Origin of the sequence: Sphingobium xenophagum, assembly GCF_031457465.1 — a bacterium.
GTDB lineage: Bacteria > Pseudomonadota > Alphaproteobacteria > Sphingomonadales > Sphingomonadaceae > Sphingobium > Sphingobium xenophagum_A.
Genome location: NZ_JAVDWV010000014.1, coordinates 57,672 through 114,789, shown reverse-complemented (window position 1 = coordinate 114,789; position 57,118 = coordinate 57,672). Strand labels below are relative to the sequence as shown.

The following is a 57,118-nucleotide window of genomic DNA, read 5'->3' as shown; positions in this document are numbered from 1 at the left end:
CCGCTTTATCCTTTGCGCGCACCGGTCGGCACGGCGGCACTGCCGGGTGCGGACAATGACCGGGTGCTGGCGTCATGCTGATCCGCGATGCGGACATAGACGGCCAGCGCTGCGATGTCCGCCTGGCCGATGGCGTGATAGCGGCGATGGCCCCTGCCCTGCCCCCGCTGCCCGACGAGCCGACGCTGGATGCGCGTGGCGGCGCGTTGCTGCCGGGGCTGCATGATCATCATATTCATCTGAACGCCACGGCGGCCAGCCTGATGTCCGTGCGCTGCGGGCCGCCGGACGTGCGGGATGCGGCGGAGCTGATCGCGGCCTTGCATGATGCGCCGGGCGGCGATTGGCTGCGCGGTGTGGGCTATCATGCCAGCGTAGCGGGCGAGATCGACCGGCACTGGCTCGACCGCAACGGCCCCGCCCGCCCTGTCCGTATCCAGCATCGCAGTGGGCGGATGTGGATCTTCAACAGCCTCGCGCTGCACGAACTGGGCGACGGCGCGCCTGCCGATGGACGGCTGATCGATGGCGATGCCTGGCTGCGCGGCCGCCTGCCCGTGACCCCGCTCGACCTGCGGCCAGTCGGCAATCGCCTCGCCGCGCTGGGCGTCACGGGGCTGACCGAGGTTACGCCGCGTAACGACCGGGCGGATTATCTGCGCTATGCGCAGGCGGGCCTGTCGCAACATCTGCTGGTAATGGGTGGTCCGACGCTGGACGATGCGCCGCCGGTCGGCCTAGCCAGTCGGGGCGCGGTAAAACTCCATTATCACGACCATGAGCTGCCGCCGCTCGATCAACTGGTTGCGGAGGTCGCCCGCGCGCACGCAGCAAACCGCCCCGTCGCGTCGCATTGCGTGACCCAGGCCGAACTGGTCGTCACCCTCGCGGCGATCGCGGAAGCAGGCGCGATGGTCGGCGACCGGATCGAACATGCCGCGATCGTGACGCCAGACAATGCCGATTGGATGGCGCAGCTGGGGCTGATCGCGGTGTCGCAACCGCATTTCATCGCCGAGCGGGGCGATGCCTATCGCCGCGACGTGGCCGCCGAGGATCGTCCCTGGCTCTATCGCCTGCGCGGGCTGCGCGCGGCGGGCGTGGGGCTGGCGGCGGGCAGCGACGCGCCCTTTGGCGGATTAAACCCTTGGACGTCGATGGCTGCCGCCGTGCAGCGCCCCGACGATCTTGGCCCCGACGAGGTGCTGACGCCCGAAGAGGCGCTGGCCCTCTATACCGGCCATCCCCACGCCCCTGCATTGCCGCGCACGATCGCCGTCGGCGAACGCGCCGACCTGTGCCTGATTGATCGCAACTGGGCCGCCGCCCGCGCCGATCTCGCCGCCGTCACTGTGCGCGCGACATGGATGGCGGGCCGCCTTGTCTATGGCACGATCGCGTCCACCAACCCCCATTCGAGCGCCAGCGATGCCGGGATGCGCCGCATCGACAGCGCCATATAGGCCGTCTTCTGCCGCCCGATCCGACGCGGCAGGCTGACCGTACCCCCCGCCCCCGGCAGCAAGCCATATTTGAGTTCGGGCAATTGAAACCAGCTATCCGCCCGCGCCTCGACCCGCCCGGCAAAGGCGGCCATCTCCACCCCTGCCCCCACTACCGCCCCATGGACATGGGCCGTCACGCGCGGCGCAAGCTGTGCGAGCAGGGTAGCGGGCAGGCGCAACGTGCGAACCCAATGGGCTTCGGCCACGTCATGGCTGAGACCAAATTCCGCCACATCGCCGCCGACCGAAAAGCATCGCCCCGCGCCCGACAGTTGGATGGTCGTGATCGCCGGATCGAGCAGAGCAACACGCAAAACTTCATACAGGGCATCGCGCATCGCCACATTGACCGCGTTGAATCTGGCCGGACGGTTGAGGCGCAGCATTAGCCGACTGCCCTCCATCTCCACGATCACCGGTGGCCCCGCCTCGTCGGCGTGCGACGGTGCAGCAGGAGCGCCCGCCCGCCACGCCAGAAATTCGCCGCCGCGCTGTATCGTCGCGAATGCCAGGCTCTCGGCCGTCAGCGCGGCGGCCATCGGCAATTGTTCGCTCAGGCGCAATTGCTGCACCAACAGCATCGCCGCAAAGGGCCGCACCGCGACATTGGCGATGATCGCCGCCAATCCCGTCTCGTCCGCCAGCACGACATCGCAGGCGCTGGCCAATGGCCCAGCCCCGACGCCGACAACCGGGCAGGGAAGGCCACACAGCCAGTCCGCCAGCCCCGCATCGCTCCCCGCCAGCGCGAAGGCGAGGCAGGGCCGCTCACTGCGCGGGCCGAAATCCTCCGGCGCCGGGTGACTTGCCGCCAGCAAGGCCAGCGCATCTGCGCTCAGGATCATCGCTGCCTTGGTCCCCCCTTTGTCCATGGGCAGGACTATAGGGGGATCAGCCCGCGACGCCAGCCTGCCCGCTATCGCCGCGATTCGACAAAGGATGTCTGCATCGGCTCCAGCGGCGTGACCGGCGCGCCCAGTTCGCGCGCCAGCATCCGTTCCATCCAGCCGCGATGCCGCACCATGAAGGCGGCAAAGCCATCGGGCTTGGCGGGATCGAACACCGGCACCGCCCAATCTACCGGCGGTGGGACATAGTTGGGCTGCATCACCCCCTTCTCGTCCTGCGGCGGGTCGATATGGCGGCCAAGATAGCGGTTGCCCTGAAAGCGGATCTGGGTGGCGGGGCCAAAGCCGGGCTGGATCAGATAATCCGGCCCGTTGCGGCCGACTTCATGGCCGTAGCGCACCGTGCCTGCCACCGCGAAGACATTGTTGCGGAAGCGGACGTCGCTGGCCCAGCCATCCCATTGGGTGGCGATCACCATCTGAATATCCTGCTTCGGGCCGACATGAACCACATTGCCCTCGATCAGCACATCGGTGACGGTGCCTGCCAGTTGGAACGCCCGGCTGCCGTCATTGCGGCTGACATTGGACCGGGCCACCGTGCCGCGATTGCCCAGATTATCCTGATCGCTACGCTTGGGCGAACAGACAAGCAGGAAGCCGCCCGCATTATCATGGCTGTAATTATAGGCGATCGTCGTGCGGCGCGAATTGAAATCGGAATCGAACCCTTGCCCGTCATAACGGGTGCGGGTAAAGGCAGCCTCGTTGAACTGGATCAGGCTGTGGTCCGTGCTCCATTGCCAGATCGCGGCGGTGTAACCGGGCGCGCGGCTGCCCGCATAGCGCACGATATTATGCTCGATCAGCGCGCCGTCCGTCCCGCGCGGGACGATGCCGTCGCCGCCGACATCCTCGACCAGATTGTCGCGGATCACCACCCCGGCGCTGGGGAACCAGCGCTGCTTCGTCACCTGGTCGCTGATCCCGGCAATGCCCGACCGGTCGACGCGCCAGACGATATTGCGCTCGATGTGGATGTCCTCGAACCGGGTCGGCCGTTTGGGACCAAGCGCGCTGAACACGATGCCGCCATTATCCTTGCGGTCATTGGTGCCGCGCACGTCATGGATATACATGTCGCTGATGCGGATGCCGCGCATGACCCCGCTGTCCTGCGCCGCGACCAGCACGCCAAAGCGCGATCCGGCCGGTGGGCCGTCATTGGTAACTTCCAGCCCGCTGACGCGGACATATTCCGCATTCATGATGGCGACGCCATGTTCCGCAACCCCGCCCGCGTCAATGCGTGGACGCTGGCCGATGCCGGTCGCGCCAACCGTGATCGGCGCGTCCCTGCGGCCCGACCGGGTGATGACCAAAGGCTCTTTCCATACCGATCCGGCGGCGAGGAAGATATGATCGCCCGGCCGCAGGGTCGTGGCATTGACTCGCCCAAGCGACCGCCACGGCGCAGTGGCTGACCCGTCATTGCTGTCCTGGCCCAGATTGGCGTCGATATAATAGTTGGCCGCATGCGCGCTGACCGCGCCGGTCGCAAGCAGCGACGCGACCAATAGCGCACAGGATCGTCGACCCAGGCCCCGCAATGTTCCGTCCAATAATAGCCGCATGTATCCCCTGTCTCATGGCATCGGTTTCAATCCTGGCAGGCCAAGACTGGACCGATGCTTAACGAAACAGGGACGCGCCTTTAACCCGTCATGCCCCCGCTGCGCCCGCCCGCATCCTTGCCCGCCAGATAGCCAAACACCATGGCCGGGCCAAGCGTTCCGCCAGCGCCGCCATAGGTCATCCCCATGGGCGACGCCATCGCGTTGCCGGCGCAATATAGCCCCTCGATAACCGCGCCATCCACGTCGAGGACGCGCGAACGGGTATCGGTCAACGGACCGCCCTTGGTCCCCAGCGCGCCCGACTTCACTTCGATCGCATAATAGGGGCCATCGCCCAGCGGCCCCAGCGTCGCGCGCTTGTCTCCGCGCCAGCGCGGGTCGCCCCACCACAGGTCGTTATTCGCCTCGCCCCGTTGGAAATCGGGATCATTGGCCTGTTCGGCATGATGATTGAACCGGGCCACCGTCTTTTCGAGGCCGTCGGGGTCGATGCCCACCCGCTCCGCCAGCGCGCGCAGCGTCGGTGCGCCCGGCACCCATTGCGGCGGTGTCGACCCTGCCTCGAAATTGTCGGTCAGCCCGCCGACAAGGAATGGATAAGTGCCATAGAAGGCCGCGTTGAAGATGAACCAGCAGGGCAGATTGGCATAGGTGAAGGCACTGACATCCTGCTCATGGAAAGCCGCGCCGAACGCATTGTAATTGGAGGCTTCATTGGTGAATCGCTTGCCCTTGCGATTGACCATCAGCCCGCCGGGCATGGTCCGTTCATAGGTGAAAAGCTGGCGCCCCATGCTGTTGAGATCGGTCGGCACCTCGATCACCGGCATCCACCAGGCTTCGCGCATATTGCCCAGCATCGCGCCGACCCGCATCGCCATTTTCAGGCCATCGCCGCTATTGGTCGGCACCGACACCGGATGCGTCATCGGCCCGCGGGTGAAGGCGCGTACCAGATCCTTGTTCCATTCAAAGCCGCCGGTCGCGATCACGACATTGGGCGCATGGGCCGTGCTGCCATCCTCGAACCGCACCCCCGCCACGGCCGCGCCGTCCATGATCAGTTCGATCGCGCGCTTGCGGGTCTGGGGTTCAATGCCCCGGTCGAGGCAGGCTTTCATCAACCGCCCGACCAGCGCCGCCCCCATGCCGCGCGCATCGACCGCGCGCCGCTGTGCCTTGACCTCCGCACTGGCGGGCTGAGGCACGGGCTGGCCTAGCGTCGTTTCACCGACGGTCATGGTATAGTCGGGATAATAAGGCGATGCCTCCATCCGGTCGGACCAGTCGCCCAGCTCCTGATAGGGGAAGGGCGGACATCCCAGCGTCCGTCCGCCAGTGCGCTTGGCACCGGGAAATTCGGAATGATAATCGGGGAAATCGGGAATGCTGTAGAATTGGACGGGTGTGCGGGCCTCCAGAAAGCGGATCATGTCCGCACCCGTATCCACGAAGGTTTCGGCCATCGCCGGGTCGATCATGCCATGTGACAAGGCGCTCAGATAGGCCAGCGCCTCTTCCCGGCTATCGGTCCGACCCTTGGCCATATGGGGGTGATTGGGTATCCAGATTTGCCCACCGGACCAAGCCGATGTGCCGCCGATCTTGTCCGATTTCTCGAACACAGCGACCCGCGCGCCATATTCATGGGCCGTCACAGCCGCCGTCAGCGCCGCCGCGCCCGACCCCAGCACGATCACGTCGATGTCGTTCTTCGCCCTTCCCTCCCCTGTCTTTTGTCCCGCCATTCTCGTCTTCCAACGGCGCGGGGCAACTAGCGATAGTGGCAAGGGGGGGGCGGGCCTTGGCCCAAATGCGCGACGGCGGGGATGCCCATCATAGGATGGACACCGCCCGCCGTCAGGATGGCTGGCCGCCGGATCGGGCGGCCGCCGGGCCGGAGACATTCAGCGCTGTGCGAGCTGAACCGCCGACTTGTGGTTGATGTTGAGGCCGGCCTGCGCCCATTCTTCCTTCGACTGGCAGGTGGTGACGGGGATCAGCGATCCGGTCACGGCTTCCTTGAAGCAATAGCGCTCGGTCTTCTGGTCGTAGCTGACCTTGGCCTGGCCATAGGTGCCGGTGGGCTGGGCGAAAGCGGGGGTGGCAGCAGCCGAAACGGCGACGGTGGCGGCGGCGATGGCGGCGACAAAAGCGATGGTCTTCATGATGATTATCTTCCCTGAACACTGTGTGGCGATCCGTTGTGGATCATGCCGACAGCTCTGCAGGGAGCGTGCCAATTCCAAAAAGCGCCGAAAAATAGGGGCTTTCACCGCGCCGATACGGAATTTAGCATCAGAATTTTACCGCATGTTGGCGGAATATCCGATAGATTTGGATATTTTTCATCTCCGGTTCACATTAAGCGCCCCAGAGCTTCAAACCCGACCCGTGACCGGGATCAGCGCACCCGTAATCGCGTCTGCAGCGGGCGACAGGAGGAAAGCCGCCACCCCCGCCAGTTGCGTTGGCGTTACCCAGCTTCCAAAGTCCGCGCCGGGCATGTCGGCGCGATTGGCCGGGGTGTCGAGGATGCTCGGCAGGATCGCATTGACCCGCACCCCCTCCGCTTTCACCTCTTCCGCCAGCGCTTCGGTCAGCCGGGCGACGCCGGACTTGGACGCGGCATAGGCCCCCATCCCCGCCGCTGCCTTCGTCGCCGCCGCCGCGCCGATATTTACGATCGCGCCCTGACTGGCGGTGAGCAGCGGCAAGAGGGCGCGGCTGGCGATCAGCGCCGTGCGGACATTCATGGCATAGAGCCGATCCCATGTCGCAACGCTGCCGTCCGCCACCGTTTCCCAGGCGAAGCCGCCCGCGATGTTCACCAACCCATCGAGCTGGCCCAATTCGGCCGAAATCCGCGCGGCCGCGCCGGCCATCGCCGCTTCATCGGTCAGGTCGACCCCGCCGAGAGCCAGCGCAACGCCGTCCGCAGCGACCTCGCCCAGATCGATGCCCACGACCGTCCACCCGGCAGCCCCCAATATCTCGACCGTCTTGCGCCCCAATGCGCCCGCCGCGCCGGTTACCGCCACTATGCCTGTCATCGTCCTGCCCTCTTTCTGGTCCACGCCTTAAAGGCCCGCCATGCACATATATTTCATCTCGACATAATCCTCTATGCCATGGCGCGAGCCTTCGCGGCCCATGCCGGACTGTTTGACGCCGCCAAAGGGCGCCACCTCGGTCGAGATCAACCCGGTATTGATGCCGACCATACCGACCTCCAGCGCCTCCCCTACCCGCCAGGCACGGGCCAGGTCGCGGGTATAGAAATAGCCCGCCAGCCCGACCTCGGTATCATTGGCGAGTGCGACCGCCTCTTCCTCCGTATCGAACAGGAACAGCGCCGCGAGCGGGCCGAAGGTTTCATCTTGCGCCAACAGCATGTCGGGCGTGCAGTCTGCAACGACAGTGGGTTCGTAGAAGCTGCGCCCCAATGCGTGGCGATGCCCTCCGGTGACGATCCGGCCACCCTTGGCCAGCGCGTCGGCGACATGCTCCTCCACCTTCTCGACCGCCTTATCGTCGATCAGCGGTCCTTGGGCGACGCCCTCCTGCGTGCCCGGCCCCACCTTCAGCTCTTTGACGGCGGCGACCAGCTTCTGTTCGAACGCGGACGCAACCTCTCGCTGCACCAGGATGCGGTTGACGCATACGCAGGTCTGGCCGCTGTTACGATATTTGGACGCCATCGCCCCTTCGACCGCCGCATCCAGGTCGGCATCGGCAAAGACGATGAAGGGCGCGTTACCGCCCAGTTCCATCGACAGCTTCTTCATCGTCGGCGCGCATTGCGCCATCAGCGTCTTGCCGACCTCGGTCGATCCGGTGAAGCTCAATTTGCGGACCAGCGGGCTGGCCGTGAGTTCGCCGCCGATCACCCGCGACGATCCGGTGACGACGTTGAACACGCCGGCTGGCACCCCTGCTCTCTCAGCCAGCACCGCCAGCGCCAGCGCGGTCAGCGGTGTCTGGGTCGCGGGCTTCAGCACCATCGTACAGCCCGCCGCCAGAGCCGGTGCCGCCTTGCGCGTGATCATCGCCGCCGGGAAATTCCAGGGCGTGATTGCGGCGACGACGCCGACCGGTTGCTTGACGACGACGATGCGGCTGTCGGCCCGGTGGCTGGGGATCACTTCGCCATAGAGACGCTTGGCCTCTTCGGCGAACCATTCGATGAAGCTCGCGGCATAGCCGATCTCGCCCTTGGCCTCGGCCAGCGCCTTGCCCTGCTCGCGCGTCAGGATCATCGCCAGGTCATCCTGATGCGTGATCAGCAGGTCGAACCAGCGCCGCAGGATGCGCGACCGCTCGGCCGCCGTCTTCGCCCGCCAGGCCGGGAGCGCCGCATCCGCCGCCGCGATCGCCGCCTGTGTTTCCGCCACGCCCAGATCGGGAATGGACGCGATCGTCTCGCCCGTCGCCGGATCGGTGACCGCAATGCTGGGCGAACCGGTCCATGCGCCGTCGATCAGGCATTGCTGGCGCAGCAGATCGCGGTCGGAAAGGGCAATGGTCATGAAGGCACCTCTAAATAGCGTGTCCGCCATCAACGCAGCGGGGCAGCAACAGGATGCACAGATGATCGGCACCCATCCCAGCGTCAACGCGCCCGATGACCGCCTGCCGAAGGATCGACACGGCGATCCTATTCGTGACTTTCTATATCTAGTTTATCGTTTATTTATAGCATGTATTATATTGTATATATTACATTTAGATAGTTTTGCAATTCGCGTAGGGATCGAACCTCACTGCGTAGTATCGGATCATAGCCATGGCGTCTCCCGATCATAATATGCTTCTCGCTTATGCCCAGGCGCAGGCGGCGATCGAACGGATCGAAGAACGGCGACGGCTCAGCCCTGTGCGCCACCCCTGGCGCACACGGTGCCTGATCGCCGAGCGGCAGGCCTTGGCCCGCATCGACGGACAGGTGCTGGACGATCTGGATATCGAAGTGAGCGCGAGGGGGGGGGTCTCCACCTCGCCTTTCGATCTGAGCTTGGCGCGTGATAGCATCGGCACCGCTATCAGCCTGGACGCGCTGATTCACGATGGACCTGCGCTATTACGCTGGCTCGGACAAGACTGGTATCCGCTAGCTGATGGGCAGACTGTCGAGGGTAAGCTGATTGCCATCGAGCGATGGCAACGGGACGTCCGCGCCTTGGCCCCCTCCCCGCCCCTTCTTCACGGTGCCGATCTGGCCCGCCTCTGGCGCCACCGCGCCCCACTGGGCCGGAGCGATCTGGTGGCGAGCCTGTTGATTGGCGATCGCTGGGGGCCGGGGCGATGGGATGGCTCGGCCGGAGGGCTGACGGCGATGGGCCTTGAACGCAGCCACGCCCCTTGGTTACTGTCTCAGGGTGATGAACTTTCGCTTCTTTGGTTGAAGGCCATCGCGGCGGGTGCGCAGGTCCAGCTTGACCTGGAAATGCGGTTACGGAGCTATGCGCGGCGCGCGATGAGCCATGTTGCCGGACGGCGGCGTCCAGGGAAATTGAAGGATGTGCTGCTGCTCGCCATGGCACGGCCTCGCCTGACCAGTCGGCAGGTGGCCGCCGCGCTGGGCCTGACGTCGGCAGGTGCGATCAAGCTGTTGACGATTGCAACCGATCTTGGACTGCTGATCGAACAATCCGGGCAGGCAAGCTATCGCAGCTATGCGATGCCTGTGTCTCTATCTTACAGCCCCCTGCCCTCCTCTACCCTGCATCAAAATTGGCATGAGGATGAATTTTGGTCATCCGACGGAAAAAATGAGACCTCGCCAGAAGCCCTCTGAGCGCCAACAAGGCGGTGTCAGGTGCAAAGCTGTACCGAAGAGCGCATCGCGCTCTAGACGGCTCTCACGGCCAAATTTCGTAATTTCTCTTTTTGTTCTGCTCGATAGGCACGCGAATGTCGTGAAAGAGAAATTGGAGGCATCACGCAAAGCCCGCCGGCGTGATTCTGAAAACACGTTCACGGCAGCGTGCAGCGCGGACTAACAATAGGCCTGGCGGGATAGCCCAAGGCCGATATGGCGTCAGTCGCGTGGATCGATCATCATCCTGCTGTTCGACGTGTTTTCAGAATCGCCTCGGTAAAGCGCTTGCGACCCGCAAGGTTCGAAAGCCCAGCTGCCTAAGTCACGCAATTGCGCCGTCTTCGACCTGTCTGCTGAAGGATGCCCGCCGATATAGGCGGAACGCATCTAGTTTTCTTGAAATTCCGAAAACACGTTGAAAGACGATAGGGGAGGGCGATAGCCGTCCCTCTTCCATCAAAGCCGATATTTGTTCCGGCGATGATGCTCCTTTACGAAGCCATAGAAGCGCTTGGAATAGTTGCGTGGCAGTTCGGCGGGATTTTCACCGAGAAAGGCGTCGAACCGCCGCATTAGTTCGTCATAGTCCCAACCCGGAAAATCAGCCCGAATGGCAGCATAGATATCTGTATCGAGCATCTTGCTGGCGCTGGAGCTGCGGGCAGGGGAGGGGGGTCGCGCGCCACCTGTCAGCGCGCTGACGCGGGCAGGCCGATCGGCAACTCGCATGCCTTCCGACACGCGAGAGATGAGTCCGAGCGCGAGGCCGGCATCGACCATATCATCCTTCGCGCCGATTGCATTCGCAGGCGTTCTGCGTTTGCGGGTGGGCTGTTCGGCGAGGTGACGACGCATGACCATCTTCATCTTGGGCCGCGCCCCGTCGCCGTCGATCACTTCCAGGCTGATGTCGGGAAGGTCGTTGCCCTTGGCCAGTTCCAGCAGCTTGCGCTTGAACACGGGATAGCTGCTCTCGCTACCGCTCTTCTGGTGGAGGGTTTCAAAGCCGATGGTGAACCCTTCCGCGCCATTGCCGCCCGCATGTTTGCGCGATGCGCGATAGAGCCATTTGCCGAGGCCGCTCGTAATTTCGAAATAGAGCGGGGAGATGGACAGAATATTGCGCTTGTCCATCACGCCATCGAAAAACCATTTCGACAGGGTGATCTCCATGCCCAACGACCGCTGCGTGCGCTCATCGACCAAATGGGTATAGCTGTCGATCCAGGAAAAGGTCGTCTCACGGCTCTTGGCGCTAGCACGAATATTGGTCTTGATCGTGGTGGCCTGCAGTCGATCAAGCGCACTCACCAGCCTTTCATAGGCGCGCCCGCTGGTGCCCCAGCATATGCGCTTGAGCAAATCACCGGGCTGAATGCGAATGACAGGCGACAACTCATTCTGCCCGCGCTCGCGCAACTCGTTAAGGTGGGACGCAAGATAGATCATGATGTCCGCATCCCAGATCGTCGCCATCCCATAGGTAGGGTTGGCGGAGACATGGACCGTCACCGACTTGTCGGGACTGATATATTCGATGGGCTTCACGCGCCTGCGCTTCGACAGGCTGAAGAAGGGACGCTGCATCGTTTCCTGATAATCGCGCAGCGAAATATCGCTGAAATCAGGCAGGGTGAAGAACATTTCGAACTGGACCTTGCGCTCTTTCAGCGCCGTCTTGAGTTCGCTCTCCTGTTCCACCACGATGATCCCATTTGCCTTCCCCCCAGGGGGAAAATCCATATAACAATCTGAAATATAACGATAATATGGCTATTCTTAGCTTTTCTTGTCTATGCCTAGCGCCGCTTGGCCGTGCAAATTTTCGCCCGTTCGATGATAGGGCGCAGCGCTGCCAATATCTCATCAACCGACAAGTCCGATGGCGACAGGGACAGCGTCAATATCTTCTGCTGATCTTTTTCTACCTGACCGATCGCAGCACCAACCGGGCTTTCGATCGCGGCCTTCTGGGCACGGCCCTTGGCAACCATGGCCTTGAGCAAACGCGCCATCACCTCCGGCCCGGCAATCGGCTGTTCATCCCCTGATCGGCGAAAACTTTGCTCGGAGGCGATCTGCTCGGCGGCCGCCTCTAGCTTCGCCCGCGAAGACGGATCGCGCAGCAACGGCAACAGCTTCTCCGCATATTTCGCCTGAAGATCCATGGGCGAATGAAAAGCGCTGACAAGGGCAGGGGGAATTTCGGTCAGCGCAATATAACGCGATAGCTGCGACTTCGAAATCTTGAGCCGCTCGGCCATGCGCAATTGCACGCCGCCATAGAAATTATCGACCGCCGCCTTGTAGTTCATGCCGCGCTCAAGGTCGGAAATATCCTCGCGCTCGCGGTTCTCGATGTCCGCCAGCCGGAACGCCGCCTCGTCATCCAGATCCTCGATAATCGCGATCAGTTCGATGTCGGGATAGTGATTGGCGTTGAGCCAGGCGATCGCCCAGTGCCGCCGCGTTCCCGTGACCAGTTCGTAAGGCAGTTCCGCATTGGGCGTGCGCCGGACCACCGCAGGCACGCGATTGCTACCCTCGGCCAGGATCGAATCGATCAGGCTACGCAGCCGATGCTCGTCCAGCATCGAATAGTCACGCGCATTGCCCGGCCAGACCGAACATTCAGCCGGCTTCAACCGGATCGTCGGCCGCTTGACGATCCGCGCCGCCTCGCCAAAGGCTTCCAGCCGCTTGTTGGTGAAATTGGTGCGCGGGGCAGCCGGGCTGGCCTCGGCCGTGGCCGGGGGAGGGGCCGGATCGTTCAGCGCTGATGCCAGAGCTTCGCTGATGAGAGAACGACGGCTCATGCCGCCACGCCCACGCTGGAGTCAGCGGTCAGGCTGGTCGATGGCCATTGCTGGCGGATCTGTTGTTCGACTTCGGCAAAGACCGCGTCCAGATTATCACGGCACCGCGTATAGGTCTGGTGTGATGCGGACGGTTTGGATTCATAGATCGACCGGAAGGCCTGGGTCGCGTTCTTGATTTCCTCGGACGCGAGGATGGGTTGCCCCAGCAGCAATCCGGCATAGGTCGCCTGCATGATCCGCCACATGTCATTTTCGCCAGGCTTGCTCGGCGAAAAGGCGGAACAGACGACGCGGATGAAGCCATAATCGACCGGCGTGCCATTTTCTTCGAGAATTTCGATATTGTCCGCGATCGTATCCATGAAATGGATGGTCGACAGATAATCGAGTTGCCGCGCGGGCACCGGAATGAGCAGGCCAGTCGCGGCGGCCATCACGTTGAGACCGAGGAAGCCCATGGCTGGCGGCGGATCGAGTAGGATCACGTCGAAATCCTTCGTCACGCTGGCAATGCCGATGCGCAGCGCCTGCAAACCCTCACGCACCGCCTGGCCGCCCTCGCGTAACGTCGCGGTCAAATCCCATTCCGCATCCTGCAAACCCAGGCTCGACGGCACGATCTTGATCGTGGGCCAGGGCGTATCGCGGATGGTCTGCGAAAAGTCGCTGAAAGTACTGCGCGGCGACAGGAACGCCCCCAATGTCTGTTCATCGTCGATCAGCGTTTCAGGCTGAATGTCGAACATGGTCGTAGTCGATGCCTGCGGATCGCAATCGATCACCAGCACGCGATAGCCATGCAAGGCGAGATAGTCCGCCAGATGCTTGGTGATCGTGCTCTTGCCGACCCCGCCTTTGAAATTCTGCACCGCCAGCACGACCGCATCCTCGTCAGCCTGTTTGCCGACATGAATGCCCAACGCTTCGCGAATCTGGGTCAGGTCTTCGAGCGTGTAGTAACGGCGGCCATTGGCCTGCTGCTTGGGCTGGGGCAGGCGCCCCTTAGCCTCCGCCTTGGCGAGTGCTTCGGGCGTCCGGCCGATCAGTTCAGCGGCGACAGTCGGGCCAAAGGTGATGTCGAGTGTCTTGTGGTTGTCCGGCCGGAACACGATCGTCTTGATATGATCGCGCATTTGCTGGCACGCGGTGGTTACGTTACGCAATGTGTTGACCGTAAACGACATGATGCCCCTCAGCGCCGAATCACGACTGTTGAAAATGGTTGGCGTTTAATGCCTTCATTTTCGCGTCAAAGTCAAACCGTAGCAGATGACTGCTGGGAATTGCTACTTGCTGCACTGCAACAGCCTCAAACAACAACCTTTGCCATGTCGCGTAGCGGAAGGGGCTTGCTCCTGCCTGATAGCCCTTCAACCTCTATCTACGCGCTGGGTGTGGTCTCGATAGCAAACCTAGCCCCCATTCGCCCGTCAATCGGCTTAGGGGATTTATTCGGAGATTAGCAGAGTTAGCGCCATCGTCATGCGCCTGTAACCCAACCGTCATTACGAGTCGCAGAACAACCGCTGAAACCGATCCCACGTCCGATCCAATCCGATAGCACGACCAAGCGATTCCGAAACCACGATGCATCCGTGTCGATAACACGTCGGATATCGCTCATTCAGGGACATGGGCAGGCCGGTTATTCACCAGCGGTCGCTGATAGGACGGGTCGCTGCCATCGCGCCTGGATACGCCATTGGCCGTGATGCCGGGCCAGTCGGCAAAGGGTAACGGCAGGGTAGGGACCACGCCCGACCATTCGATGATATTGGTGCGCAGCGCGATCTTCCAGTGGCCCGCCCGCTTTTCCAGCCGATCGAGGTAGCGACCGCCCGCAACCCAATTGGTTGCATCGCGGTTGCGGCCGACGAACAGATAATAGGTTTCGACATGGGCTTGGGCACCGTCAATCTCGATGGTCTGGTTCAACAGATTATGATGCGTCGCCTCCTGCCCGGCCTCGTGCAACCCTGTCGCCCAGTCATAGAGCGCCTCGGCTCCACCCACGAACGGCCCGGCGGCAATGGTCGCGTCGGAATGAAAGGCCGATAGGAACAAGGCTCGGTCGAACCGGTCCATGCCGCGCGCGAAACGGACGATGCAGTCCGCAATATCCTGCCGATCAAGCAGCGCGTCCAGTCGCGCCATACGCTCAGCGTCCATGGCCAGCCTCCGCGATTGGCCGCCAGATGGGTGAACCGCGCTCGGCCCGCAAGGACGGGATGGTCTTCCCGTCAATATCGCTAATGCCATAATCCTGCGCGAGTTCGGCGGTGATGAAGGTGCCGCCCGACCGCGCCATGATCGCCGGATCGGCCACCAGCGCAGCAATGACGCGCCCCGGAAATTCGGGCGAACAGCCGACCAGCGGGTTGGTGACGGTGCGCGCCTTCATGTCCGGATTGGCGGCCAGGTTGCGATTGGCCCGCTCGGTAAAGGTCAGCCCTTGCCAGAGCGAGAGCGACGCAACGCCATGCGGCTCCAGCTCGATCGCCATGTCCCGCGCCATCCGGTCGACCGCCGATTTGGCGGTGCCGAATATCGTGCCATAAGTATATGTAACGCCGACATAGCCCGAAATGGCGACGATCAACCCCGACCGCTGCGGCGTCATGATCTTCGCCGCGTGCCAGGCGGCGGTGAAATTGGATCGGACCCCGACATCGACCATCTGCCAGTTGGACAGCGGCTTTTCCCAGAAGGGCAGGGGGGTGGTCAGGTCTTCGGGCAAGGCGAAGGCATTATTGACGAGTATATCGAGCCGACCCTGTTCCTGCGCAACCCGGTCGAACAGCGCTGCAACCTGCGCGTCGTCGCCATGGTCGACCGCGACCGCTATCCCCCGTCCGCCGCGCGCATCGCATTGTGCCGCCGTCTCGCCGACCGTGCCGGGCAGGTCATGCGCGCTTGGTGTGACCGTGCGCCCGGTCACATAGACGGTCGCGCCTTGCTCGGCGAGCGCAAGCGCGATCCCCTTGCCGATACCCCGGCTTGCGCCCGTCACCACGGCCACCTTGCCTGTCAATTGTCCCATCGCCTATCTGTCCTCAATCGGCTTGCGCGAAAAATATGGCGCTGAAATCGCCCGCCACCCGTCCGGTGAAATGCGGCGCGCTGAACGGCATTCCCATCAACCCTTGCGACCAGTCGGCCGCAGCGCCTGCATCCTGAAACCAGTCATAGACCATGGTCCGTTTCACGATCCGCCAGACGCCATCGCGTCGCGTCATCGCGTCGAGATAGCGTCCGCCGAGCCATATATCGCGCGCGCCTTCGCCCGCATTGATCCGGTGATAGGCGCTGACATGGGTTTCGACCTTCGCCCCATCGCCGTCGATCTGGATCAGGCTTTGCCCCAATATATGCTGGGTTGCGGCGATCGCGTCGGACCCTGGCACGACCCAGGCGAGATAGGCGTCGAAATCGCCCGCGAAAATCCCATAATCGACCGTCGCATCGGACCAGAAACTGCTGCGGATCAGGTCCGCATCGCGCCGGTCCTCGCCCCGCGCCAGCCGCGCAAGGCAATCGCCTATCGCCATCCGGTCGGCCAGCGGCCGCCAGGCTTCGCCATCAGCCATGGCTCCAATCTCCCTCATTCCCGCAATTGCCATGGACCCGATATGGACGGCTTCGCACCCGCTCGACAGCAGCGCGCCCGGATATCGGCCCGGCGATAACCCCGCCTTCGATCGGCCAAGCCGGTTTTCCATCGCTGCCTGCGCGTGCATCATTAGGGCGTGCCCCTGCTCAGGAAGGGGCGGATCATGAGCAGGAGAGACAGTGTGAGCAGCCCGACGCTAGATTGTTCGGATATCGACCAATATCTGGGCAAGCCGATCCAGCCCGCCCGTATGGTCGAGCCGATCGCCAATAACGACATCCGCCGCTGGGTGCAGGCGATGCACTATCCCAACCGCCTCCATTATGATGCGGGCTATGCCGCGCAAAGCCGCTGGGGCGGGCTGGTCGCGCCGCAGAGCTTTGCCGTGACGATGGATTGCGGCCATGGGTCCGCACCCGCCTGCGTCGGCGGCATTCCCAACAGCCATCTTCTATTCGGCGGCGACGAATGGTGGTTTTATGGTCCGCGCATGCAGGGCGGCGACCGCATCTGGAACGAGCGGATTCCCTTCGACTATACCGTCAAGGACACCAAATTTGCTGGCCCCACCTGTTTCCAGCGCGGCGACAATTTCTATTATAACCAGGCTGGCGACCTGATTTGCAAGCAGCGTTCGACGACGATCCGCTACAATCAGGAAGCGGGCAAGGATAATGCGCCGACCGATGGCTTCGATGATCCGGTATGGACCGACGAGGATCTGGAATCGCTCGAAGCGCGCAAGATGGAATGGATCCAGATGCTGCATGATCTGGGTCATGACCGACGCTGGTGGGACGATGTGACGATCGGCGCAGCCCTGCCTGAACGGGTGATCGGCCCGCATTCGATCGTCTCCTTCACCACCGAATGGCGCGCCTATACCTTCACCCAATGGGGTGGCACCCATCGCCGTACCGACCTCGACATGGAAGCCTTGGGCTTCGTCAAGGAGATGGCAGGGCATGAAAATGATCCGGTGATGGAAGCGATCAATCCCGAATTTACCGACGGTGCCTATTTCGGCCCGTCGCGCGGGCATCTCTTCCCGCGCTGGGCGCGCTTCATCGGCATGCCGCGCGGCTATGGCTATGGCGCGTCGATGGGGGCTTGGATCACCGACTATTTCGCGGGCTGGGCGGGGGAATGGGGGATGGTGCGCCATTCCGCCTGCAACTATCGCGGGCCTGCGCTGACAGGCGATATTACGGTGACGACCGGCACCATCCTCGACAAGTTCGTCGATGAGGAAGGCCGCCATATGGTGCAGGTCGATTGTCGCCTGATGAATCAGGCGGGCGTCACGCTGGCGACCGCCAAGGCCGAAGTCGAATTACCCAAAAAGCCTGCCTGACGGAAGGATAAGGGGCGGAGTGTGCGATAAGGCGCTCTGCCCCTTATCCTCTTTTTACTTTTTCAATTGCGCCGCAACGATCGGCGTCAGCTTGCCGACGATCACTTCCACCCCCTTGTCATTGGGATGGATGCCATCGGGCAATTGCAGCGCCCGGTCGCCAATCACACCGTCGAGCATGAAGGGATAGAGCGTGGCATCATATTTCTGGGCCAGCGTCGGGAAGATCGGGTTGAAGGCGGCGGCATAATCCGGCCCCATATTGGGCGAGGCCAACATGCCGGTCAGCAGCACCGGAATATCGCGCTTCTTCAATTCCGCCAGGATCGCGTCGAGATTGTCGCGCGTCGTCTCAGGGCTCAGGCCTCGCAGCATGTCGTTGCCGCCAAGCCCCACCAGCATCAGGTCCGGCTTGCGCGCCAGCCCGTCGAGCGTGAAGGCCAGCCGCGCCAGACCCGCCGCGCTGGTATCGCCCGACACCCCGGCATTGACCACCTGCGCTTGCATGCCGCGTGCGGCCAGAGCCTTCTCCAGCATCGGGGCCAGCCCCTTGCCCTGGTCCAGATTATAGCCGGCATACAGGCTGTCGCCAAACGCCACCACCAGCTTGCCATCGGCCACTGGCGTAGCACCGGGCGCAGCCTGCGCGCTGTTGGCGACCGGGGGCGGCGGCGGCGCGCTGTCCGAACAGCCGCTCGCCAGTTGGACAATCAGCGCCAACGCCCCATATTGCGATAATCTGCCCGCCAAGGAGCGCTCCTTCTTCATGCATATGCCTATCGACCCCGCCACTATCGCGATCTGTGCGCGCAATGTCACCCTCTCGCTGGGGACGCGCGACGCGCCAGTCTCGATCCTCAAGGGCGTCGATCTCACCCTGATGCGGGGTGAAAGCCTCGCCATTCTTGGCGCATCGGGATCAGGCAAAAGCTCGCTGATGGCGGTATTGTGCGGATTGGAACGCGCCAGCGGCGGCGATGTTCATATCGGCGGGATTGATTTCACGGCGCTGGACGAAGACGGGCTGGCCCGCGCCCGGCGGGGTCGCATCGGCATCGTGTTGCAGAGCTTCCACCTGCTCCCGACCATGACGGCGCTGGAGAATGTCGCCGTGCCGCTCGAACTGGCGGGCGTGTCCGATGCCTTCGCGCGCGCTGCCGACGAACTGCGCGCGGTCGGGCTTGGCCACCGGATCGATCATTATCCATCGCAATTATCGGGCGGGGAGCAGCAGCGCGTCGCCATCGCCCGCGCCGTCGCGCCGCGTCCAACCATCTTGTTCGCTGACGAACCCACCGGCAATCTCGATGCGACCACCGGCGTCACCATCATGGACCTGTTGTTCGATCGCCAGCGCGCGGCGGGCGCAACGCTCGTCATCATCACCCATGATCCGGCGCTGGCAGACCGCTGCGGCCGGATCATCGAAATGCGCGACGGCCAGATCGTGTCGGATCGCGCGGCGTGAGCGCGCTTGATTGGGCGTCGAGTTGGCGCATCGCCCGGCGCGATCTGCTTGGCCGGTTTCGGGGACTGCGCCTGCTTTTCCTCTGCCTGTTCCTGGGCGTGGCGACGCTGGCCGCGATCGGCAGCCTGACCTCGGCGATCACGCAGGAATTGAGCCAACGGGGGCAGGGGCTGCTCGGCGGTGACGTCGAAATCGCCATGACCCAGCGCGAAGCGGGGGAGGGCGACAAGGCCGCCTTCCGTCGCCTTGGTCGCTTGAGCGAAACCATCCGCCTGCGCGCCATGGCGCGCGGCGAGCGGCCGGATTCGGCCGCCGTGCTGACCGAACTCAAGGGCGTGGACAACGCCTATCCGCTCTATGGCACGCTGGCCCTGCAAAGCGGCGTCTACCGCGCGCCGCTTGCCCCCGACCGCATCCTCATCGGCCCGGCGCTGGCCGACCGGCTGAGCGTCAAGCCCGGCGATAGGCTGGTCTATGGCACCGCCACTTTCACCATCGCCGACATCATCACCGACGAGCCCGACCGGCTGGGCGAAGGCTTCACCCTTGGCCCGGTCGCGATCGTCTCGCTGGAAGGCTTGCGCCGCACCGGCTTGATCCAGCCCGGCAGCCTCTATGACAGCAAATATCGCCTCCGCTTGCCTCCCGGCGCAGACGCGCAGGCGGTGCGCGAGGATCTGGAGAAACGCTACGCCTCGGCCGGATGGGAATATAAGGACCGCGACCGCGCCGCGCCCGGCGCCAGCCGCTTCATCGTCCGCATGGGCCAATTTCTCTCGCTCATCGGCCTCGCCGCGCTGGTCATCGCAGGCATTGGCGTCAGCAATGGCGTTGCTTCCTATCTCGCACTCAAACGCCCCGGCATCGCAACCTTCAAGGTGCTGGGCGCGACCTCGACCGACATTGCGCGCATCTATCTGCTCCAGATCGGCTGCGTCGCGCTGCTCGGCATCGCCTGCGGCTTGGTCGTCGGCGCGCTCCTGCCGCCTGCCATCGTTGCGCTAGCGGGCGACGTGCTGCCGGTCAGCCCCGGCTTCCGACTCCATGCCCTGCCGCTCGTCACCAGTGCCGCCTATGGCCTGCTGATCGCCTTCCTCTTCACCCTGCCGCCGCTCGCCCGCGCCCGGACTCAGCCCGCCGCGCTTCTCTTTCGTGGCGTGGTTGATGCGCGGCACGGCATCGACCGGCGTAGCCTGATCGCCATGACGGGGGCAGGCGCGCTGTTGGTGGCGCTGGCGCTCGGCACCGCGCGCGACCCGCTCTTTTCTGCCGCTGTTCTCGGCGCGACCGCAGCCGTCCTGCTCCTGTTGCTCGGCATCGGCTGGGGCGTGCGCCAACTCGCCCTGCGCGCGCCACGCCCGCGACGGCCCTTGCTCCGCCTCGCGCTCGCCAATCTCCATCGCCCCGGTGCGCAGACAGCCGCGTTGATCGTCGCGCTTGGCCTCGCGCTCACTTTGTTCGTGACGCTGGCGGGTATCCAGACCAGCCTCGACAGTGAAATCCGCAACGTCGTGCCCAAGACGGCACCGGCCCAGTTCGTCCTCGACATCCCATCAGGCGAGGGGGACCGCTTCCAGACGATCGTGCGCGCCCAAGCCCCCGACGCGCAGTTCAACATTGTCCCGGCCCTGCGTGGCACCATCGTCGCCTATGGGAATCAGCGCGTCACGGATTTGAAGGAACTGCCCGACGGTGCCTGGTTCCTGCGCGGCGAGCGCGGCATCACCTACAGCACGACGCTGCCCGAAGGCAGCGAACTGGTCGAGGGACAATGGTGGGCGCCCGATTATGCCGGGCCGCCGCTCGTCTCGTTCGATGCGGAGGCGGCCAAGACGCTCGGCATCGGCGTCGGCGACACGCTGACCGTCAGCCTGCTGGGGCGTGAAATCACCGCACGCATCGCCTCCCTGCGCAAGATCAATTGGGAGACGATGGGCTTCAACTATATCATGGTCTTTTCGCCCGGCACCGTGTCCGCCGCGCCGCACAGCCTGGCCGCGACCATCACCATGGACCCGCGCCAGGATAATCAGGTCACGCGCGCGCTGCTCGCCGCCTTCCCTGGCGTGTCGGTGATCGCCGTGGGCGAAGTGATCGAGCAGGTTGGCGCGATCATGACGCAAATGTCCGCCGCCATCGTCGCGGCCGCCTCGGTCGCGATCCTTGCCGGGATCGCGGTGCTGGTGGGAGCCATCGCCGCTTCGCGTCAGGCACGTAGCTATGACAGCGTGATATTGAAGACGCTCGGCGCAACCCGCTGGCAGATATTGGGGGGCCAGGCGCTCGAATATGGCCTGCTCGCCATGATGCTGGCGCTGGTCGCGCTGGCGCTTGGGTCGGGCGCGGCCTGGTTCGTCATCGTCCAGATTTTCGATTTCACCTGGTCGCCCGACTGGCTGATCGTCCTCGCGACGCTCGGTGGCGGCGCATTGCTGACGCTCGGCATTGGCCTCGCCGGATCAATCCCCTTGCTGTCGGTGCGCCCGGCCACCGCCCTGCGGCAGCTTTGAACGTGCCGCACCACGCAAACGGCACCAAGCGCGGTTCGGCCTTATGCGCTTGGTGCAACCTGCCGCTACCGCCGGGCTAGAAATAGAGTGGATTAAGACTGCACGCCCTCAACTCATCCTCCCCTTAAAGGGGAGGATGAAGGTGGGGCGCAGCCCTGATCGGTTTCCAACGCCAGCTTGCGCTTTTTCAGGGACAGCCACCATGACAACCACCGCAACCGCGACCCGCTCCTTCGTCGATCTGCGCGCCTGGGCGGCGGGCGCGCGCGTTGGAGCAGGGGAGGGCGACACCTTCCTGTCCGCCCGCGCGCTGCTCCCCCAGCCCGAAGGTCCGGTCACGATCGGCCTCATTGCCCTGACGCAGGGCAGCGGCAGGGTCGACGCCATGCCCGCCGATGAATTCATCATCATCGAATCCGGCACGGTGCAGATCGACCAACGCACCTTGAACGAAGGCGACAGCATGGTCCTGTGCGAGGGCGCGACCTTCGGCTGGACCGTGGCGTCGGGCGCGCGCCTGCTGTTCGTGCGCCGCACGGGCGGGTCACTCGCCGATGGCCAGATCGTCCCGATCGACACGCGCGCCCCGCTCGAACCCTCCGGCGCGCCGTTGGCCGAACTGCTGGTCGGGCCGACCCCATCCTGCCGCAACTTCACCGACTATCGCTCGGCTGATGGCGAGTTCGTCTGCGGCACCTGGGATTCCACCCCCTATCATCGTCGCCCGATGACCTACCGCCATTATGAGCTGATGTATCTGCTCGACGGCAGCGTCACCTTCGTCGACGGCGCGGGCGCACAAGGCACGTTCGGCAAGGGCGACATCTTCCTGGTCGAACAGGGCGCATCCTGCAGTTGGGACAGCCAGGTCCACGTCAAGAAAATCTACGCCATCTACCGCCCGGCATAAGACCCGCATATCGCAGCCGATCACAGGCGGCAGGTTCAGGTATGATCATCTACCCTGGGCGGGCTTGCGATTGTCTGCGGGCGTAAACGCAGCGAAGCAATCCAGTGGGGTGCCGAGGAATTGACTCGCTGCGCTCGCAAAGACGAGGCTGATCTTATGCCAGATGCCGCTCGGCCAAGGCGACGTGCAGCCTGATGCCCAGCGCCAGCACATCGTCATTGAAATCATAATGCGGATTGTGCAGCGGCGTGCCGCCATCACCCTTCGCCTGCCCCAGCCAGATATAGGCACCTTGGCACGCCTGCAGCATGAAGGCGAAATCCTCCGACGTGAAGGCGGGATCGGGCGCGATCACGGCATTCCCCACCGTCGCGGCCGCATCCAGCGCTTCCTGCGCCGCTTCCGCATCGTTGATCGTCGCGGGATAATAGCGCTGATAATCGACGGTCGCGGTGACGCCATTGGCGATGCCGATGCCCGCCGCAATCTCGCGGATCGACGCTTCGATCCGGTCCTGCACCGCCGGGTCGAAGGTCCGCACCGTACCGCTGACGCGCACCTCGGCCGGAATCACATTATGCGTATGCCCGCCATGGATCTGCGTGATGGACAACACCGCCGACGCCGTCGCCGCGATCCGGCGCGATATGATGGCGTTCAATTGCTGCACCATCGCGGCCGCCGCCTGGATCGCGTCGGGCGTATCCTGCGGGATGGCGGCATGGCCGCCGCGCCCTTCCAATATGATCTCGAACTTGTCCGCCGCGCCCATGATCGGGCCGGGCCGCGTCGCGATCGTGCCCGCGGGCAGGTCGGGCCAATTGTGCAGGCCGAACACGCGGTCGCATGGGAAGCGCTCGAACAGCCCTTCGTTCACCATCTCGCGCGCGCCGCCCTGTCCCTCTTCGGCGGGTTGGAAGAAGAAGTTGACCGTGCCGTCGAAATGGCGGGTACGGGTCAGATGCTGCGCCGCGCCCAGCAGCATCGCGACATGCCCATCATGGCCGCAGCCGTGGAAGGTGCCGGGCGTCGTGCTGGCATAGGGCAGGTTGGTCTGCTCCTGGATCGGCAGCGCATCCATGTCCGCACGCAATCCGATGCTGCGCCCCGACGTCCCGTTGCGCAACACGCCGACCACGCCGGTCCGGCCAATCCCCTCATGCACCTCCAGCCCCAGCGCGCGCAACTGCTCGGCGATGCAGCCGGCGGTGCGATGTTCGGCAAAGCCAAGCTCAGGATGGGCATGAATATCGCGGCGAAAGGCGATCAACGGTTCGATCAGGTCGGCTATGTCGGTCATGGCAAATATTTAGTCCCTATGTCCCATCCCGTTCCCCGGCGCAGGGCGGGGTCCAGTTCAACCGTCTCATCTGGACCCCGGCCTTCGCCGGGGAACCAACCCAGTCTCAATCCTACCGCTGCTCGCCGAACAGATGCTGGATCGGATAATGATGCTTGATGAAAGGCGATTTGATCACGACGTAGCTGAAATATTTTTCGATGCCATAGTCGCTTTCCAGCATCCCTTCGACGATCGACTGATAATGCGCCACGCCCCGCGTCACGAATTTCAGCAGATAATCATAGCCGCCGCTGACCAAATGACATTCGACGATCTCGTCCAGCTTGCGAATGCGCGTTTCGAACCGCGAAAAGTCTCCCGCACGATGCTCGGTCAGCGTCACTTCGGTAAAGACGGTCAGATATTCGCCCAGCTTGTGCAAATTGATATGCGCGCCATAGCCTGTGATATAGCCCGCTTTCTCCAGCCGCTTGACGCGGGTGAGGCAGGGGCTTGGCGACAGGCCAACCGCATCGGCCAATTCGACATTGGTGATCCGGCCCGACATCTGAAGCTGCGTCAGGATCTTCAGGTCGATCCTGTCCAGTCTGGGTCCGCCCAACATATGCCTTGCTCCCCTATCTTATCCCAGCGCCGCGCGAATATCCGCCTGTTCGAGCAGTCCGTCGAGTGTTTTCCGAATGCGCGCGAATATCTCGTCCATCTCCGCGTCCGACGCACACAATGCCGGGGCCAGACCGATGATATTATCGGCAAAAGCGCGGAAGATGACGCCATTGGCATAGCCATCGGCAAAGAGGCGATCGGCGACCTTAAGCGACGGGTCGAGGCGCGCTTTTGTGCCCTTGTTCGCCACCAGTTCGATCGCACCCAGCAATCCACGCCCGCGCGTGTCGCCGACCAGCGGATGATCGGCCAGTCCCGCCAGCCCCGCGTCGAAGCGCGCCGCCACCTTCTGCCCGTTCGCCAAAATGCCGCCCTCGGTATAAAGGCGCAGCACTTCCAGGCCCACCGCCGCGCTGACCGGATGACCCGAATAGGTCGCGCCATGGCCGATCACGACATCGGCAGCCGCGCCATCGGCAATGCCCTGATAAATGGTGTCAGACATCAGCACCGCACCCATCGGCACATAGCCAGCGGTCAGCCCCTTGGCGACGGTCATCAGGTCGGGCGTGACGCCTTCGGCTTCGCAGGCGAACATCGGCCCGGTCCGGCCAAAGGCGGTGATGACCTCATCGGCTACCAGCAAGATGTCCAGTTCGTCGCACGCCTGCCGCATGGCTTTGAGCCAGCCGACCGGTGGCACGATGACGCCGCCCGACCCCTGGATCGGTTCGCAGAAGAAGGCGGCGACATTATCTGCACCCAGTTCTGCAACCTTGTCCTTCAACTGCTGCACCGACCGCGCGATGATCGCTGCGTCATCGCCTTCCAGATCGCTGCGATAGGGGTAGGGCGACGCGATATGATGCTGCCAGCGCAGCGGCAGGTCGAACCCGCGATGAAAATTGGCCAGCGCCGTCAGCCCCGCGCCGGTGGTGCTGGAACCATGATAGCCGCGCTCCAGCGCGATGCACTGTTTCTTGGTCGGCTTGCCGATCGCATTATAATAATGGGTGATATAGCGGATCGCGCTATCCACCGCGTCCGACCCACCCAGCGTGAAATAGACATGGTCAAGGCCTTCGGGCGACAGATCGACCAGCCGCTGCGCCAGTCTCACCGCGGGTTCGCTGCCGAAATGGAAATAGCCCGTGGCATAGGGCAGGCGACGCATCTGTTCGGCCGCCACCTCGGCGATGCTGTCCTGGCCATAGCCAACATTGACGCACCACAGCCCGGCAAAGGCATCGAGCAATTCCTTGCCGTCCATGTCGGTCAGCCACATCCCCTTGCCGCTTTGCAGCAGCGTCGCGCCGCGCGCTTCATGGCCCCGGAAAGAGGTGACGGGATGGATCAGGTGATCGCGGTCGATGTCCAGCAGGGATCGGTTGGATTGGTGCATCGTCGGTTTGCTCGCCATGGATGGTTATGGCCCCAGCCTATCGTCCCGCCGCGGGGGCAAAGCCCGATATGGTGCCAATGGCGACCATCGCCGCCCTTAATCATCAACCACCGCAGCATATTATGCCGCTGTCCTACAGGCGGCCCGCCATGCTATGATAGGTCGGTTTTAGAACCGGGGTCGATGACGAAAGAAACCGACCCCGGATGCTGCCCGCTCCTGATCCTCCCCTGTAAGGGGAGGGGGACCGGCGAAGCCGGTGGAGGGGTGTCGCCCTATCGAGAGGGTAACACCCCTCCGTCAGGGCTACGCCCTGCCACCTCCCCTATCAGGGGAGGATTTTGCAAAGACGTAGTCGCCTTTCCGATAGGATCAGGTGCGCGTAACAAAATGCCGCAATTTGCGGGAAATATGCGAAGTTAAGCCGTCTCCGTCATCACGCCAGCGCGTCAGCAATCGCCTTGCCGCACTGCTCGGTGCTCGCCGTGCCTTTCAGATCGCCGGTACGCAGGCCCGGTTCCGCCAGCACGGTTTCGACCGCGCGCATGATCGCGGCTGCGGCGTCCACCTCGCCCAGATGCTCCAGCATCATCGCCGCCGACCAGATTTGCCCGACCGGGTTGGCGATGCCCTTCCCGGCGATGTCCGGCGCGGAGCCATGCACCGGCTCGAACAGCGACGGATGCGTGCCATCCGGGTTGATATTGCCCGACGGCGCGACGCCGATCGTGCCGGTGCAGGCCGGGCCAAGGTCCGACAATATATCGCCGAACAGGTTGGACGCGACCACGACATCGAACCGATCCGGGTTCAGCACGAATTGCGCGGTCAAAATGTCGATATGATATTTGTCGTGGGTGACGGTCGGATAGTTTTTGGCCATCTCCTCCACCCGCTCGTCCCACCAGGGCATGGTGATCGCGATGCCGTTGGATTTGGTGGCGGAGGTCACATGCTTGCGGTCGCGCGTCGCGGCGAGATCGAACGCATAGCGCAGCACCCGGTCAGTGCCATGGCGCGTCATCACCGTTTCCTGGATCACGATCTCGCGATCGGTGCCGGGGAACATCTTGCCGCCGACCGAACTATATTCGCCCTCGGTATTTTCGCGCACGACCCAGAAATCGATATCGCCCGGCTCGCGCCCAACAAGCGGGCAGGGGACGCCCGGCATCAACCGCACCGGGCGCAGATTGACATATTGGTCATATTCACGCCGGAACTGGAGCAGCGATCCCCAGAGCGAGACATGGTCCGGCACCGTATCGGGCCAGCCAACCGCGCCGAAGAAAATCGCATCGGGCTTGCCGATCCGCTCTTTCCAGTCGTCCGGCATCATCTGGCCATGTTTGGCATAATAGTCGCAACAGGCGAAATCCTGCCACGTCTGCGCGATCGAAAAGCCATACAGGGTCGCCGCCCGCTCCAGCACGCGAATGCCCTCCGGCATCACTTCCTTGCCGATGCCGTCGCCGGGAATGACGGAGATGGAATAGGTGCGATTGTTCGCCATAAAAACTCCCGTTCGGGCTGAGCCTGTCGAAGCCCTGTTCTGTCTTGAAGTGAAGTGCGGCCCTTCGACAGGCTCAGGGCGAACGGAACTTCGGGTGTGGTTACAGTTTCAACCCGGCAATATGAAACGCCTTGGTCTCCAGATATTCCTCGATCCCCAAACGCCCGCCTTCGCGGCCCAGGCCCGACATCTTGACCCCGCCAAAGGGCGCGACCTCCATCGCGATCGCTCCGCTGTTCAGCGCGACCATCCCCGCCTCCAGTCGCTCGGCCACGCGAAAGGCGCGGTGCAGATTTTCGGTGTAGAAATAGCTCGCCAGACCATAGCTGGTGGCATTGGCCAATTCGATACCTTCCTCTTCATGGGTGAAGCGGAACAAGGGCGCGACCGGGCCGAATGTCTCTTCCTCCGCCAGCCGCATATTCCGCGTCGCGCCGGTCAGCACCACCGGGCGGGCAAAACGCTCACCCGTCGCGCCTTCGGGCGCTTGCGCGAACAAGATCGCGCCATGCGCCAGCGCATCCTCGACATGCGCCTTCACCTTGTCGGCGGCGGCGGCATTGATCAACGGCCCGATCGTGCTGCCCGGCTGGTCACCCGGCGCGACGGTGAGCGCGGACACTGCCTTGGCCAGCTTCTCGGCAAACTGGTTATAGACGCTGTCCTGCACCAATATCCGGTTGGCACAGACGCAGGTCTGCCCGGCATTGCGGAACTTGCTGACCATCGTGCTGGCGACGGCCAGGTCGATGTCGGCATCGTCGAACACGATCAGCGGCGCATTGCCGCCCAGCTCGAAACTCACCCGCTTGATCGTATCGGCACATTGCCGCATCAGCAGCGCGCCGACGCGGGTCGATCCGGTAAAGGACAATTTGCGCACCACGGGACTAGCGGTCAGCGTCCCGCCGATCGCCGTCGGCATGCCGGTAACGATGTTGAACACCCCCGCCGGAAAGCCGGCTTGCTCCGCCAGCTTCGCCATGGCCAGCGCGCTATAGGGGGTTAGCTCCGATGGCTTCACCACCACCGGGCACCCCGCCGCCAGCGCAGGCGCGCATTTGCGGGTGATCATCGCGGACGGGAAATTCCACGGCGTGATCGCCGCCGAAACGCCGACCGGTTCCTTCATCACCAATATGCGGCGATTGGCTTCGGGCGCAGGGATCATACCGCCTTCGACCCGGCGCGCTTCCTCCGCAAACCATTTGATGAAGCTCGCCGCATAGCGAATTTCGCCTTCGGCTTCCGCCACCGGCTTGCCCTGTTCGGCAGTCATGATCCGGCCGAGATCGGCGACATTCTCCAGCACCAGCGCATGCCAGCGTTCCAGCATGGCGGCGCGATCGCCCGCCGTCCGCGCCTTCCACGCCGGGAAAGCCGCTTCCGCCGCGTCGATAGCCGCCTGCGTATCGGCCTCGCCGCAATCGGGCACCGTGCCAATGATCGCGCCGGTCGCGGGATTGTCGACTGGCACCGTTGCGCCGGAGGCCGCACCGACCCATGCGCCGCCAATATAGGCGCGTTCGACGAAAAGAGCGGGGTTGTTGAGCGAGAGGGTCATCCGAGCGCCTGTGTCGTGAGGGAAAAGACTTGAACGGCGGGGTCCGTCTGCGGCAACGGCCCGCGCACCATGCGCATGACCCGGCCGACGCAGGGCAGGCCCAACTCGTCCAGCCAGCCGCCCAGCCCGCTTTCTTCCGGTATATCGAGCCGACAGAAAGTGCCGCTGTTCGACCCCAGCCAGTGTGAGATCAGCGCCTTTGCCCCGCCGACATCGGGCGCAACGGTCGGTCCCACCACATAGCCGCGCCCGAACCGGCGAAACAGCGCAAAGCCGACCGGCTCGTTGCTGCGCGTCAGCACCACGCCCTGCGCGCCCGGCACCAATGCGTCGAGCAGCGCGTCCCGGTTCATGCCCGTGGCCCGGCGCGCAAGGTCGTGCAGCGACGGCATATCCTTCGCGCCCAACGGCCGCACCCGCTCATCGGGGATCAGTTCGGCCACCGGGGCAAAGGCGGACCCTTGATGCTGGAACACCGGCCCGATCGGTTCGAACCCCAGCTTGCGATACAGCGGCGCGCCTTCGTCGGTGGCGTTCAGCAATATGGTGCGGTCGCCCAGATCAGCCATCACCGCTTCCATCAGGCGGCGGCCCAGCCCCATGCCCTGCGCGGCGGGCGAGACGATCACCATGCCCAGCGTCGCCGCATCCAGGCCATAGAGCCACGCCATGGCCGTGCCGATGACTTCGCCGTCGCGCTCCGCAACATAGCCGAGGCCAAGGCTCAGCAGCATCTCCCAATCCTCGATCCGGTGCGGCCATTTCTGCTCGCTGGACAAGGCATGGCCAGCGGCCAGATCATCCACGGTCATGCGCCGCAGGTCCACCATCGCCTCTATGCCCGTCGCCATGCGTCTTGCTCCATTGGCGGGAAAGGGTCGCCCGCCTGTTCTGGTCGGAATCGTCGGATTCCCATTGTCGGGGCGACCATAAATGCCGCGTTCAAGCATTGGCTGCTGCCTTCGCCCCGATTTTGGAAGATTATCGCGCAGATTTTCCTGCGCAACTGCAACACATGCCGCGCACGATCCATATTCTGTCCGCCAGCCCGCCAACAGGAAATCTGCGCCATGGACATTTTCAACCCTGATCTCATCGCCTTGCCGCAGGGAAGCAATTTCATCGGCGGGCGACGTGTCATCGGGCGCGGTCCGGCAATTCCCGTGCGGCGCCCATCCGACGCGCGGGTCTATGCTGATCTCGACAGCGTGGACGAGGCGCAACTGGGCGAGGCGGTCGAGGATGCCCAGCGCGCCTATAAGAACAGCGGTTGGGCACAGACCGACCCGCGCGGGCGGATGCGCGTGCTGCGCCGCTGGGCCGACCTGATCGAGGCGGACATGGAGACGCTCGCTCCGCTCGAAGCGCTCGGCTCCACCCGGATGATCCACGAAATCCGCGCCTGGGACGTGACCTATACCGCTGAAACCGTACGCTTCTTCGCCGAATGGGCGGACAAGGTCGGCGGCGAGGTGGCGGCGACCACGCCCGACAAGCTTGGCCTCACCATCTACGAACCCTATGGCGTCGTCGCGGCAATCGCGCCGTGGAATCTGCCGCTGGTCATGGCCGCCTGGAAGATCGCGCCGGCCATCGCGGCGGGCAACAGCATCGTCCTCAAGCCGTCGGAAATGACGCCGTTCAGCATCGTGCGCCTCGCCGAACTGGCGATCGAAGCGGGCCTTCCCGCTGGCATCTTCAACATCGTGCAGGGCGACGGCCGCTCGGTCGGCGATCCGCTGGTGCGCCGCCCCGAAGTGGCGAAGGTCACCTTCACCGGATCGACAGCGACCGGCGCGGCGATCATGACCGCCTGCGCCCAGACCGGGCCGAAGCCGGTGACGCTCGAACTGGGCGGCAAAAGTCCGCAGATCATCTTCGCCGACGCCGCGCTCGACAAGGCGGCGGCGATCGTCGCGCGGGCGATCACGCTCAACGCCGGCCAGGTCTGTGTCGCAGGCTCCCGCCTGCTGGTGCAGGAGAGTGTCGCCGACCAGGTGATCGATCGCATCGTCACGGCTTTTGCTGCGCACAAAATGGGCCCGACCTGGGCCAGCGACAGCACGCTTGGCCCCATCATTTCGGAAGGCCAGATCGACCGGATCGACGGCATCGTCCAGCGCGCCGTGGCCGCTGGCGCACACGTCCTGACCGGCGGCAGTCGCGCGGCAGCGCCACAGGATGGCAGCTATTTCATGCCCACTTTGCTGCAAAATGCTGCGCAGCAAAGTGAGGTGGTGCAGGGTGAGATTTTCGGCCCGGTGCTGACCGTCCAGACCTTTGCCGACGATGCGGAGGCCTATGCCCTGGCCAATGACAGCGCCTATGGTCTGGCGGCAGGCGTGCATACGACCGACGTCGCCCGCGCCCTGCGCGCTACCCGTGCGCTCGAAGCCGGAACCATCTGGGTCAACCGCTATGGCCGCAGCAACGATTTCATCCTGCCGACCGGCGGCTACAAGCAATCGGGCATCGGCAAGGATCTGGGGCGGGAGGCCTATCTCGCCAATCTCAAGACCAAGGTCGCGCTGATCGAGTTCTGACGCGGAGACCGCTTTGCCCGAAAGACCATGTCGCGCCAACGGCATGGGCATGGGAAGCGCGACATATGAACACAGCCCTCCCCCACGGCGATCGCGCTGCTGCTGGTGACGCTCGCGTGACGGTGTGGTATGATGGCGCATGTCCCTTATGCCGCCGCGAAATTGACCTGATGCGCCGATTGGACCGGCGCGGCCGGTTGCATTTCATTGATGTGGCCCGTCCCGACGCGACTTGCCCGATCGACCGTTCCGCCCTACTGGCGCGCTTCCACGCCTGCGAAAATGGCCAGATGCTGGAGGGCGCTGCCGCCTTCGCCGCCATGTGGCGCGCCATTCCGCTGCTTCGCCCCTTGGGCCTCCTCGCGCGCTATCGCCCCGTTCTGGCGCTGCTCGACCGGCTTTACACCTATTTCCTGCGCTGGCGACCGGCGCTGCAAAGGCGGCAACGATGAGTGATCGCTATCGCAAGGTGCCCTCGGCCCGGCTGTCGCGCTTTGCCGCTTTCGGCCAGATGGCGGGCGGCGTCGCATCGGGCATGGTGGCGGAAGGCGCACGGCGGCTGGCGCGCGGGGAACGGCCGCAGATGCGCGACCTGTTGCTGACGCCCGGCAATGCGCAGCGCGTGACCGAACAATTGTCGCGGCTGCGTGGGGCAGCGATGAAGCTGGGGCAGATGATCTCGCTCGACGCGGGCGACATGCTGCCGCCCGAACTGACGGCCATCCTCGCCAAGTTGCGCGACAACGCCCACCACATGCCGCCTGCCCAGTTGCAAAAGGTGCTGGCCACGCAATGGGGGCAGGACTGGCGGCGGCGCTTTGCCCATTTCGAAGCCAGCCCGATCGCCGCCGCCTCGATCGGCCAGGTCCATCGCGCCCGCCTGCCCGATGGCCGTGTGGTCGCGGTCAAGGTGCAATATCCCGGCGTCGCCGACAGTATCGACGCCGATGTCGACAATGTCGCGACCCTGCTGCGCATTTCCGGCCTGCTGCCTCAGGCGCTCGACATCGCGCCGCTGCTGGGCGAGGCGAAGGTCCAGTTGCATGAAGAGGCTGACTATCGGCGCGAAGCGCGGCAGATGCAGCTCTATGCCGATCGGCTGGCCGACGATCCGCGCTTTCTGGTGCCCCGTCCGCTGGACGATTGGACCACGGACCAGGTGCTGGTGATGGACTATATCGCAGCGGATTCGATCGACACGCTCGCCGACGCATCGCAGCCGGTGCGTGACCAGTCAATGGCGGCGCTGCTTGATCTGGTGCTGCACGAACTCTTCGTGTTCGGCCATATGCAGACCGACCCCAATTTCGCCAATTATCGCTGGCGGCCCGAAAGCGGGGAAATCGTGTTGCTGGACTTCGGGGCCGCGCGCCCGGTGCCGCCCGAAACGAGCAACGCCTATCGCACGCTGTTGCGGGCTGGCCTGACGGGCGACAGGGATGGCCTTCGCGCGGCGCTCATCGCCGTGGGCTTCGTGTCGCGCGCCCTTGTCATGCGGCATGGCGCGGCGCTTGATGCCATGATCGACACCATCATCGCCCATGTGCTGCGCCCCGGCCTGTTCGATTTCGCCGATCGCAGCTTTGTCGCGCGCCTGCGCGAGCAGGCGACGCCCGTCGTGGCGGATACGGCCAGCTGGCACCTGCCGCCGGTCGAAACCATGTTCGTCCAGCGCAAGGTCAGCGGCACCGCGCTGCTCGCCGTCCGCATGCAGGCGCGCCTGCCGCTGGTCGATATGGTCGCTGGCATGGTGGCGAAGGACTAGCGGCCGATTTTGGGACATGGCGGCCCACGGTTCGGCGCAAATTCCGTGACATGAGTTGACACATTCCCACCATCGCGGCAGCGCCAGATGATGACCATCCGCCAGACTCGCAGCATCGCCCTGACGTCCGAATGGGACGGCTTCATCGCGCAGCAGATCGACAAGGGCGTTTATACCGATGCCGACGCCGTGTTGCGGGCCGGGTTGCAGGCGCTGCGCGATGGCGCACAGGCCGCCCATCCGGTGTTGCCGGGCTGGCCCTTCGGCGGCGGCGAATGCGGTGACATCGTTCGCGGCTTTGATTGGGCCGCCACCAGCTTGGGGCCGATTGCCGGTTGGTCGGTCGAATTGCGCGCGACGGTCGCCAATGTCGTCAATTCGCCGGTGGCCAAGGTGCTGATGTGGGGCGATGACCATGTCATGCTCTATAATGACGCCTATGCGCGGATTGCCGGAGCAAAGCATCCCGCCGCACTGGGCGGGACGGTAGCGGGCATCTGGCCGGAAATATGGGATTTCAACCAAAGCGTTTTGGCGGCGGGCATGGCGGGGGAGCGCCGTTCCTATCTCGAACAACCGCTGGTCCTCAACCGCGGCGGCGTGTCGCAAACCGTCATTTTCGACCTGTTCTACACGCCTGTCTTCAACGGCAACGGCACGGTCGGCGGGGTGATGTGTACCTGCGTCGACAATAGCGCCCGCGCCAAGTTCGAAGCCGACCTGTCGCTCAGCAACAGCCGCTTCCGGATGGCGATGGAGGCGGTGCATGGCGTGTTGTGGAGCAACAGCGCCGACGGGCGGATGGTCGGCGAACAACCCGGCTGGGCCGCACTGACTGGCCAGTCCTATGACGAATATCAGGATTTCGGCTGGGCCAACGCCGTGCATCCCGACGATCAGGCCGATAGCGTCCGCAGCTGGAACGAAGCGGTCGCGGCCAAGCGCATGTATGTCCATGAACATCGGCTGCGCCGCCATGACGGCATGTGGCGCGTCTGCGCCATCCGCGCCCTGCCGATCCTGAACGAAACCGGCGAGATTGTCGAATGGGTGGGTGTGCATACCGACATCACCCACCAACGCGCAGCCGAAGCGGCTTTGCGCGAACAGGCCGAAACCCTCGCGCGGCAGGTACGCCATCGCGAACGCGCCGAAGACCAGTTGCGCCAGCTCAACGAAACGCTCGAAGCGCGCGTGATAGCGGAAATCGATGAGCGCCGCCGGGCCGAGGCCAAGCTCGCTCAGGCGCAGAAGATGGAGACGATCGGCAAGCTGACCGGCGGGGTCGCTCATGACTTCAACAATCTGCTGCAAATCATCTCCGGCAATCTGCAATTGCTGGCCAAGGATGTCGCGGACAATCCGCGCGTCGAAAAGCGGGTCAACAATGCGATGGCGGGCGTTTCGCGCGGCGCGAAACTGGCCAGCCAGTTGCTCGCCTTCGGGCGGCGGCAGGCGCTCGAACCGCGCGTCGTCAATGCGACCCGCTTTGTGCGCGGGATGGACGACATGCTGCGCCGCGCGATCGGCGAGGGGGTGGAGATCGAGACCGTCGTGGGCGGCGGCCTGTGGAACACCTTTATAGATCCGGCCCAGTTCGAAAATGCCCTGTTGAACCTCGCCATCAACGCGCGCGATGCGATGGACGGGCAGGGTCGCCTGACCATCGAACTCGGCAATGCCCATCTCGACGCCGACTATGCCCGCGCGCATGATGAAGTGACGCCCGGCCAATATGTCATGCTGGCGGTGTCGGACACCGGGGCGGGCATGGACCCCGACATTCTGGACAAGGTTTTCGAACCCTTTTTCTCCACCAAGGGCGAAGGCAAGGGATCGGGGCTTGGCCTGTCGATGGTCTATGGTTTCGTCAAACAGTCCGGCGGCCATGTGAAAATCTATTCCGAAGTGGGCGAAGGCACGACCGTCCGCCTCTATCTGCCCCGCTCGATCGAAAGCGAAGATGCCGAGGTCCAGATGGACAGCGGCCCGATCAGCGGCGGTACCGAAACCGTGCTGGTGGTCGAGGATGATGAGGAGGTCCGCGCGACCGTGGTCGAGGTGCTGACCGACCTTGGCTATAATGTCCTCAAGGCGCCCGACGCGGCGGCCGGCCTCATCGTCATCGAAAGCGGCATGCCGATCGACATATTGTTCACTGACGTCGTGATGCCCGGCCCACTCAAAAGCCCGGAACTCGCGCGCAAGGCACGCGAACGGCTGCCTAATCTCGCCGTCCTCTTCACCTCGGGCTATACCGAAAATTCCATCGTCCATGGCGGCAAGCTGGACGCCGGGGTCGAGCTTCTTTCCAAGCCCTATACACGCGAAGCGCTGGCGCGGCGTTTGCGGCATGTCCTCGATAATCAGCGGCAACGCAACGCCATCGCGCAGCAGCCCGCTGACACCCCCGCGGCCCGGATCGGCGCGACGGTGCTACTGGTCGATGACGACGCTTTGATCCGGCAACATGCCGCCGAAATCCTGCAAAACGCCGGATGCCTGGTGATCGAGGCAGGCAGCACCGAAGACGCGATGATGGCGTTGCAGGCAGCGCCGGTGGACGTGCTGGTGACCGACCTGCATCTGCCCGGCGCGTCCGGCGTGGCGCTCGCCGAAGCGGCTCGTGGACAACGCGGCACCATCGCCATTCTCTTCGCCACCGGCGACGGGCAACTCGCCGCGCGCGACGCCCTGCCCGGCGACATGGTGCTGAACAAACCCTATGACGCCGCTCAACTCATCGAGTCAGTCCAGGCCGCCATGCGCGCGCATGACGTGCGTCCCGATCCCGAAGCGCTGATCCCGCGTGCGCCCCAACACATGCGGGAGGTGGAGAAGGACTGATCGCTCAGTAGCCGGCTTCCACCGCCAGGCGGATGGCGTCGGCGCTGGTCGTTACGCCCAGCGCCTTGAGCAGCGCGGCCTTGTGCATCTTGACCGTCCGTTCCGACAGGGTGAGCGCATAGGCGATCTGCTTGTTGAGCTTGCCCGTCGCCATCAGCATCAGCACTTCGCGCTGCCGCACGGAAAGACGCGAAATCTGCGCATGGGCCTGGGCGCGGCGGGCGACGATGCCGATCTGTGGGTCCATCACCTCGACCTGCGACCCCAGAAAATATTCCAGCACGCCTTCCTCGTCGAAGATTGGCGCGACCAGCACGGCATTGCGGAACGGCGTGCCGTTCTTCTTGTAATTCAATATTTCCACCAACGCGGGCCGTTGCTGGCGGATCGCCGTGCGCAATGTCTCGGTCAGCCAGGGTTCCGTGTCCGCGCCTGACAGAAAGCGGCAATTATGACCGACTATTTCATCGCGGCTGAAACCTGTAAGTTCCATAAACGCCGCATTGCATTCGATGATGGGATTGTCGGGCAGGCGCGGATTGCTGATGACTGTCGCGACCGGACTGTTGGCGATCATTTCTACTAAGGACATGCGTAATCTTAATCCCGTAAATGGCTGATGCACCATGCCCGGTTGGACATGTTGTGGCACCCCCCCCTTAGCGGCATTGTTGACCTGACGCAGCGGCACGAAGGTCGTGGCAATGACGGATCGAGGGGTGCCCGATGAACTTCATGTTGCATGATCATGACACGTTTGACGAGTCCGACACGCAAATCATCCCCGATACGGTGCTGGAAGCGGTCCGCATCCTGCTGCGCTGGTCGGGTGATGACCCGGACCGCGAAGGCCTGGTCGATACCCCCAAGCGGGTCGCCCGCGCCTGGCAGGAATATTGCAGCGGCTATCAGGAAAATCCCGCCCTCCACCTCGACCGGACATTCGAGGATGTCGGCGGCTATGACGAAATCGTGCTGCTGAAGGACATTCCCTTCCATTCGCACTGCGAACATCACCTCGCCCCCATCACCGGCAAGGCGTCGATCGCCTATCTGCCGCGCAACCGGGTCGTGGGCATATCGAAACTCGCCCGCGTTCTGCACGGCTATGCCCGCCGCCTGCAGGTGCAGGAGCGGCTGACCGCCGATGTCGCCCAGTGCATCTGGGATCATCTGCAACCCCATGGCGTCGCGGTGGTGATAGAGGCCCAGCATGGCTGCATGACCGGGCGTGGCGTGCGGACGCCGGGCGTCTCCATGGTAACGAGCCGCCTGCTCGGCTGCTTCCTGACCGATGCCGGCAGCCGCAAGGAATTGCTGGCGCTGATGGGATATTGAACCGATGCGGGTCGCGGTTATCGGAGCCGGCATGGCGGGGCTGTCCTGCGCCGATGCCTTGCGGGAAGAAGGCCATGAACCCGCCCTGTTCGACAAGGCGCGCGGGCCGGGCGGGCGTATGTCCACCCGCCGCTGCGAAAGCCCGCTCGGCACCATCGCCTTCGATCATGGCGCTTCGCACTTCACTGCGCGCGGCGCGGCGTTCCGCCAACTGGTGGGTGAATGGCAGGCGCAGGGCGTCGTCGCGCCCTGGCCCGTCGCCGGGCGCGATGCCTGGGTCGGAACGCCGGGCATGAATGCGCCGATCAAGGCCATGGCCGAACGGCATCCCGTTACCTGGAATTGCCCGATTGCGGGCGTCACCCATGATGGCCGCCATTGGTGGTGCCGGGGTCAGGACAGAAGCTTTGGCCCGTTCGACGCCGTCGTCATCGCCGTGCCAGTCGAACAGGCATTGCCGCTCATATCGCTCCATGATTTTCAGATGGCCCGGCTCGCCATGACGGTCGGCTCGCAACCCTGCTGGGCGGGCATGTTCGCCTTTGCCGAACCGCTCGACATCGGCCCCGACATGATCCGCCATATCGGGCCGATCGGCTGGGCCGTCCGCAACAGCGCAAAGCCGGGCCGGACCGGGCCGGAGGCCTGGGTGGTGCAGGGGTCGGCGGACTGGTCAGCGACACATCTGGAGGAAGATGCCGAGCGGATCGCGACCCTGCTGCTTGACGGCCTGGCCCATGCCACGGGCCTCACCCTGCCGACGCCGGTGGTCCGCATGGCGCATCGCTGGCGCTATGCGACGCCTTCGGGCTGCTTCGCCAACGCGCTATGGAACCCTGCGCTGCAAATCGGCATGTGCGGCGACTGGCTGGCGCATGGCTTTGTCGAGCAGGCCTGGCAGTCGGGCAGGGCGCTGGCCGGGCAAATGCTGGGCCTGGCGCAGGATGAGGGCGCAATGGGCGTCGCCCGGCGCGGCTAAAGCAGCCCCGCCAACAGCGTCAGCCCGCCCAGTCCCAGTGACAGATGCCAGCGCAGTTGCAGCCAGCCGCCAAAGCCTTCCCGCCCGCGCACGATCAGGCGATCGACCAGCGGCGAGGCGATCAGCGCCACCGCCAGGATCATCAACGACGGTCGCGGCCAGTCCCACCCCAGCACCCAGGGCAGATAGGTGGCCAGCGCAATCAGGCTGGGCATCACCGCTGCAACGAATATCCAGCGCGGCGGCTGTGCGATCGACAGGCCCAGCCCCCACCACACACCGCCCAGAAAGGAAAAGATGAAGGCCGCATAGCCATAGGCCACCGCCATCGCTGTCCAGTATAGCTCCGGCCCGCCTGTCAGCATGGTGCCGATGGCGGCCATCTGCGGCAACAGCCCGCTATAACCGAGCAGCCGGGCGGACCCATTCACTATGTCCTTTGCCTCACGCATCCACCGTCTTCCTCTCGATCCGTCAGAATGGAATGACCGCGCCATCCCAGCCATAGCATTGGCCCGACGCCTCCGGCCCCAGCCCGTCGATCACGGACAGCAAGTGCCTGGCCGATAGCTCCGGCGGAAACAGCTTCTCCGGCGCGACATTGCGCTGAAAAGGTTGCGACAATCCGCTATCCACCGTGCCGGGATGCAGCGTGACGGCAATGGCCTCCGGGTTGATCCGCGCCAATTCGATCGCGATGTTGCGGACGATCATGTTGAGCGCGGCCTTCGACGCGCGATAGGCGTGCCATCCGCCCAGCCGATTGTCGCTGATCGACCCGACCCGCGCTGACAATGCGGCAAAGACCAGCCGGCCCTGACGCGGCGCCCGCATCAACATATGTTTGGCGATCAGCGCCGGGCCAGTCGCATTGACCGCAAACAACCGCGCATAGGCGTCGCCGCTCTGGTCGCGCAGCGATTTTTCGGGCCGCAGATCGTCCCCGTGCAACAGGCCGGTCGCGACGATGATGATCCGGGGCGGGGCATCGTCCATCGCCCGCGCTGCCGACGCGATCGAGGCTTCATCCTCCAGATCGAACGTAAAGGGCCGTATCTTTGCGCCCTGCGCCACCGGGCCGCGCCCACCCGCATACACCAGCGAAATCGCGTCGCTCGCCGCGAGCTGCGCCGCCAACGCTGCGCCGATACCGCCGCTCGCGCCGAATATGCAGGCGGCAACCGGGGGAGGGGAGGTATTCATCATACTAATGGCCTTGCGAGACGCAGAGCGCACACGCCATATGACCGATCGGGCATCATCGGCTCTTGCGCCTTAAGTCGCCCTTGCACCGCTCCGAACAGGTCTTCACCTCGTCCCAATCGCGCGCCCATTTCTTGCGCCAGGCAAAGGGCCGCCCGCACGCCGCGCAGATTTTCTCCGGCAGCGTCGATTTGGTATAGCGCTTGTCCGTCATCAGCAGACGATAGCGCAAATCAGCCCTTGGCGAAGCGGCCAATAGTGTAGGGTGCGATCGGAATATCGGTCGCGCCCTTGGCAATGATCTCGGCCATCGTCTCGCCCACGCCCGGCCCGATCTGGAAGCCCGACCCCGAAAAGCCGAACGCATAATAGAGCCCGCTGGTCGTCGCGCTTGGCCCCATGACGGGCTGGCTGTCGGGCAGATAGCCCTCGATGCCCGACCAGACACGGATGATATTGAGCTTGCCCAGCGCCGGAGCCAGCCGCCGGATATGCTTCAACTGGCTGACCGTATTTTGCGGCTCAACATAGGCGCGATATTGGTCGGGGAAAGATGGTCCGCGCGTACTGCCACCCAGCACGATATTGCCGCGCGCGACCTGCCGGAAATAGACCGTCTCCTCTTCCACCGGCGTCATCACGCCGACGGCGGGCAGGATGGCATAGGGCACAGGTTCAGTAACGCTCATATTGGGGCCGCGCGGCACGATCGGCACCGGCTCGCCAAATTGCGACGACAGCGCATTGCCCCAGGCGCCCGCTGTCACCAGCAATGTGGGCGCCCGGAACGTCCGTCCGTCCGCTGCACTGACGACGAAATCCTCGCCGATCTTCTGCGCGTCCACGATCTGCGTATGCTCATGGATCACCGCGCCCAGCCGCTCCGCCGCCCGCGCAAAGGCGGGCGCGGCGAGGCGCGGATTGGCATGGCCATCGGTCGCGGAATAGGAACCGGCCAGCACGTCAGGCCCGAAGAAGGGAAATTTGTCGCGCAGCGCATTGCCGCTGAGCAACTCCAGGTCCAGCCCCTCGGCACGCGCCTTGTCGGCATACTCCTCCATCGACCCAACCAGTTCGGGCCGCTCGCGATAACAGACGCGGATATGCCCGGACTGGAGATATTCGACATCTGCGCCCAGCAGCTCGCGCGACCGCCGCCATATATCAATGGCGCGGTTGGCCAGCGGCAATTGGTGGATCGGCCGACCCTGCCGCCGGACATTGCCGAAATTGGTGCCGCTCGCCTGCCGCCCGATCAGGTCGGTTTCCAGCAGCGTGACCGACAGGCCATGGCCGCGCAGGAACAGGGCGGCGGACGACCCCATCAGGCCGCCGCCCACGATGATGACGTCGCTGGCGGCGCTCATGCGTCCGTGTCTCCAATGCTGATATTGAGCGGCTTGACCGGGGCCTGCCCGCGCAAGCGGCCGACCTGCTCGACCGGAACGCCCGCCTGCGCCGCGATCAGTTCAGCGGCGGCGAGGCCGCAATAGCGCCCCTGGCAGCGCCCCATGCCGACCCGGCTGAACGCCTTGGCGCGGTTTGCTTCCTTGGCCCCCGTTTCCCGCATCACGGCGCGCAGATCGCCTGCGGTCACGCCTTCGCACCGGCACAATATCGCCTCGTCGGGCAGGACGCCCGCTTGCTCGGCGGGCCAGGGGAAGGCCGTGGCCAGCCCGCGCGCGAATTTGGCATAGGTGCCGACATCGCCGCGCAGCGACGCCATCTCGCCCTTGTCCACCGGCAGGCCCAGATCGCCCAAAGCCGCAAGCGCGGTCAGCCGCCCGCTCGCCTCAGCCGATCGCGCGCCTAATATCTTCGCCCCATCGCCCGCCAGATAGACGCCCGCCACGCTCGACCGCCCGTCGCCGTCGCGCTCTGGCAGCCATTGGCGAGTGACGGGATCGAAGGCGAAGGCGCAACGCGCCAAATCCGCCAACTGGGTTTCGGGCCGCAGATGATGCCCCATCGCCACCGCATCGCAGGCGATCGTCTGTTCGGCCCCAGCACCGACGCGGAAGCGGATGCCGCTGACGCCATCCTCCGCATTGCCCAATATTTCCAACGGCTTGACGCTATTGCGGACCATCACCCCCGCACGCTTCAACGCCAAAGTCAGCGCCACGCCATTCCACAATACCGACGGCACAGCCAGCAGGTCGGGCAAGGCCTTGATCCGCGCGCTATAGGGCGCGGTGTCCAACACCGCGACGACATCGGCCCCCGCCTGCACATATTGGCTCGCGACCAGATAGAGCAGCGGGCCCGACCCCATGAACACGACCTTATGGCCGATCGACACCGCCTGGCTCTTGAGCGCCACTTGCGCTCCGCCCAGGCTATAGCTGCCGGCAAACTGCCAGCCCTTGACCGGCATCAACCGATCGGTCGCTCCGGTGCAAAGCAACAGCGCGTCGAAGGGCAAAGCCGATTCCATTGTCCGGGTCGCTGTCCGCACATGGCCATCGGCGATGTTCCACACCAGGGTCTCGGCACGATAATCGATGCGGTCCTTCAGGCCGTCGAACGTCTCATGCAGCGCCTGCGCCCGTGGCGCTTCGGTGCCGTAGAGCTTGGCATAGGGGCGGGTGAAATTGTCGGGCTGGCGGCGATAAATCTGCCCGCCGTCGCGCCGTCCCTCGTCCAGCACGACCGGCCGGATGCCCGCCTGCACACAGGCCTCCGCCGCGCGCGTGCCCGCTGGTCCCGCGCCGACGATAATTATGCGTGGGTCGGCCATGTCGCCTCCGGCTGGCTGGTGAGGATACGCTGGCCGGGGGCCGCCAGCGTCGAACAGGCGCGCAGGCGGTCGCCGCTTTCGGTCCATACCCAGCAATCCTGGCATGCGCCCATCAGGCAGAATCCGGCCCGCTTTTCCGGCCCGAATTCGGACTGACGCAAGGCCGCGCCCTGGCTCAGCAGCGCGACCATCAGCGTGTCCCCCTCCAGCGCGGCGACCGGCGCACCATCGACATGCACGGTCAGGCCGGGGCGGTCGGTTTCGCCCAGGCGAACGAAACGGCTCATGACGGGATCAAACTTTCATCTCCATGATGGCATAATATCTGGCTGCCCTTGGCCAGCATCTGGCGGGGCGGCGGGGTGGTATTGCACAGCCCGTCCACCCGCGCGGCGCAGCGCGGCAGGAACCGGCACAGATCAGGATGATCGCTCGACGCGCCGATTGGCGGCGGCGCGGCTCCGGCATGGCTTTCTTCCAGCCAGCCCGCGCGCATTTCCGGCACAGAGCCGATCAGCAGGTCGGTATAGGGATGGAACGGCGCCGTCCCGAACGCCGCGCGCGGTCCGGTCTCGACCATCGTGCCGGAATATAGCACGAGGATGTCGTCGCAGATCGCCCGCACCGTCGAAATGTCGTGGCTGATGAACATCGTTGCGATGCCGAGTTCCCGGCGCAACTCCGCCATCAGCTCCAAAATCGCCGCACCCACCACCGTATCGAGCGCCGAGGTCACTTCGTCGCACAGGATGAGCTGCGGATCGGCCGCCAGCGCGCGCGCCAGATTGATGCGCTGCTTCTGCCCGCCCGACAGGCCGCCGATCGGCCGGTCGATCAGCGTGGCTGGCAGGCGGATGAGGTCGAGCAGTTCCAGCACCCGCAGATGCGCGGCATTGCCCTTCAACCCGTGGTAAAAGGCCAGCGGCCGCGCCAAGATACGCCCGACGCTATGCGCCGGATTCAGCGCCGTATCGGCATTCTGGAACACCAGTTGCACCCGGCGGAACTGCTCGCGGCTGCGGCCTTTGAGGCCCGGCGGCAAAATCTCGCCATCGAGCAGCACCTGCCCGCTGGCAGGCGGTAGCAGCCCGGCGATCACGCGCGCGATCGTCGACTTGCCCGACCCGCTCTCGCCGATCACGCCCAGGGTAGCGCCGCGTTCGATCGTCAGGTTGATGTCGCGCAATACCGGAATGCGCGGCCGACCCTCCTTGTCTATCTTGCCATAGCCTGCGGTCAGCCCTTTGATTTCCAGCAGCGGCGCGGCGGGCAGAGCCGCCTTTGGAGGGGCGGGGCGGATGGCCGGACGCGCGGCGGCCATCAGCGTCTTGGTATACTCATCCGCAGGCGCATGGAGGATCTGCGCCGCCGCGCCGGCCTCCTGTATGCGGCCTTGGCTCAGCACGACGATCTGGTCAGCCATCTGCGCCACCACGGCCAGGTCGTGCGACACATAGATGGCCGTCGCACCGCGCTCCAGCACCACCGCCTTGAACGCGCGCAGCACTTCGATCTGGGTCGTGACGTCCAGCGCGGTGGTCGGCTCGTCCAATATCACTAGTTCAGGATCGGTGATCAGCGCCATCGCCGCCATCAACCGCTGCAACTGCCCGCCCGACAATTGATGCGGGTAGCGGGACCCGATCGTGTCGGGGAAGGGGAGGGCGAGGCCCCGGAACAGCTCGACCGCCTTCGCCTCGGCCTCGCTACGCGGCATCAGGTCGTGGATCAGCGCAGGCTCGATCACCTGTTCCATGATGGTGCGCGACGGGTTGAACGCCGCCGCCGCCGACTGCGCGATATAGGCGATGCGATTGCCGCGCAGCTGCGCCAAGGCGCTGCGATCCAGCTTGGTGAGGTCAACATCGCCGACGTGGATCGAGCCGCCCGCAATCCGTGCGCCGGGCCGGGCGTGGCCCAACAACGTCAGCGCGATCGTCGTCTTGCCCGACCCCGACTCCCCGATCAGCGCCAGCACCTCGCCGCGCTTCAAAGTGAAGTCGATATCGCTGACGATCGGGAAAATCTCGCCCGCCGCATTGCGCGCGGTGACGGTCAGGCCGCGCACTTCGACATGGGGTGCCAATTCGCTCATCGGCCTTTCCCCCGCCCCGGCAGCGCATCGATCAGCAGATTCACGCCAACGGTCAGCGTCGCAATGGCCAGCGCTGGCGCCAAAATCGCGAGCGCCCCTTCGCCCAATCCCGAAATATTCTCGCGCACCAATGATCCCAGATCCGCGTCGGGCGGCTGCACACCAAGGCCGAGGAACGACAGGCCCGACAGCAGCAGCACGATGAACACGAAGCGCAAGCCAAAGTCAGCCAGCAGCGGATGGATCATATTGGGCAATATTTCAGCGATGGCGATATGGAACCGCCCTTCGCCCCGCGCCTTGGCGACCTGTACATAATCCATCTGCGCCAGATTGACCGCCAGCGCGCGGGCGATGCGGTAATTGCCCGGCACATAGGTAAAGGCCGCGATCAGCAACAACAGCCCAAGCGACGATCCGAACGCCGCGACCAGCACCAGTGAGAAGATCTTGGACGGGATGGAGATCAGCATGTCCATGAAACGCGACAACGGCTCGTCGACTTTCGCGCCACCGACCGCCGCCGTCAGCGCCAGCGCGGTGCCGGTGCTGCTCGCGAGCAAAGCCGCTGCTGCCGCCAGTGCTACGGTATAGCGCGCGCCCGACAGCAGGCGGCTCAACACATCGCGACCGAGATAATCGCTGCCCAGCCAATGCGCCGCTGATTGCCCATCGAACACATCATAGGCGACGAAGGCACCGATGGGATAAGGCGCCAGCATCGGCCCGAACAGCGCGACAGCCAACCAGAAGACGACCAGCGCCAGGCCGACCTTGCCCGATAATGGCAGGGCTTTCGCCCGTTTGAGAACAGAAGCGATCATTGCGCGCGCAGCCTGGGGTTGGCGAGGATCGCGGTGACGTCGGCGATCAGCATCAGGATGAGATAGGCGGTGCAGAAGATCATTGCGCAGGCCTGCAACAACGGCATGTCACGGCTGGTGACGGCGTTGACCATCAGGCTGGCGAGGCCGGGATAGTTGAAAATGGTTTCCACGATCACCGCTCCGCCCAGCAGATAGGAGAGGCTGAGCGCCATGGCGTTGACGATCGGGGCGATGGCATTGGGCATGATATGTTTCAGCACGACCCGCACCGGCGTCACGCCTTTCAACACCGCCATCTCGACATAGGGCCGGTCCATCTGGTCGATCACCGCCGCGCGCGTCATGCGGGCCATTTGCGCCACGACGATCACGCACAAAGTCAGGATCGGCATGGCGACGCCGCGCAGATAATCGCCCCAGCCCATGTCATTGGAGGCCATCGCGATCGACGGCAGCCAGCGCAGCTTCACTGAGAAGATAAGCACGGCGATCGTCGCCACCAGAAATTCGGGCACCGCGACCATCGACAGCGTGACGATATTGAGCGCCCGGTCGATCCGTCCGCCCCGGTTCATGGCGGACCCGATGCCGATCGACAGCGCGACCGGAATGGCGACCAGCGCGGTCAGCGCCGCGAGCAGCAGGCTGTTGGGCAGGCGGGCGGAAATCACCTCAGCCACCGGCATATTGGCGACCATCGACTGGCCGGGATCGCCGCTGACCATGCCGGTCAGCCAGCTCACATAACGGACATGGGCGGGACGATCGAGGCCCATTTCATGACGCAGCGCCGCGACCTGTTCCGGCGTCGCGCTCTGGCCCAGCGCCTCCTGCGCGGCATCGCCGGGCAGCAGTTGCGCGATGATGAAGATGGTGACCGACACCATCAGCAGCGTCAGCAGCGACGATGCGAAACGCTTGCCGATCAGGGCCAGCGCAGCCTTTATGCCGCTTTGGGAAGAAGCGCCCGCCATCAGCCTTCCCACCACACATGTTCGGCAAAACGATAGCCCATCATGCCGCCCATCGCGACCGGGAACATGCCCTTCAACCGCCGGTCATAACCGTCGATCAGGTTGATGAACACCGGGATGCCGACCCCGCAATGGTCGCGGACCATCGCCTGCATCTCGCCATAAAGCTGTTTGCGCTTTGCCTGATCAGCCTCGCCGCGTGCTTCCAGCAGCAGCCGGTCGAAGCGCGGATTCTTCCATCCGCTTTCATTCCAGGCTGCGTCCGACTTGTAGAACAGACTGAACAACAAGTCGGCGGTCGGGCGCGGGTTGGTGTTGCCGAAGCCCAGCGGATGCTTCATCCAATGGGTCGACCAATAGCCATCGGCCGGCACGCGATTGACCGCGAGCTTCAGGCCAATGCGCGATCCATATTCCTGCAATATCGACGCCATGTCGACCGATCCGTCGGCGGCGGGCGACGCATAGACAGGCAGCCGCACGCCATCCAGCCCCGACCGTTGCAGATGCCAGCGCGCCTTGTCCAGATCGAGCGCCCGCTGCGGCAGGTCGGCGCGATAATAAGGGTGAAAGGGCGGGATCGGATGGTCATTGCCGATGGTCGCATAGCCGCGATAGAGTGCGCGCTTGATCAACGGCCGATCGAACAGATATTTCATCGTCGCGACGAAATGCGGATTGCCGGTCGGCAAGCGATCCTGCCGCATGATGAGGTTGGTATGCAGCCCCGACTGCGTTTCCATCAACGCATGACCGGCCGACGCCATGATTCGCTTGGTCGATCGCGGATTGACCGCGATCACCAGATGAACGTCCCCCGACAGCAGCGCATTGACCCGGCTCGTTTCGTCGGGAATGCCGATCAGTTCTATCTCGTCGAGATAAGGCTTGCCCGGCTTCCAGAAATTGGGGTTGCGCCGCGCCAGCGTGCGGACGCCGGGACGAAATTGCGCGCACAAATAGGGACCAGTGCCGTTGGCCGTGCGAAAATCGTTCGTGCCTGCGCGCAGGATCAGGAAATGCGATTGGGCGAGGATGGCGGGCAGGTCGGCATTGGGGCCAGTCAGGCGGATCACCAGATCCTGTTTGCCGGTCGCCCTGATCTGCGCGAACTGCTCGGCAATCTGCGCCATCTTCGAAGCCGTCGCCGGGTTCTTGTGCCGCAGCAGGGACCAGACGACATCCTGCGCGGTCAGGCTGGCTCCATCATGGAAGGTGACGCCCTTGCGCAGCCTTATATGCCAGATAATCTGGTCCGCGCTTTCGATCCGCTCGGCCAGGTCGGGCTGGGCATTGAGCTGGCTGTCAAGCTGGGTCAGCCCGCTATAGAACATATAATGGCGGATATAGTCGGTCGACAATGCGCCCTTGGCCGGATCAAGCGTGTCGGCGGTTGAACTTGACAGGCTGGCGGCACGGATGCGTCCGCCCCGGCGCGGCCGACCGGCGGCCAGCGCGCCATCGGGCAGCAGCAGCCCGGCACCCATGCCAAGACCCGCACCCATCAGGCCACGGCGAGAAAGGGGAGACAGAATGTCGGTCAACGGATCACATCCTGCCATTTATACCATAGCCCCACCAGCGGCAGGAACCAGGGCTTGCCGAAATGGCCGGGCACGCTTGGCCAGTCGAGATCTGCCCAGGGGTTTGCGTCCGGCTCGCCGCTCATCACGCGCGCCATCTGCTGCCCCATATGGGTCGCCATCTGCACGCCATGGCCGCTATAGCCCATGGAATAATAGAGCCCGTCCTGCTCGCCCGCGCGCGGCAGTCGGTCGGCGGTCAGGTCGACCATCCCGCCCCAGACATGATCAACGCCCACGCCCTTCAACGCCGGGAATAGGGCGCCCATCGTCTCTTCCAGAATGCGCCCGCTTTTCAGGTCCGACCGGGGATCGCTGATCGCAAAGCGCGCCCGCCCGCCAAAGATCAGGCGATTGTCGGGGGTCAGGCGGAAATAATTGCCGATATTCTTGCTCGTCACATAGTTGCGCCGCCCCGGCAGCAGGCGGTCGATCGTCGCATTGTCGAGCGGTTCCGTCGCGATCACGAAGCTGCCGACCGATATGATCCGCCGCCGGAAGAAACCGAAAGGCGCAGCGGCAGGCGCCCCGCCCGTCGCGACCAGCACTTGGGTTGCATTGATCGTCCCGCGCGCGGACGTCACCCGCCACCCGTGCGGCAGGCGATCGAGACCCTTCACTTCGGCATGTTCATAGATGCGCGCGTCGGCCCGCGCCGCCGCTTCCGCCAATCCCACGCCGAAACGGGCGGGATGCAATTGCGCGCTGGTCGTCTGGATCAGCGCGCCATGAAAGGCGTCCGACCCTATTTCATCCCGAATCTGCTCCGGCGGCACCAGCCGGACATTACTGTCCACTTCGGCCGCCAACAAGTCATGCGCCCGTACCAGCTTGTCATAATGGGCGGGTTTGGCCGCCAGTTTCACCCGGCCGCAGCGATCGAAATCGCAATCAATGCCCTCTTCGCGTGCTAGCCGCTCGACCGTATCCACCGCATCGCAATGCGCGCGATACCAGGCCTTGGCGACGGGCTTGCCGAACTTGGCCGACAAAGCGCCATAGTCATGCGCCGTGCCATTATTGCACTGGCCGCCGTTGCGCCCGGACGCTTCGCCCACGACTTGCCCGGCCTCCAGCAGCACCACGTTTGCGCCGCGCTTGGCCAGCGCCAGCGCCGCCGACAGGCCGGTAAAGCCGCCGCCGATAATCGCGACGTCGACCTTGCCTTCGACCCCACCCTCCGCGCCACCCGTGAAGGGCGGCGCGCTGGCGAGCCAGTAGGAGAGGGGGGAAGCGCGCATCAGCCGATCAAAGACCGACGACGGCTGGCAGGCAACCGATATGCGGTATTTCGACATCGCGATAGAAGGGGTTGGACGGCTCATGGCCGCGCCCCACGAACACGCGGCAGCCGAAATGCAGGTCGGTGGCGGTATTCTGGTCGTAGCGGAAGCTGGACGATACGTGCATCATGTCTTCCGGGTTGGCACCCAGCTGATCGAACATATATTCGAACGCCTGCATCCGGGGCTTATAGGCCTGCGCCATTTGCGCGGTATAGACCGCATGGAAGGGCGCACCCAGCATTGCGACATTATGATGGATCTGGTCGTTCATCGCGTTGGAGAGGATGACGAGCGGGATCTTGTCGCCGATCTTCGACAGGCCGCCGGCCACGTCATCATGCGGACCCCAGGTCGGCACGGCGTTGTACACCGCGTCGGCATCCGCCTCGTTATAGGCGACGCCCCATTTCTCGCAGGTCCGGCGCAGCGAGTTGCGGATGATCTCCTGATAGGGTTCCCATGCTCCCATCACCTGGTCGAAGCGATAGGCGCCCCAATCCTTGCAGAAAGCGGGCAGCTTGTCCGCGTCGATCCGGTCGGCCATGAAAGCGGTCGCCATCTCCGTCATGCGGAAACGGGTCAGCGTGCCATAACAGTCGAAGCTGATAAATTTGGGCCGGAAATTGGGCATCGGCTTAGCGTCCTTTGCAGATTTTGACATTGGCCTTGGCAGCCGGGTGACAGGGGCATTACGACATGGCTGCACCGGAACATGAACCCCATTTCGACGCGGCGCAGCGCAGATTATAGGCTTTTATCGCGCTCCATTCGGCATAGTTTGCCGTGCCCGGCAAGGTGGCGCGATGGACCGAGGAAAATGGGCGTCGACATCCAAAAATGGATAGCATGCAGCATGGAATGTCGCGCGCTCAATAGCCGCGGCCGCGCGCCACTTCGCCCTCCATCGGCTGGCCTGCCTCATAACGGCGAATATTGGCAATCAACGCCCGCGCCGCGCTGTCTGCGCGGGTCATGCTGGCTATATGGGGCGTCATGACGATGCGGGGATGCGTCCAGAAAGCATGTCCGGCGGGCAGGGGTTCTGGATCAAATACATCCAATATCGCGCCTGACAGATGCTGTTCGTCGAGCAAGGTCAGCAGATCCTGCTCCACCAGATGACCGCCTCGTCCGACATTGATCAGGCCGGCTCCTTGCGGCGATTGCGACAGATGCTCGCGGCACAAGATGCCGCGTGTGTCCGGGGTCAAAGGCAACAGGCAGATGAGGATATCGCAACTTGACAGGAAAGCGGGCAAGGCCGCCTCGCCCGCATGGCATGCCACTCCTTCAATGGCGTGGGCCGACCGGCTCCACCCCGATAGCGTGAAACCGAATGGCGCAAGTCCCTCCAGCACGGCCTGCCCCAAATTGCCCAACCCCATCACCCCGACGCGCCGCTGCTCGGCGGGCACCAGCTTGATCGGTGCCCAGCGGCCCTCGCGCTGCGCAATGCCATGGTCGATCAGGTGCCGATGCAGCGCCAGCACCGCCATCGTCACATATTCCACCATGCCCTGGCGAATGCCCGGCTCGATCATCCGCACGACCCGCACATGGCGCGGCAGGCGCGTCATGTCGAACTGGTCGATCCCCGCACCGATCGAAAACAACACGTCCAGCGCGGGCAGGGTGGCGATCAGGTCCGCCGACGGATTCCAGGCGGCAAGATAGCGGATGGTGGCCGGATCATGTGGGTCAGACGGATCGGCAAAGCCTATGTCCGCCGCTTCGGCCGCGAAAATCGCGCGCCAGATGCGGCCGCGTTCGGGATCGGATGTGTAGAGCAGGGTCATGCGTGCCATCCTTGTGCGGGGCAAAAAGAAAAACCGTCGGCAACAGCGGGAGGGCGCTGTTGCCGACGGTCGAGCAGGGCGGAAGACCGCCTCGCCCCTGGTTAGAAGGTAAACGTCCCGCGGATCGTGAAGGAGCGGGGGACGCCCGGCTGCACCCACAAGGCCGCATAGGAGCTGGCATAATATTTCTTGTCGAACAGATTATCGACATTGGCCGACAGCTTGAACTGCTCGTTGATCGTCACCGAACCCAAGATTTTCGCGATCGTGTAGCTCGGCAGGAAGAAGTCCGCTGCCGTCTGGCCCAGCCGCCTGCTGACATGATTGACGCCCGCGCCCAGCATCGCCTCATGATTGCCAATCGAGAAATTCTTGAACAACAGGGCATTGCCCTGATGCTTGGGAATATTGAGCAGCGGATCGTTCTTAAGCACCCCGGCGGAGGCATAATCCTCTGCCCAGCCGGCATCGGTATAGGCATAGGTCACGAACAGTTCGAACCCGGCCGGCAGCTTGGCGTTGATGTCGAACTCCACGCCCTGGCTCTTGGCCTCACCCACCGCGACCGACAGGCCGGTCAGCAGATCGGCGGTCAGGACGTTGCTCTTCTTCATCTTGTAGAGCGACAGCGTGCTGGTGATGCGCCCGTCCGGCGTCACGAACTTCGCACCGACTTCATAGCTGGTGCTGACTTCGGGGGCGAAGGGGTTGTTGTTCACATCGACGCCACTGTTCGGCCGGAAGCCCTTGCCATAGCTCGCATAGAAGGACAGGCTATTGGTCGGTTCGAACACCAGGCCCGCCATCGGGCTGAACTTGGTGTAGGATGCCGGGTTCGTGGGCCCCAACCGATTGTCGACATTCTGGCGGAAATCATCGTAGCGGCCGCCGAAACGGACCTTGAACTGCTCGGTGATCTCAATCTGGTCCTGGGCGTAAATACCCCAGGCCTTCTGCACTTCGTTGGCATCCTGAATTACCGCATTCGGTATGGGTGCCGGGATGCTATAGTTGGGGTTGAAGATGTCGATCGAATAGGACTGGTCTGCGGCGGTCGGGCGATAGCGCAACTGGAGCGTGTCGATTTCGAACTTGTCCCAGTCCCCGCCAACGCGGATATTGTGGACGATCGACCCGGTTTCCAGCTTGCCGCTGATTTCCCCGCGGAACACCATATGCTTAGTGCTATAATCGCGATAGCGGCGCTGGCGTGACAAGGTGCGCCCATCATTGTCGATCCGCTGGCGGCTCAGCGCCAGTTCGGGATCGCTCGAAAAGCCTTCAAACGTCGTATCCTTATAGCCAGCGCCCAGCATCACGACCCAATCGTCGCTCAGGTCATGCTGCAACTGCGCCTGATGGCCGAGCGCCGTGATCTTGATCGGGCCGTCATTGGGGTTGCTCAGGAACCGGCTCTGCGGAATGGCACCCAGCTTGTAGGTGGTGCCAGTCGCCGTCACCGTCGGAATCGCCACCACGCCGCGATCGAACGGCACTTCCTGGTTCACATATTCCAGTTCGTAGGTGAAGATCGTCTTGTCCGACAGCTTCGCCAGGATGGACGGGTTCAGCACATATTTGCGGGTTTCCACCGTGTCACGGAAACTTTCGGCATCCTCGACGGCCCCGGTCAGGCGGATGGCAACACTGTCGCCAAGCGGCATGTTATAGTCGCCCTCGACGCGATAGGTGTTCCACTTGCCACCCGCGACCGTGAAGCTGCCGCCTTCCTTGAAGGTCGGCTTCTTGCTGACGATGTTGATCGTGCCACCCGGCTCGCCGCGCCCGAACAAGGCCGAGTTCGGCCCCTTGAGTACTTCGATCCGCTCGACATTGGAGGCATCACGCGGCCCGGCATAACCACGGCCGCCATTGAAGCCGTTGACCAGGAAGCCGCTTGGGAAATTCTCGTCGCCGGCAAAGCCGCGAATGGCGAAACTGTCCCACAGGCCGCCGAAATTATTCTGCTTCGAAACACCGCTTGCCAGTTCCAGCGCGGTGTCGAGCCGGGTGATGTTCAGGTCGTTGAGCAGCGCGCCTTCCAGAAACTGGACCGCTTGCGGTATTTCCTTGACGGGCGTGTCGCCGAAATATTGGCGCTTGAGTCCCGTGACGACGATACTGCTCTGCTCCTCATCGACCGGAGTCTGGGCAATGGCGACGGCGGGCAGGGCGATGGCGGCGGTGCTGGCGATGAGCGCCAGGCGAAGAGCCGATGATGTGCGCATGATGATATCCCCTATGAAAAATCGCTGTTCCCGAATGTCCTGCGAAACGGGGACCGGCTGGTCTTCTTTTATGGTCCGATGCGGACATTGCGTCCTGTCATCGGCAGCCGGGCCACGGGGTGTTTCCGTCACCTCTTGTTGAATTCAGGCTAGGTTGAGTTACGGATATATTACGTCAAACTTGGCGCATGGGACGGCGCAAAATTGTGAATCGCGTGGCCCTACGGCATGAAAATGCTGCTTGTCGTTACGCCGCCGATCTTGGTGGAAACCCCGAAAAATGGCCGCCTCCGATAAGGAAGGCGGCCTGCGACCCGGAGGGTTCATGCCCTCAGAGATATTTGAGCCACCATATATCCTTGCGCCGCTGCTTGAGCTGCGCGAACCAGCGGGTGGGATAGTAAAGCGGCAGGATCAGCAGCGCGACCCAGATCCAGACGGTGGACAGATTGTCCACGCCGAACACCGTGCCCTTGTTCGGCCCATAGATCATCAGCGCGACATTGTAGATCAGCTTGAGCACATAGAGATGCAGCACATAATAGAACATCGGTGCGCCACCCAGCAGCGCCAGATGCGGCATCACACGGCTGTTCTCGAACTTCTCGAACAAAGCGAGCAGCAGGCAGCCGGTGCCGACCGTTGGCATCAGAAACAGCAAGGAGGGCGGATATTTGGTCAGCGCCAGGAAGCTCATCACCGTGCGCGTCGGATTTTCGCCGACGAACCAGGGCTTGTCGCCATAGACATTGAGGTAGCGGATCAGAATGAAGCCCAGCACAAGGCCAAGGCCGGTCATCAGCAACCGCCGGATGCGCCGTTGCGGATCGCTGCCCTTGGCAAACCACGGCCCGCAGGCATAGCCCAGCAGGATGACGCCGATCCATGGCAAGATGGGATAGGTGGTCTTGACCGCAATGCCGCCAAATTCAATCAGTGACCGCTGATGCAGGATCGCCCAGGCGACATAGCCGGGCTGGTCGGCGGTCAAGCGGATCGGGTCGAGCAGATTGTGCAGGCATACGATGGCCACGCCCACCGCAAATTGCGCGACGCGCGGCAGGTGCAGCAGGGCCGCCAGCGCGATCATCGAAATCCCGATCGCCCAGATCACCTGCAACCAGATCGCCGTGGGCGGAAAGGCGGGGGCCTGCGTCGGCCAGGCATAGCCGACCACGGTAAATTCCAGAACAATCAGGAACAGGCCGCGTTTCAGCAGGAATTCCGACACCTGCCCCTTGCTGTGCGACTGGCCGTAGAGCCAGGCTGACAGGCCGGTGAGCGCCACGAAGGTCGGCGCGCAGAAGGTCGAGAGCAGGCGCGTGTAGAACAACCCCGGATCGGTCGTGTTCGCGTCCACCGGGTCGGTGACCTGCATGTAGAGGAAGAATGTCTCGCGCACATGATCGACCAGCATGAACAGCATGACCAAGCCGCGCAGCGCGTCAATCGCGATCAGGCGGGTACGCGCCTTGGCTGTGGCCATGGGCGACGTTGCGCCGGGACTGAAGGTGGTGGAGGGCGCGTGGCCCGCTAAGCTGCTCATGGCGTCTGTCCCTTTTCCCCGTGGTTCGTTGCGGCACCGCCCGAACCAATTATGATACCCTGTATCATCTATGATCTAGCTTCGCCTCCTCCGAGTAGCAAGCCTTGCTGCAACAGGAAGAGGTGGGACGTCATCACCGAGCGGGCGCAGGGCAGGCCGAAACGCCGCGATCGGGGACTGATCCTAGGGATCAAGGCTATGATGACTGCACGAACGAAAGTGTCGAATATGTCGAATGACTAGGTGGAATATGTCAAAAAAAGGGGGTGAAGAAGCGTTGCGCTCCTTCACCCCCGCTAATGCCTGTATTCGTCAGCCGTTCAGGCGTCTTCGAGCGCGATGGCGTTGACGATATGCGCCTGGGTATATTCCAGCAGTCCCGCTTCGCCCAGTTCCGCGCCCAGGCCCGATTGCTTGACGCCGCGGAAGGGAATGTTCGCGTCGATCGCCATATGCTGGTTGACCCACACCGTGCCGGAATCGATCCGCATGGCGACATCGGTCGCCCGCGCCAGATCCTTGCCCCAAACCGTGCCGCCCAGGCCATAGTCGCTGCCATTGGCGCGGGCGATCACATCGTCGATATCGTCATATTTCAGCACGGGCAGCACCGGGCCGAACTGTTCCTCGCGCACCAGCGGCGCATCATCGTCCAGGTCGCGGACGATCGTCGGTGGCATGAAATAGCCTGGCCGATCGAGCGCATCGCCGCCCGCCAGCACGGTGCCGCGCGTCCGCGCGTCGTCGATCAGCGCCTTGACCTTGTCGAACTGCATCTGGTTCTGGATCGGCCCGATCGTCGTGCCCTGCTTCGACCCGTCATCGACGATCGCCGCCTTGGCGAGCTTCGCCAGTTCGTCGCAAAATTCGTCATACATGGGGGCGGGCACATAGGCGCGCTTGATCGCGATGCAGATCTGTCCGGCATTGGTCATCGCACCCTGATAGACTTTCTGCGCTACTTGCCGCGCATCGACATCATCCAGCACGATCGCCGCGTCATTGCCGCCCAGCTCCAGCGTCACGCGCTTCACCGTCCCGGCCGACGATGCCATCACCTTCTTGCCGGTGGCGGTCGATCCGGTGAAGGCGACCTTGGCGATGTCGGGATGGCCGGTGATCAGCGCGCCCAGCTCATTCTGGTCACACACGATGTTGAGGACGCCGGGCGGCAGGATCGCCTGCGCCATTTCACCGAACAACAAGGTAGTCAGCGGCGTCGTGGGCGCGGGCTTTGCAACCATGCAATTGCCGGTGACCAGGGCCGGTCCCAGCTTGTTCATCAGCAGGATGACCGGGAAGTTCCACGGCGTGATCGACGCGACGACGCCCAGCGGGGTGCGATGTTCGACGACGCGGTTGCCGCCCTCGTCCTTCAGCACCTTTGGCTCCACCCGCATGGCAGCAAAGGCGCGCAGGGTGAAGACGCTGCCCATAATCTCATAGCCCGCCTGATCGAGCGGCTTGCCCTGCTCGCTGGTCAGCAGGCTGGCAAATTCGCCGATTCGCGCTTCCAGGGCGTCGGCGAGCTGGTTGACGAGCGCCGCGCGCGTTTCGACAGGGGTAGCTGCCCAGCCGGGCTGGGCGCGCTTGGCCGCCGCGACGGCGCGCTCCAGCAGCGCTTCATCGGCCTTGGGACATTGGGCAAAAGCTTTGCCAGTCGCTGGATTTACGACATCGAACTGGCTGACTCCGGGCGTGAGTTCGCCGTCGATCAACATGCGGAAATCATGGTCCATCATTCTCTCTCCTGCGCTATCAGGTCGCGCGCCTTGCGGCTTGGCTATCGCTTTCCGCGCCCGCGCATTGTAGCATATGTTTGTGTGCTAAGGATACAATATTGGCAAGGGATGATTGGAGCGGATGAACCAAGGGACCGATCTGCGCGGATTGATAGGCTATCAGATCCAGCGCGCGCACCTCGTAATGGGGGCGGACGCCCGCGCCGCGTTGGCGCCGTTCGACCTGTCGCCCGCCAAGTTCACCGCGCTGCTGCTGATCCGCGATAATCCGGGCTGTGACCAGACGGCGCTTGGCCGGGCGCTGAGCGTCAACCGGTCCAGCGCGATGAAGCTGGTCAACATATTGGAGGAGCGCGGACTGGTCGAACGGCGGGCCGGGCGCGATCTTCGCACCAATGCGCTGTTCCTCCTGCCCGAAGGGGAAGTGCAGATTGGCGCGATGATCGAAGCGGTGCATCAGTCTGATGCCCGGATGACCCAGGGTTTGAGCCGACAAGAGGCTGAACAACTGCTGGTGCTGCTGCGCAAGATCAGCGGGGAAGAGCCGATGTCGGACAGCGAAGCGGACACTGGTATCGCCTAAACGGGTTGCGTAAATTGTATCCCTGGCGCACAATGTTGCCAACATTGGGCGGCTGATTCGAAGCCTTGCCGCCTGTAGGGGAGGATCGCGCGTGACCGACATGATGAACCTGGACCGGCTGCTGCGCCCGCGATCAGTGGCGATTATCGGCGCATCGGACAAGCCGGGCGCGC

51 protein-coding genes (2 of these 51 only partly in view) are annotated in these 57,118 nt (G+C 63.8%); 15 read left to right on the top strand and 36 right to left on the bottom strand.

Annotated elements, in window-relative coordinates; translation table 11 throughout:
- Both J2W40_RS15330 and J2W40_RS15325 read left to right on the top strand, forming a co-directional pair.
- Positions 1–81: the end of a CoA transferase gene (locus J2W40_RS15330; protein ID WP_310226346.1), read on the top strand. Its footprint begins 1,203 nt before the window's first position; the window shows 81 of its 1,284 coding nt (coding positions 1,204–1,284); its start codon lies beyond the left edge, outside the window; the stop codon is at positions 79–81.
- Positions 75–1,463 carry an amidohydrolase family protein gene (locus J2W40_RS15325; RefSeq protein ID WP_310226344.1) on the top strand — a complete coding sequence of 463 codons (1,389 nt, stop codon included), beginning with the start codon at positions 75–77 and terminating at the stop codon, positions 1,461–1,463. Before J2W40_RS15330 ends, J2W40_RS15325 begins: the two co-directional genes overlap by 7 nt.
- Here the strand turns inward: J2W40_RS15325 and J2W40_RS15320 are convergent.
- From J2W40_RS15320 to J2W40_RS15295, 6 genes are all read right to left on the bottom strand, one after another.
- Positions 1,385–2,377 (bottom strand): enoyl-CoA hydratase/isomerase family protein, encoded by a 993-nt coding sequence (locus J2W40_RS15320; protein ID WP_310226342.1) that lies wholly within the window; start codon positions 2,375–2,377, stop codon positions 1,385–1,387. The two genes, J2W40_RS15325 and J2W40_RS15320, sit on opposite strands and share 79 nt — an antisense overlap.
- A 44-nt stretch (positions 2,378–2,421) precedes the next feature.
- Positions 2,422–3,987: a right-handed parallel beta-helix repeat-containing protein gene (locus tag J2W40_RS15315; protein WP_310226340.1), complete on the bottom strand. Its 1,566-nt coding sequence runs from the start codon at positions 3,985–3,987 to the stop codon at positions 2,422–2,424.
- An 80-nt stretch (positions 3,988–4,067) separates the two neighbouring features.
- Complete coding sequence (locus J2W40_RS15310; protein WP_310226338.1) at positions 4,068–5,738, bottom strand: FAD-dependent oxidoreductase; 1,671 nt, start codon at positions 5,736–5,738, stop codon at positions 4,068–4,070.
- 159 nt (positions 5,739–5,897) lie between these two features.
- Positions 5,898–6,158, bottom strand: coding sequence for a hypothetical protein (locus J2W40_RS15305; protein WP_310226336.1), 261 nt, complete (start codon positions 6,156–6,158; stop codon positions 5,898–5,900).
- 213 nt (positions 6,159–6,371) lie between these two features.
- On the bottom strand, positions 6,372–7,043 hold the full coding sequence (locus tag J2W40_RS15300) for an SDR family NAD(P)-dependent oxidoreductase (protein ID WP_310226334.1): 672 nt from the start codon (positions 7,041–7,043) through the stop codon (positions 6,372–6,374).
- A 27-nt stretch (positions 7,044–7,070) separates the two neighbouring features.
- The gene (locus J2W40_RS15295; RefSeq protein ID WP_310226332.1) at positions 7,071–8,519 is read right to left on the bottom strand and encodes an NAD-dependent succinate-semialdehyde dehydrogenase; all 1,449 of its coding nucleotides are present in this window, start codon (positions 8,517–8,519) and stop codon (positions 7,071–7,073) included.
- A gap of 257 nt (positions 8,520–8,776) precedes the next feature.
- Between J2W40_RS15295 and J2W40_RS15290 the strand changes: the two genes are divergently transcribed.
- Positions 8,777–9,787, top strand: a complete 1,011-nt coding sequence (locus J2W40_RS15290; protein WP_310226330.1) for a hypothetical protein — start codon at positions 8,777–8,779, stop codon at positions 9,785–9,787.
- 480 nt (positions 9,788–10,267) lie between these two features.
- On the opposite strand, the gene J2W40_RS15285 is transcribed toward J2W40_RS15290, so the two are convergent.
- From J2W40_RS15285 to J2W40_RS15260, 6 genes are all read right to left on the bottom strand, one after another.
- Positions 10,268–11,455: a replication initiator protein A gene (locus J2W40_RS15285; RefSeq protein WP_409050389.1), complete on the bottom strand. Its 1,188-nt coding sequence runs from the start codon at positions 11,453–11,455 to the stop codon at positions 10,268–10,270.
- Positions 11,456–11,610: 155 nt separating this feature from the next.
- The gene (locus J2W40_RS15280; RefSeq protein WP_310226327.1) at positions 11,611–12,627 is read right to left on the bottom strand and encodes a ParB/RepB/Spo0J family partition protein; all 1,017 of its coding nucleotides are present in this window, start codon (positions 12,625–12,627) and stop codon (positions 11,611–11,613) included.
- Positions 12,624–13,814 (bottom strand): AAA family ATPase, encoded by a 1,191-nt coding sequence (locus J2W40_RS15275; RefSeq protein WP_310226325.1) that lies wholly within the window; start codon positions 13,812–13,814, stop codon positions 12,624–12,626. The genes J2W40_RS15280 and J2W40_RS15275 overlap by 4 nt, the downstream gene beginning before the upstream one ends.
- A 436-nt stretch (positions 13,815–14,250) precedes the next feature.
- The gene (locus J2W40_RS15270) at positions 14,251–14,799 is read right to left on the bottom strand and encodes a nuclear transport factor 2 family protein (RefSeq protein WP_310226323.1); all 549 of its coding nucleotides are present in this window, start codon (positions 14,797–14,799) and stop codon (positions 14,251–14,253) included.
- Positions 14,789–15,670, bottom strand: coding sequence for an SDR family NAD(P)-dependent oxidoreductase (locus tag J2W40_RS15265; protein ID WP_310226321.1), 882 nt, complete (start codon positions 15,668–15,670; stop codon positions 14,789–14,791). Before J2W40_RS15265 ends, J2W40_RS15270 begins: the two co-directional genes overlap by 11 nt.
- 13 nt (positions 15,671–15,683) lie before the next feature.
- Complete coding sequence (locus tag J2W40_RS15260) at positions 15,684–16,370, bottom strand: nuclear transport factor 2 family protein (RefSeq protein ID WP_310226319.1); 687 nt, start codon at positions 16,368–16,370, stop codon at positions 15,684–15,686.
- 51 nt (positions 16,371–16,421) lie between these two features.
- Between J2W40_RS15260 and J2W40_RS15255 the strand changes: the two genes are divergently transcribed.
- Entirely contained in the window at positions 16,422–17,594 is a 1,173-nt protein-coding gene (locus J2W40_RS15255; RefSeq protein WP_310226317.1) for an FAS1-like dehydratase domain-containing protein, read from the top strand.
- Positions 17,595–17,648: 54 nt separating this feature from the next.
- Here the strand turns inward: J2W40_RS15255 and J2W40_RS15250 are convergent, their stop codons facing one another.
- Entirely contained in the window at positions 17,649–18,362 is a 714-nt protein-coding gene (locus J2W40_RS15250; RefSeq protein WP_310226314.1) for an arylesterase, read from the bottom strand.
- Here J2W40_RS15250 and J2W40_RS15245 point away from each other — a divergent pair.
- The 3 genes from J2W40_RS15245 (at position 18,361) to J2W40_RS15235 (ending at position 22,482) form a co-directional block, all read left to right on the top strand.
- Complete coding sequence (locus J2W40_RS15245) at positions 18,361–19,062, top strand: ABC transporter ATP-binding protein (RefSeq protein ID WP_310226310.1); 702 nt, start codon at positions 18,361–18,363, stop codon at positions 19,060–19,062. The genes J2W40_RS15250 and J2W40_RS15245 overlap by 2 nt on opposite strands.
- Positions 19,059–21,572 (top strand): ABC transporter permease, encoded by a 2,514-nt coding sequence (locus J2W40_RS15240; RefSeq protein WP_310226309.1) that lies wholly within the window; start codon positions 19,059–19,061, stop codon positions 21,570–21,572. Before J2W40_RS15245 ends, J2W40_RS15240 begins: the two co-directional genes overlap by 4 nt.
- A gap of 202 nt (positions 21,573–21,774) precedes the next feature.
- On the top strand, positions 21,775–22,482 hold the full coding sequence (locus tag J2W40_RS15235; RefSeq protein WP_310226307.1) for a cupin domain-containing protein: 708 nt from the start codon (positions 21,775–21,777) through the stop codon (positions 22,480–22,482).
- A 154-nt stretch (positions 22,483–22,636) separates the two neighbouring features.
- Here the strand turns inward: J2W40_RS15235 and J2W40_RS15230 are convergent, their stop codons facing one another.
- From J2W40_RS15230 to J2W40_RS15205, 6 genes are all read right to left on the bottom strand, one after another.
- Positions 22,637–23,782 (bottom strand): M20 aminoacylase family protein, encoded by a 1,146-nt coding sequence (locus tag J2W40_RS15230; RefSeq protein ID WP_310226305.1) that lies wholly within the window; start codon positions 23,780–23,782, stop codon positions 22,637–22,639.
- 112 nt (positions 23,783–23,894) lie between these two features.
- Positions 23,895–24,389, bottom strand: a complete 495-nt coding sequence (locus J2W40_RS15225) for an Lrp/AsnC family transcriptional regulator (RefSeq protein ID WP_043149307.1) — start codon at positions 24,387–24,389, stop codon at positions 23,895–23,897.
- 18 nt (positions 24,390–24,407) lie between these two features.
- Positions 24,408–25,811 carry an aspartate aminotransferase family protein gene (locus tag J2W40_RS15220; RefSeq protein ID WP_310226303.1) on the bottom strand — a complete coding sequence of 468 codons (1,404 nt, stop codon included), beginning with the start codon at positions 25,809–25,811 and terminating at the stop codon, positions 24,408–24,410.
- 418 nt (positions 25,812–26,229) lie between these two features.
- Positions 26,230–27,306, bottom strand: a complete 1,077-nt coding sequence (locus tag J2W40_RS15215) for a tartrate dehydrogenase (protein ID WP_310226301.1) — start codon at positions 27,304–27,306, stop codon at positions 26,230–26,232.
- Positions 27,307–27,406: 100 nt separating this feature from the next.
- Positions 27,407–28,870 carry an NAD-dependent succinate-semialdehyde dehydrogenase gene (locus J2W40_RS15210; RefSeq protein ID WP_310226299.1) on the bottom strand — a complete coding sequence of 488 codons (1,464 nt, stop codon included), beginning with the start codon at positions 28,868–28,870 and terminating at the stop codon, positions 27,407–27,409.
- The gene (locus tag J2W40_RS15205) at positions 28,867–29,721 is read right to left on the bottom strand and encodes a GNAT family N-acetyltransferase (RefSeq protein WP_310226297.1); all 855 of its coding nucleotides are present in this window, start codon (positions 29,719–29,721) and stop codon (positions 28,867–28,869) included. The genes J2W40_RS15210 and J2W40_RS15205 overlap by 4 nt, the downstream gene beginning before the upstream one ends.
- A gap of 219 nt (positions 29,722–29,940) precedes the next feature.
- Between J2W40_RS15205 and J2W40_RS15200 the strand changes: the two genes are divergently transcribed.
- The 4 genes from J2W40_RS15200 (at position 29,941) to J2W40_RS15185 (ending at position 36,025) form a co-directional block, all read left to right on the top strand.
- Positions 29,941–31,413 carry an aldehyde dehydrogenase family protein gene (locus tag J2W40_RS15200; RefSeq protein WP_310226295.1) on the top strand — a complete coding sequence of 491 codons (1,473 nt, stop codon included), beginning with the start codon at positions 29,941–29,943 and terminating at the stop codon, positions 31,411–31,413.
- A 65-nt stretch (positions 31,414–31,478) separates the two neighbouring features.
- Positions 31,479–31,865, top strand: a complete 387-nt coding sequence (locus J2W40_RS15195; RefSeq protein WP_310226293.1) for a thiol-disulfide oxidoreductase DCC family protein — start codon at positions 31,479–31,481, stop codon at positions 31,863–31,865.
- On the top strand, positions 31,862–33,178 hold the full coding sequence (locus J2W40_RS15190) for an ABC1 kinase family protein (protein ID WP_310226291.1): 1,317 nt from the start codon (positions 31,862–31,864) through the stop codon (positions 33,176–33,178). Before J2W40_RS15195 ends, J2W40_RS15190 begins: the two co-directional genes overlap by 4 nt.
- Positions 33,179–33,268: 90 nt before the next feature.
- Positions 33,269–36,025 carry a hybrid sensor histidine kinase/response regulator gene (locus J2W40_RS15185; protein ID WP_310226412.1) on the top strand — a complete coding sequence of 919 codons (2,757 nt, stop codon included), beginning with the start codon at positions 33,269–33,271 and terminating at the stop codon, positions 36,023–36,025.
- 4 nt (positions 36,026–36,029) lie between these two features.
- Here the strand turns inward: J2W40_RS15185 and J2W40_RS15180 are convergent, their stop codons facing one another.
- Positions 36,030–36,617, bottom strand: coding sequence for a PAS domain-containing protein (locus J2W40_RS15180; protein ID WP_310226289.1), 588 nt, complete (start codon positions 36,615–36,617; stop codon positions 36,030–36,032).
- Between the two features lie 134 nt (positions 36,618–36,751).
- Here J2W40_RS15180 and folE point away from each other — a divergent pair, with 134 nt between their 5' ends.
- Together folE and J2W40_RS15170 are read left to right on the top strand one after the other, a co-directional pair.
- Positions 36,752–37,363 (top strand): GTP cyclohydrolase I FolE, encoded by a 612-nt coding sequence (gene folE, locus J2W40_RS15175; protein WP_310226287.1) that lies wholly within the window; start codon positions 36,752–36,754, stop codon positions 37,361–37,363.
- 4 nt (positions 37,364–37,367) lie between these two features.
- On the top strand, positions 37,368–38,342 hold the full coding sequence (locus tag J2W40_RS15170; RefSeq protein ID WP_310226285.1) for an NAD(P)/FAD-dependent oxidoreductase: 975 nt from the start codon (positions 37,368–37,370) through the stop codon (positions 38,340–38,342).
- Here J2W40_RS15170 and J2W40_RS15165 read toward each other — a convergent pair.
- From J2W40_RS15165 to J2W40_RS15090, 16 genes are all read right to left on the bottom strand, one after another.
- Positions 38,339–38,794 carry a DUF3429 domain-containing protein gene (locus J2W40_RS15165; protein WP_310226283.1) on the bottom strand — a complete coding sequence of 152 codons (456 nt, stop codon included), beginning with the start codon at positions 38,792–38,794 and terminating at the stop codon, positions 38,339–38,341. The genes J2W40_RS15170 and J2W40_RS15165 overlap by 4 nt on opposite strands.
- Before the next feature lie 22 nt (positions 38,795–38,816).
- Positions 38,817–39,548 carry an SDR family NAD(P)-dependent oxidoreductase gene (locus tag J2W40_RS15160; protein ID WP_310226280.1) on the bottom strand — a complete coding sequence of 244 codons (732 nt, stop codon included), beginning with the start codon at positions 39,546–39,548 and terminating at the stop codon, positions 38,817–38,819.
- Between the two features lie 52 nt (positions 39,549–39,600).
- Positions 39,601–39,759, bottom strand: coding sequence for a DUF2256 domain-containing protein (locus J2W40_RS15155; protein ID WP_037476832.1), 159 nt, complete (start codon positions 39,757–39,759; stop codon positions 39,601–39,603).
- Positions 39,760–39,778: 19 nt separating this feature from the next.
- Entirely contained in the window at positions 39,779–40,912 is a 1,134-nt protein-coding gene (locus tag J2W40_RS15150; protein ID WP_310226278.1) for an NAD(P)/FAD-dependent oxidoreductase, read from the bottom strand.
- Entirely contained in the window at positions 40,909–42,285 is a 1,377-nt protein-coding gene (locus J2W40_RS15145; RefSeq protein WP_310226276.1) for an FAD/NAD(P)-dependent oxidoreductase, read from the bottom strand. Before J2W40_RS15145 ends, J2W40_RS15150 begins: the two co-directional genes overlap by 4 nt.
- Entirely contained in the window at positions 42,267–42,572 is a 306-nt protein-coding gene (locus tag J2W40_RS15140; protein ID WP_310226274.1) for a (2Fe-2S)-binding protein, read from the bottom strand. Before J2W40_RS15140 ends, J2W40_RS15145 begins: the two co-directional genes overlap by 19 nt.
- A complete protein-coding gene (locus J2W40_RS15135) occupies positions 42,569–44,380 on the bottom strand; it encodes an ABC transporter ATP-binding protein (protein WP_310226272.1) in 1,812 nt (603 codons plus the stop codon). The genes J2W40_RS15140 and J2W40_RS15135 overlap by 4 nt, the downstream gene beginning before the upstream one ends.
- Positions 44,377–45,204, bottom strand: a complete 828-nt coding sequence (locus J2W40_RS15130) for an ABC transporter permease (RefSeq protein ID WP_310226270.1) — start codon at positions 45,202–45,204, stop codon at positions 44,377–44,379. The genes J2W40_RS15135 and J2W40_RS15130 overlap by 4 nt, the downstream gene beginning before the upstream one ends.
- Positions 45,201–46,181 carry an ABC transporter permease gene (locus J2W40_RS15125; protein WP_310226268.1) on the bottom strand — a complete coding sequence of 327 codons (981 nt, stop codon included), beginning with the start codon at positions 46,179–46,181 and terminating at the stop codon, positions 45,201–45,203. Before J2W40_RS15125 ends, J2W40_RS15130 begins: the two co-directional genes overlap by 4 nt.
- The gene (locus J2W40_RS15120) at positions 46,181–47,725 is read right to left on the bottom strand and encodes an ABC transporter substrate-binding protein (RefSeq protein ID WP_310226266.1); all 1,545 of its coding nucleotides are present in this window, start codon (positions 47,723–47,725) and stop codon (positions 46,181–46,183) included. Before J2W40_RS15120 ends, J2W40_RS15125 begins: the two co-directional genes overlap by 1 nt.
- Positions 47,722–49,005, bottom strand: coding sequence for an NAD(P)/FAD-dependent oxidoreductase (locus J2W40_RS15115; RefSeq protein WP_310226264.1), 1,284 nt, complete (start codon positions 49,003–49,005; stop codon positions 47,722–47,724). The genes J2W40_RS15120 and J2W40_RS15115 overlap by 4 nt, the downstream gene beginning before the upstream one ends.
- Before the next feature lie 7 nt (positions 49,006–49,012).
- Positions 49,013–49,681, bottom strand: a complete 669-nt coding sequence (locus J2W40_RS15110; protein ID WP_310226262.1) for a haloacid dehalogenase type II — start codon at positions 49,679–49,681, stop codon at positions 49,013–49,015.
- Between the two features lie 238 nt (positions 49,682–49,919).
- Positions 49,920–50,846: a 2-hydroxyacid dehydrogenase gene (locus tag J2W40_RS15105; protein WP_310226260.1), complete on the bottom strand. Its 927-nt coding sequence runs from the start codon at positions 50,844–50,846 to the stop codon at positions 49,920–49,922.
- Between the two features lie 101 nt (positions 50,847–50,947).
- Positions 50,948–53,074 (bottom strand): TonB-dependent siderophore receptor, encoded by a 2,127-nt coding sequence (locus J2W40_RS15100; protein WP_310226258.1) that lies wholly within the window; start codon positions 53,072–53,074, stop codon positions 50,948–50,950.
- Between the two features lie 331 nt (positions 53,075–53,405).
- A complete protein-coding gene (locus J2W40_RS15095; RefSeq protein ID WP_310226256.1) occupies positions 53,406–54,620 on the bottom strand; it encodes an acetyltransferase domain-containing protein in 1,215 nt (404 codons plus the stop codon).
- Between the two features lie 320 nt (positions 54,621–54,940).
- Positions 54,941–56,359: an aldehyde dehydrogenase family protein gene (locus tag J2W40_RS15090; RefSeq protein ID WP_310226410.1), complete on the bottom strand. Its 1,419-nt coding sequence runs from the start codon at positions 56,357–56,359 to the stop codon at positions 54,941–54,943.
- Positions 56,360–56,483: 124 nt separating this feature from the next.
- Here J2W40_RS15090 and J2W40_RS15085 point away from each other — a divergent pair, with 124 nt between their 5' ends.
- Together J2W40_RS15085 and J2W40_RS15080 are read left to right on the top strand one after the other, a co-directional pair.
- Positions 56,484–56,945 (top strand): MarR family winged helix-turn-helix transcriptional regulator, encoded by a 462-nt coding sequence (locus tag J2W40_RS15085; protein ID WP_310226254.1) that lies wholly within the window; start codon positions 56,484–56,486, stop codon positions 56,943–56,945.
- Between the two features lie 100 nt (positions 56,946–57,045).
- Positions 57,046–57,118 carry the 5' portion of an acetate--CoA ligase family protein gene (locus J2W40_RS15080; RefSeq protein WP_310226408.1) on the top strand. 2,021 nt of this gene lie beyond the right edge of the window, so the window shows 73 of its 2,094 coding nt (coding positions 1–73); it begins with the start codon at positions 57,046–57,048; the stop codon falls past the right edge of the window.

Excerpts from the sequence above, each read along its gene's own strand:
- J2W40_RS15235 (WP_310226307.1), top strand. The coding sequence starts at position 21,775 with ATGACAACCACCGCAACCGCGACCCGCTCCTTCGTCGATCTGCGCGCC.
- J2W40_RS15205 (WP_310226297.1), bottom strand. The coding sequence starts at position 29,721 with ATGGCGACGGGCATAGAGGCGATGGTGGACCTGCGGCGCATGACCGTG.
- folE (WP_310226287.1), top strand. The coding sequence starts at position 36,752 with ATGAACTTCATGTTGCATGATCATGACACGTTTGACGAGTCCGACACG.
- J2W40_RS15250 (WP_310226314.1), bottom strand. The coding sequence starts at position 18,362 with ATGAAGAAGGAGCGCTCCTTGGCGGGCAGATTATCGCAATATGGGGCG.
- J2W40_RS15090 (WP_310226410.1), bottom strand. The coding sequence starts at position 56,359 with ATGGACCATGATTTCCGCATGTTGATCGACGGCGAACTCACGCCCGGA.
- J2W40_RS15200 (WP_310226295.1), top strand. The coding sequence starts at position 29,941 with ATGGACATTTTCAACCCTGATCTCATCGCCTTGCCGCAGGGAAGCAAT.
- J2W40_RS15300 (WP_310226334.1), bottom strand. The coding sequence starts at position 7,043 with ATGACAGGCATAGTGGCGGTAACCGGCGCGGCGGGCGCATTGGGGCGC.
- J2W40_RS15295 (WP_310226332.1), bottom strand. The coding sequence starts at position 8,519 with ATGACCATTGCCCTTTCCGACCGCGATCTGCTGCGCCAGCAATGCCTG.
- J2W40_RS15180 (WP_310226289.1), bottom strand. The coding sequence starts at position 36,617 with ATGTCCTTAGTAGAAATGATCGCCAACAGTCCGGTCGCGACAGTCATC.
- J2W40_RS15145 (WP_310226276.1), bottom strand. The coding sequence starts at position 42,285 with ATGGCCGACCCACGCATAATTATCGTCGGCGCGGGACCAGCGGGCACG.
- J2W40_RS15140 (WP_310226274.1), bottom strand. The coding sequence starts at position 42,572 with ATGAGCCGTTTCGTTCGCCTGGGCGAAACCGACCGCCCCGGCCTGACC.
- J2W40_RS15215 (WP_310226301.1), bottom strand. The coding sequence starts at position 27,306 with ATGGCGAACAATCGCACCTATTCCATCTCCGTCATTCCCGGCGACGGC.
- J2W40_RS15245 (WP_310226310.1), top strand. The coding sequence starts at position 18,361 with ATGCATATGCCTATCGACCCCGCCACTATCGCGATCTGTGCGCGCAAT.
- J2W40_RS15165 (WP_310226283.1), bottom strand. The coding sequence starts at position 38,794 with ATGCGTGAGGCAAAGGACATAGTGAATGGGTCCGCCCGGCTGCTCGGT.
- J2W40_RS15160 (WP_310226280.1), bottom strand. The coding sequence starts at position 39,548 with ATGATGAATACCTCCCCTCCCCCGGTTGCCGCCTGCATATTCGGCGCG.
- J2W40_RS15195 (WP_310226293.1), top strand. The coding sequence starts at position 31,479 with ATGAACACAGCCCTCCCCCACGGCGATCGCGCTGCTGCTGGTGACGCT.
- J2W40_RS15230 (WP_310226305.1), bottom strand. The coding sequence starts at position 23,782 with ATGACCGACATAGCCGACCTGATCGAACCGTTGATCGCCTTTCGCCGC.
- J2W40_RS15155 (WP_037476832.1), bottom strand. The coding sequence starts at position 39,759 with ATGACGGACAAGCGCTATACCAAATCGACGCTGCCGGAGAAAATCTGC.
- J2W40_RS15095 (WP_310226256.1), bottom strand. The coding sequence starts at position 54,620 with ATGAGCAGCTTAGCGGGCCACGCGCCCTCCACCACCTTCAGTCCCGGC.
- J2W40_RS15185 (WP_310226412.1), top strand. The coding sequence starts at position 33,269 with ATGACCATCCGCCAGACTCGCAGCATCGCCCTGACGTCCGAATGGGAC.
- J2W40_RS15150 (WP_310226278.1), bottom strand. The coding sequence starts at position 40,912 with ATGAGCGCCGCCAGCGACGTCATCATCGTGGGCGGCGGCCTGATGGGG.
- J2W40_RS15275 (WP_310226325.1), bottom strand. The coding sequence starts at position 13,814 with ATGTCGTTTACGGTCAACACATTGCGTAACGTAACCACCGCGTGCCAG.
- J2W40_RS15320 (WP_310226342.1), bottom strand. The coding sequence starts at position 2,377 with ATGGACAAAGGGGGGACCAAGGCAGCGATGATCCTGAGCGCAGATGCG.
- J2W40_RS15190 (WP_310226291.1), top strand. The coding sequence starts at position 31,862 with ATGAGTGATCGCTATCGCAAGGTGCCCTCGGCCCGGCTGTCGCGCTTT.
- J2W40_RS15325 (WP_310226344.1), top strand. The coding sequence starts at position 75 with ATGCTGATCCGCGATGCGGACATAGACGGCCAGCGCTGCGATGTCCGC.
- J2W40_RS15170 (WP_310226285.1), top strand. The coding sequence starts at position 37,368 with ATGCGGGTCGCGGTTATCGGAGCCGGCATGGCGGGGCTGTCCTGCGCC.
- J2W40_RS15290 (WP_310226330.1), top strand. The coding sequence starts at position 8,777 with ATGGCGTCTCCCGATCATAATATGCTTCTCGCTTATGCCCAGGCGCAG.
- J2W40_RS15220 (WP_310226303.1), bottom strand. The coding sequence starts at position 25,811 with ATGGCGAGCAAACCGACGATGCACCAATCCAACCGATCCCTGCTGGAC.
- J2W40_RS15125 (WP_310226268.1), bottom strand. The coding sequence starts at position 46,181 with ATGGCGGGCGCTTCTTCCCAAAGCGGCATAAAGGCTGCGCTGGCCCTG.
- J2W40_RS15285 (WP_409050389.1), bottom strand. The coding sequence starts at position 11,455 with ATGTTCTTCACCCTGCCTGATTTCAGCGATATTTCGCTGCGCGATTAT.
- J2W40_RS15115 (WP_310226264.1), bottom strand. The coding sequence starts at position 49,005 with ATGCGCGCTTCCCCCCTCTCCTACTGGCTCGCCAGCGCGCCGCCCTTC.
- J2W40_RS15315 (WP_310226340.1), bottom strand. The coding sequence starts at position 3,987 with ATGCGGCTATTATTGGACGGAACATTGCGGGGCCTGGGTCGACGATCC.
- J2W40_RS15100 (WP_310226258.1), bottom strand. The coding sequence starts at position 53,074 with ATGCGCACATCATCGGCTCTTCGCCTGGCGCTCATCGCCAGCACCGCC.
- J2W40_RS15085 (WP_310226254.1), top strand. The coding sequence starts at position 56,484 with ATGAACCAAGGGACCGATCTGCGCGGATTGATAGGCTATCAGATCCAG.
- J2W40_RS15210 (WP_310226299.1), bottom strand. The coding sequence starts at position 28,870 with ATGACCCTCTCGCTCAACAACCCCGCTCTTTTCGTCGAACGCGCCTAT.
- J2W40_RS15305 (WP_310226336.1), bottom strand. The coding sequence starts at position 6,158 with ATGAAGACCATCGCTTTTGTCGCCGCCATCGCCGCCGCCACCGTCGCC.
- J2W40_RS15265 (WP_310226321.1), bottom strand. The coding sequence starts at position 15,670 with ATGGGACAATTGACAGGCAAGGTGGCCGTGGTGACGGGCGCAAGCCGG.
- J2W40_RS15260 (WP_310226319.1), bottom strand. The coding sequence starts at position 16,370 with ATGATGCACGCGCAGGCAGCGATGGAAAACCGGCTTGGCCGATCGAAG.
- J2W40_RS15130 (WP_310226270.1), bottom strand. The coding sequence starts at position 45,204 with ATGATCGCTTCTGTTCTCAAACGGGCGAAAGCCCTGCCATTATCGGGC.
- J2W40_RS15225 (WP_043149307.1), bottom strand. The coding sequence starts at position 24,389 with ATGTTGGGCGGACCCAGACTGGACAGGATCGACCTGAAGATCCTGACG.
- J2W40_RS15105 (WP_310226260.1), bottom strand. The coding sequence starts at position 50,846 with ATGACCCTGCTCTACACATCCGATCCCGAACGCGGCCGCATCTGGCGC.
- J2W40_RS15280 (WP_310226327.1), bottom strand. The coding sequence starts at position 12,627 with ATGAGCCGTCGTTCTCTCATCAGCGAAGCTCTGGCATCAGCGCTGAAC.
- J2W40_RS15270 (WP_310226323.1), bottom strand. The coding sequence starts at position 14,799 with ATGGACGCTGAGCGTATGGCGCGACTGGACGCGCTGCTTGATCGGCAG.
- J2W40_RS15110 (WP_310226262.1), bottom strand. The coding sequence starts at position 49,681 with ATGCCCAATTTCCGGCCCAAATTTATCAGCTTCGACTGTTATGGCACG.
- J2W40_RS15310 (WP_310226338.1), bottom strand. The coding sequence starts at position 5,738 with ATGGCGGGACAAAAGACAGGGGAGGGAAGGGCGAAGAACGACATCGAC.
- J2W40_RS15135 (WP_310226272.1), bottom strand. The coding sequence starts at position 44,380 with ATGAGCGAATTGGCACCCCATGTCGAAGTGCGCGGCCTGACCGTCACC.